Origin of the sequence: Pseudomonas sp. EA_15y_Pfl1_P101 (assembly GCF_963970835.1) — a bacterium.
Lineage (GTDB): Bacteria > Pseudomonadota > Gammaproteobacteria > Pseudomonadales > Pseudomonadaceae > Aquipseudomonas > Aquipseudomonas tritici.
The window spans coordinates 1-46,397 of the sequence record NZ_CAXAPA010000026.1 but is presented as its reverse complement, the minus strand read 5'-3'; the positions used below and the strand labels follow the sequence as shown (position 1 = coordinate 46,397).

The window sequence follows — 46,397 nt, the reverse complement described above, 5'->3', positions numbered from 1 at the left end:
AGCCGTGATCGGCAGATGCGCGCCTTGGAACGCAAGGCACGCAAACTTGGATTGCAGCTGGTTAAAGCGGCTTAAATTTTAAGAGCAAAAACAATGAGTTATTTTTTGTTTGATAAGAGCTGGCTTGTCGGATCGCCGCACCGCTGCGATGCGGACGCCTAGGTGAATCAGGCATATCCAGTTGATGCCTTCGCAGGCAAGCCAGCTCCCACAGTGGACCGAGATCGGCCTCCAAGAACCGGTCGGCTCTAAGGCCGCCGCGCTTTGCTTTTGATCTTAGGCGCCCCGTAAAACCACGCTGGCCGAACGCAGGCTTTGGAGCGTGGGTAACCCGGCAGGACGCCGGGTTAGCCGCGCTGGGCCAAGGATGGCCCATCGCGGCGGCCCACGCTCCAAAGCCGGAGTGAGGGCATGCCGAGCCTAGGCGAGGCACCGAGTGGTGGGGCGAAGACCTTTTGGTTACTTTTGGGGCGTTTGCCAAAAGTGACCCGCTGTAAGAGCGGAACCCTAAGCGGCCGTGACCGCAGCAACGGATATGTACACTCACTTAGGCACCGCCCTGATCACCGCCCTAGGCCCCTGCTGCTGCACCCCAGGAATCGCCTTCTCCACCGAAGGCAACTGCGGCGCCTGCACATCCGGCATCGCCCAACTACGCTCCGGCTGTAACCCCCCCTGCGCCCGGCGCATAAACTCATACCGGTTCAACGTAATACTGCGCCCCGCCCCACTGTCCCGAATAATGTAAGGTCGTAAAAACACCATCAGGTTGGTCTTGTTCACACTGCGTTTCTCATTGCGAAACAACGCCCCCAACCCCGGAATATCCGACAACCACGGCACCGCATCATTACTCTGGCTATACCCATCCTGCAGCAACCCACCGAGCACCATGATCTGCCCGTCATCCAACAAAATACTGGTATCGATCGCGCGTTTATTGGTCACCGTCCCCGCCGTCACGGAAGCCCGCTCATCCACGGTGCTGACTTCCTGGTAAATGTCCAGCTTCACCGTGCCGCCCTCGGAAATCTGCGGCCGTACATTCAACTTGAGCCCCACCTCTTCACGCTGCACGGTCTGGAACGGGTTGTTGCTGGTGCCCCCGCCCCCGGTCACATAACTGCCGGTGACAAACGGAATCGTCTGCCCCACAAAAATGCTCGCCGCCTCGTTGTCCAGGGTCAGCAGGTTCGGCGTGGACAGCACGTTGGTGCCGCCCTTGCTCTTCAATGCACGGGCCAACACCTTGAGGTCGAGCACCTTGCCAATGCCGGGAATATCCACGGAGCCGTTGACCAACCCCACGTTCAGCCCCTTGGGCAATACGTCGATGCTGGTCTTGCTGGTAGGCGTACTGTTCACACCACTGCCGCCCAGGTTGACCCCGCCAAACCCACCCTTGCCACCGAGGTTCCCGGCCTGCCACTGCACGCCAAACTCAGTCGCATCGTCCTCGCCGACTTCCACGATCAGGCTTTCGATCACCACCTGGGCGCGGCGCTGGTCGAGCATGTCGATCACTTCGCGCAGGTTGCGGTACAGCGGGTCCGGCGCGGAAATCAACAAGGTGTTGGTGGTGGCGTCTGCCTGAATGGTCACGCCGCCAGCGCTGAACGCGGTGTCCTGATCATTGGGGGTGCCGCTGGTGCCAGTGCTGCTGGTCGAACCGGTGGACTGGCCATAACCCGACTGCACACCGCTGCCCGTAGGCGTGCCACTGCTGTTTTGCGCATTGCTCGTGCCTTGGCTGTTTTTGCCATTGCCGCCCATGGCGCTGAGCTTGCCACGGGCATCGTCGCTGACGCCGGAATCGCTTTCACCGGTGAGCAACCCGCGCAGCGACTGCGCCAGCTTGCCCGCCTGGGCGTTGCGTAAATACACCACGTGCATGTTGCTCGGGTTGCTCTGGGCGTTGTCGAGTTTGTAGATCAGGTTGCGCGCCAGCTCCGTGCGCTCCGGGCTGCCGGAACGGATGATGATCGAGTTGGAACGCGGGTCGCCGATCACGTTGATCTTCTGGGTCTGGTCGGCGCCCTGGGTTTCCAGCAGCTCGGCGACCATTGCGGCGATGTCCACAGCGATGCCGTTCTGCACCCTCACCACGTCGGTGTCGATGGCGCTGGGGGTGTCGATGCCGTTGATGATCTGCGCGACACGCGCGAGGTTTTCCGCGTAGTCGGTGATGACGATGCTGTTGTTGCCTGGGTAGGCATTGATCGGGTTGTTCGGCGACACGATGGGGCGCAGCACCGGGATCAGGTTCACCGCGTTTTCATATTGCAGGCGAAAGGTGCGGGTTTGCATGCCGCTGCTGCCGGCCGTGTAGATCGGCCCGCCGAGCAACTTGGCATCGGCCTCGGGCACCACCTGGGCGACGCCGCCCACATCGACCACGCTGAAGCCCTGCATGCGCAGCGCCGCCAATAGCATGTCGTAGGCCTGATGCGCCGGCACCTGGCCTTCGCTGACCAGGGTGAGGTTGCCTTTCACGCGCGGGTCCACCAGAAATTGCTGGCCGGTGGCGCGGGACAGCGCGCGCACTACCGCCTGGATATCGGCGTCGACAAAATTGAGCTGCACCGGCTGGTCGCCCAGTGGGTTGCGGGCCTTGACCACCGCCGGGGCGTGGCTGCGGGCGCTGTTGGTAACCCGGTGCTGGACGGGCGGTTGGGGGGCGGGTTCACGTTGGCGATCCAATACGGTCTCACCGCTGCGGCGGGTGTCGGCCAAGGGTTGGCCAAGTTCACTGTCCACCAGCAATGGCGTGGTTGACTGACTGCTGCACGCACTCAGGGCCAGCACCAGCAGCGGCGCGACCATGCGAAAAGGGGGGACTGACCACTTCATGAAGCTTCCTTAGCGCCAAGCGCCTGATCCATGCGAACGGTCCCGGACACAGTGCCGGCCGAGTTATCGACGGGGTCGAGGGCGCGCTGCAAACGCGCCTCGGACACCTCCAGAGAAAACGAACGGGCATTGCCCAGCAGCCAGCCCACCACCGCATCGGCCGGGGCGTTGTCGAAGGTAAGGCGCCAGCCGCCGGGGGCCAGCGCCTGCAACTGGTAATGGCCTTGCAGGCCGGCGCTATCGAGGGCTTGGTGCAACGCGGTTTCATCGCCCTGGCGAGGCGCAGCGACGTCCTGCAACAACACCTGCAAGGCCGCGGCCTGGGCACGTAACTTAGGCGTTTCGGCCTGCCAGTAGTCGATCTTCTTCAACGCGGGCTGCACCAGCACGAGCCAGGTCAGCAGGCTCACCAGGACCAGGCCGGCGCCGCCGAGCATGCGTTTTTCGCGCAGGGCCAGGCCGCGCCAGAACACCTGGGCCTGGCTGCGCAGTCGCTGCACTTTATTCATCGCCGGCTCCTGGCTTTTCCGCTGCCGGCGCCGGGCCAATGGTCCAGGCATGGTCATCGCGGGTGGCCGTGAAGCCGGCCTGGGCCAACGCCGCCTGCCATTCACCCTCAGCCGTCGGGTTACGACTGTCGGCGAGTAATTCCACGTGCAAGCGGCCTTGTTCAAAGGTCAGGTTGTCGACGCTGCCGACCATGAACGGCAAGCTGCTGCCCGCCAGTTGCAGGAGGCTGGTGAAGCGTTGCCCTGGGTCTGAGGCCGCGCCGGTCTGGCGCGCCGCCAATTGCTGACGGGCCTGCTGCAAAGGGTTGAGCACCACCGGCAATTCGGGAAATGCCTGGCGCACCTGCTGGCTCATCAAGGCCTTGAGTCGCTGACCTTCATCCACTTGGCGCGCGGCGTACAGGTTGAGCCCAAGGGTCCAGATGGCCGTCGCCAGCGCCACACACGCCAGCGCCCTGCCCCATCCGGCCGTCGAAGGTTGACGCAGGCGACCGTGCAACCCCCATGTGGGCACTGGCCCACTCCAACGTTGCTGCGCATCCACCAGCCGCACGTCCAGCGTCTGCAAACCCAATGGGTGCACTGCGCCTTGTTGCAGGCTGTCACGCGTCAACAGATAGCCTTCGTCCAACGCCGCAGTGCCCACCGGCAAGGCATAGGGCGCCGGGTACACGCCGCGCAGCTTGAGTTGCACCTGCGCCAGCCGCTCCAGCGCGGCCTTGGACACCCAAGCCACCGGCACGCGCCCATCGCTTTCACGCGGGCCGTGGGCCACCTGCATCTGTTCCACCGGGCCCAGGATCAATGCCTGCGCGGCGCAGGCTACGGCGGCCGCCGTTTTCGCGGCCGGCAGCGGTGGCAGCTCCAGGCTGGTGAGCAAGCTGTCGCGCGGGTGCAGGAAACACTCCACAGCCGGGCGGGCCTTGCCCAGCTGCGCCAGGCTTGCGTAACCCTCTTCAATGACCACGCCACGGTCCAGCCAGGCAAATTTTACCTGGCTCTCAAGGGTCAGTTGATCCAGCGGCGGCAAGCCAATGCGCAAGCGTTTCATACACCCACCCGCGACCAGATCACGCGGGGCTCGCGGTCTTCAGGGCGATGCAGCAACGCATCAATCGTCACCCGCCGCTGCTCACGGCGCGCCTGGCCCTGCAAGCGGAACCACTCACTGGTAATACCCACCTGCACCGAATCCACCTCGATTTGGGGCAAGCGCAGGCGGTTGACGAAATCCCCGCGGTTGATAAACCAGTGCCCACTGTCACGCTCGGCCACCAGCCCATGGGCCTGGGACAGGCTGAGCCGTGGCACCACCGCGCTGAGCACTTCGGCGCTGGCGGTATTGCCGTTGACCCAGGTAGGGCCCGGCAACACGCTGATGTACGCCTGCATGCGCTGCAACACGTTAGGGTCGAGACCTTCGATCGCGCTCAAGTCATCCAGGCTGCGCAGCATCGGGTATTGGGCGGGGGGTACATAAGAGGCGATCACCCGCTGGCTAATGCGCCGGCTCACCGCCGGGTCGACGCCGATCAGGCGACACAGCCGCTCGAAGCTCTGCAACTGCTCGGTGTCCACCTGCCCGCGATTGACCAGGTTGCGCAGGTTGAACTTGCCCTGCTCGTCCACGATCCGTCCCTCAAACACGCCACTTTGGGCACGGGCCCAGGGTTGATCGAGGCGGGTGAGCACGTCTTTTTGGCGCGCGTCCCAGAGCATCTGCCGGCTGCGCTCAAGGCCACCCTGCAACAGCCATTGGCCCTGGATGCGCAACTGCTCGGCTTCCAGGCGACGGGTGAACACGGTCTGGCGCGTGAGCATGGCACCGGCCAGTACCGCCACCACTGCGGCGATCAGCAAGGCACTGATAATCGCCATGCCGCGCTGCTTCGCCGGTGCGGGCGAATACCGTTTCATGGCGCGCCTTACAACTGCCAGGAGCCGATATCGGCATTCACGCCGTCGCCATCCGGCTGGCCGTCGGCGCCGAGGGAGAACACATCTACCTCGCCATTGGCGCCCGGGTTGAGGTAGTGATAAGGGTGGCCCCAAGGGTCGTTGGGCAGACGTTCCAGGTAGGCGCGCCAGGTGTTGTTCTTCGCATCCGCCGGGCGTTCCACCAGTACTTTCAACCCCTGGTTCATGCTCGGATAAGTGCCGTGATCCAGGCGATAGAGTTTCAACGCCTGCATCAACCCGCCGATGTCCTGCTTCGCTGCGGTGGCCCGTGCCTGGTCCGGCCGATCAAGGACCTTGGGCACCACCATCGCGGCCAGGATCCCGAGGATGACCACCACCACCATGATCTCGATCAACGTGAAGCCACGCTGCCCGCGAGGGCCTGGCAATGGGGACGTTAGGCGCGCGATATCCATCTCGACATTCCTTGGCTTGAGTGCAATTCGTGGCGCAGTGTTGCAAGAACACATGTCAGTCGTATTGAAAATCCTCGGGAGTTTCGGTCGCCAATCGGTCAACTGCCGGCGCTAGTCTGCGGGCCTGTTTCCCGGCTTTGAGAGCGCCATGTACGGCCGACGCAAGGAGCAAGGTTTTACCCTGATCGAGGTGCTGGTGGCGCTGGCGATCATCGCCGTGGCCATGGCCGCCGCCGTGCGCGTGGCCGGGCTGATGACCCAGAGCAACGGCCTGTTGCGCGACAAGTCGATCGCGTTGCTGGCGGCGCAGAGTCGCCTGGCGGAGTTGCGCCTGGGGGGGCACCTGCGCAGCGGCAAGAAAACCTTCGAGTGCGACCAGGGCCGCTTGAAACTGCGTTGCGAGCAGACCATCAACGCCGATGGGCGCCTGTTTCAGGTCAACCTGCAGGTGCTCGACGCCAGCCGCGAAGCGCCGCCCCTGGCCCGCCTGGACACCCAGGTCATGGCCGAGTGAGCATGGGCAACGCAGGCCCCTGCGGCAGCTTGTCGAGGTGGACGCGCAGCTTCTCGCCAGCGCGCTCTATCTCCACACCATCGCCTTCGATGGCCGTCAGCCGCACGCCGGGGCTGAGGCGCTCACCCAACAGAAAACTGCGCGGCGGGCCGTCATTCAGACTGAGGATCGCCACCGCACCACGGGCGCCCGCCAGCACGCCGGTAACCTTCACCTGCAGCGCCGTCGGCGCATTGGAAAACCATTGCAGCGCCGGGTTATCGCTGCGCGCCGCCAATGCTTGGGGCGTGGCTTGGGGCGTATGGGATTCGGCGCTGTTGAGCAGCAGCGGCGTCCAGACCGCCAGGCCAGCCAGTGCGGCCAACACACCTAGCGCCTGCACGCCATGGGCCAGGGTGAAACGATGGGCAAATGTCATGGGCTGGACCTCCTGTTTGTCCGTCGCACCAGCCTACAGGTCAATTCGCACGCTTTTATTTCACACACTCCCCAGTTTTCCAGGAAGCGCGCGATGAAACAGCAAGGCTTCACCCTGATCGAACTGATGGTGGTGCTGGTGATCATCGGCATCGCCAGCGCCGCCATCAGCCTCACGATCAAACCCGACCCACTGCGCCTGCTGCGCAAAGACGCCGAGCGCCTGAGCCAACTGCTGCAAGTCGCCCAGGCCGAAGCCCACGTCGACGGCCGCCCCATCACCTTGCGCGCCGATGCCAAGGGCTTTCGCTTCAATCGTCAAAGGGATGATGGGACAGGTATCGAGACGTTTAAAAACGACGACCCACTGCGCCCACGGCTATGGGAAAGCACGCCAATGCAAATCAACATCGAACCCCGGCAAACCCTGGTGCTGAATGGCGAATGGATCAACCCACCGCTGCGCGTGGTGCTGTCCGATGGGCAACACAGCCTTAGCCTGCAACGCGACGCCGCCGGCTTGATGCGCGTGGTGAACCAGCCATGAACAACGCCCAGCAAGGCTTCACCCTGATCGAAGTGATGGTGGCGATCATGCTGATGGCGTTGGTCAGCGTGATCGCCTGGCGCGGCCTCGACAGCGTGACCCGCGCTGATCAGCATTTGCAGGCGAGCACCGAGCAAACGGAGGTGCTGCTGAGAGCGTTGAATCAGATGCAGCGGGATATCAGCTTGCGGGCCAGTGTCGAACTCACGGTCCCCAGCGCGCCGGAAGACGGAGCGGCTAAAACCGAGGGGTTGGCTGCGGTGACGGTTCGCAGTTCCGACAGCAAGGGCTTTCGCCTGGACGTGATCCGCAGCGCCCCAGTGGCAGGGGACGGGCTGCAACGGGTACGGTGGTGGCTCAAGGGGGATTCGCTATACCGGGCAGCAGCGCCAGCACGAGACCGCTATCCGCTGCCGGCAGCCAAGGATGGCGTGCTGGTGTTGACCGGCGTGAGTGATTTGCAGGTGCGGGTGTGGGAGACGGATAAGGGATGGCGGCAGTTGAGTGGTAATCGCCGCGAGGATCCGCAGGGGCTGGAAATCAGTTTAGTGCGGCAGACGCCACAAGGCGTGGAAAAATATCGCCAGGTGGTGGGGCCGTTGAGGTCGTTGAACTAACTCAACAACACCACCCCACCCGGCAACTCCGTGCATTTGGCCCCATATGCATCGCGAATCAACAACGCGACCCCCGCCAACTGCTGCAAGCTGAACCGCGCCTGCACCCGGCGTTGGCCAAGTTCTCTATTCAGCAACACCAGCATCCCCGGTCGATAGCGGTTGATCTCATCCACCACCGTCGCCAGCGTGGCATTGTTGAACACCAGTACCTGTTTGCGCCAAGCAACCACTGCCTGGGTGTCTACCGTGGTCACTTCATTGACCCCGGCGCTGCCATAGGTCAGCTGCCGGCCACCGTCCAGGCGCACGCTGCGCCCGGCTGTGTCCACCAAGAGCGAGCCCTCGATACAGGTCACGCACACGTTGTGGTCGGTGTTGCGCACATTGAAGCGGGCCTGCGCCGCACTGACCCAGCCTTCGCCGGCCTGGACCTTGAGCGGCTGCGCACTGTGGGCGAGCACCTCGACTTCACCCTCAAGCAATTCAATGCCCTGCCCCACTCGGCTGATGCGCGTCTGGGTATTGAGCTCCAGGCTTATCCCTTCGCTCAACATCACCTGGCGCTGCTCGCCGACTTCGGTGCGGTAGTCCGCCGTGAGCCCGGCGAAGCCGCCCGGTACGCCGACACGGACCATCACCACGGCCGCCGAGGCAGCCATCGCACCGCCCAGGAAGGCACGACGGCCAAAGCTGCGCGGTTGCGACACCTGTTCAAGGACGGGGACCAAGTCGCGCCATAACACCTTGGCCTGTTCGAACGCCTGGGCATGTTCCGCGCTCTGCGCGCACCAGGCCTGCAGAGCCTTGGCGTCGGCCACGGTGGCGCGGCCCGAGGTTAGCAGGAGCAGCCAGTCGCGGGCTTCATCATGCAGGGGGCTGGCGGCGGGTTGCCGGGCGGTGGAGAGGCTAAAAATATTCAAGCGCGCACGTACTCACGGATTTATCAGGGACTCGACACTAAGACGGTTTTCCGGCCCCGGGACCGAACCGCTGAATCACTTTTCTTTCAAGGCGCTTGGCACAGTGGCCCAGAGCAGCCTTGATTTCCTTCTCGACCATGCGCGTGGAGATACCGAAACGCTGGGAAATTTCCAGGTGCGGGGCTTCTTCCAAGCGCGCGGCGATGAGGATCTTGCGGCGGCGTGCCGGCAGTTCGTAGAGGGCCTTGACCAGGGATTGGATTTCTTTCTGGCCGCCCACCACCCGCGACGGGTCCTGGGCTTCGTCGGCGCTTTGCAACAGTTCCTCCACCTCGCTGCCGGTGAGCAGACGCGCGTCGGCCTGGCGGCGGTCGGCGGCGATGTTCAAGGCCATGCGGTACAGGTAGGCGTTGGGTTGTTGCAGGTTCGGCGGCACGTCCATGCGGTCGACCCGCAGGTAGGTTTCGTGCAGCACGTCGTTGGCCAGGTCCTCCGAACCCAGGCGCTTGCGCAAACGCACCTTGAAGTCTTCGTAGGAGGCCAGGAACAAGCTGACCATCGGACTGTGCCCGGTATTTTTCATCCGCCCGAGGCTCCTTTCGCTACTGTGCATTCCATGCGCGTTCCTGTTGTGTCGGGCATCAAAAGTAAAGTCACCGGTTGGCGCAGTGAGCTCGGTGCCGGGCGTTCGACCCGGGCCGCACTCAGGCGGCGCACCAGTGCTTCATCGCGTTGTTCATCGCCGGTGGAACTGACCAGCCGACTGTGTTCAATCACCCCGTCGGGGTTGACCCATACCTGCACCAGCGCGCGAAAACTACCGGGCCGGGTCAGCGGCGAACGGCACAGGCTGGTTTCGATGGCTTGTTGCAACGCCGTCGCGTAGCTGTTGTTGATCCGCGCGGCGCTGCGTGCCGCCGCACCCTGGGTGGGCGGCTGGCTGACCTGCGGTGTCTGCAAGGTAAACGCATCGCTGCGTGCATAACGTGCCATCAGGCCACTCCCTGTCAGCAACATCGCCAGCGCCTCTTGCGCCGTAAAGCGCCCGCGCACCCCAATGGAGCGCCGGCCCCGCGTCAACTCGCGGTCCACCAGCACCGCCATCCCGATGGCGCGGCTGTAGGCTTGCAGTGCGTGCTCCAGGTCCTGCGCAGGCAGGTCCAACGACAGCAGGGGTGACTCTGCCAGTGCCGTACGACCAGCGGCCAGCAGCAACAGCAAGACCAGGGCGCATGCCGCGCGCCTCCAGGCTCCCTGTTCACCCCCTGCTTTGCATCGCTGCACGGCCGACGCGCCCTAGAAAACCGTCATCCTGAGGCCAGTTTATGAATCTGATGTTACGGTGATAGCAAAAAAAACATCACGGTGACGAGAAGCCAGCTGCACTACACTTTGCAGCCTTACCGGCCCACTCCTTCGGGCCCGCCAGGAGGCCCTGATGAACGTGCTACCAACCCTCGCCAGCCTGTTGCTGTGCGCCGTCCTGCCCTTGGTTGCCCATGCCGATAATTGCGCAGAGGTCACGGTGGATGGCTATAAGGCGCCTGACTATGGCTGCCTTAGCCACCAGATGGGTAATGACACGAATGCAACAAAGGCGACGCAAAAAAACCGCGAGGCGCAGAATATTTCCATCGAAAAGCGCCTGCCCAATAAGGTCGGTTTAGCCACCCCGGCGGCGACCAGTGTGCGAATGGGCAACACCTTCGGTACGTCGGTGAAACCGCAGCGGCCTTGAGCCGTTAGAAATTGTCTGAGTACACAGGTAACAAATGTGGGAGGGAGCTTGTTTACGAGGCGGCCTTTGGGCCGACCAGGTGCTTGGGTTGGAATGAGTACATATCCATTCCTGCGGTAATGGCTGCTATTGGTTTCGCTCTTACGGCGAGTCACTTTGGAAAAGAGCCCCAAAGTAACCAAAGGGCTCTTGCCCCACCACTCGGCACCTCACCTAGGCTCGGTGTGCGGGCTTGCTCGCGAATGCAGAGTGTCAGTCACTGATGATTTGACTGATCCACCGCATTCGTGAGCAAGTCGAAGCGTCGAACCGCCGCTCGCACAGTTTGGACTTGCAGCGTGTCTCAGGCCGCGTGGCTTTCTTTCTTCAAACTCTCCATATCAATCACAAACCGATACTTCACATCACCCTTGAGCATCCGCTCATAGGCCTCGTTGATGCCCTGGATATCGATCATCTCCACGTCCGACACAATCCCGTGCTTGGCGCAGAAGTCCAGCATGTCCTGGGTCTCCTGGATGCCGCCAATCAACGAACCCGCCAGGCTGCGGCGCTTGAAGATCAGGTTGAATACGGTTGGCGACGGGTGCGGGCTGTCGGGGGCGCCGACCAGGGTCATGGTGCCGTCACGCTTGAGCAGGCTGAGGAAGGCATCGAGGTTGTGCGGTGCGGCGACGGTGTTGAGGATGAAATCCAGGCTGTTGGCGACTGCGGCCATTTCATCCGGGTTCTTCGACACCACCACATGATCGGCACCCAGGCGCAGGCCGTCTTCGCGTTTGTTGGGTGAGGTGGTGAACAGCGTGACGTGTGCGCCCATGGCGTGGGCGATCTTCACCGCCATATGCCCAAGCCCACCCAGGCCAACCACACCGACCTTTTTGCCGGGGCCAACCTTCCAGTGGTGCAGCGGCGAATAGGTGGTGATGCCCGCGCACAGCAACGGCGCCACGGCGGCCAGGTTGGAAGCGTCGTGGGAGATGTGCAGCACGAACTTCTCCTTGACCACGATGCTGTCGGAGTAGCCGCCGAAGGTGTTTTCGCCGCCGAATACCGGGCCGTTGTAGGTACCGGTAAAGCCGCTCTCGCAGTACTGCTCCTCGCCTTCGGCGCAGGACGCACAATGCTGGCAGCTGTCGACCATGCAGCCGACACCGGCCAAATCACCGACGTTGAACTTCTGCACATTGGCGCCTACCGCCGTAACACGGCCGACGATTTCATGGCCAGGCACGGAGGGGTACAGGGTGTTGTTCCATTCGTTGCGGGCGGTGTGCAGGTCGGAGTGGCAGACCCCGCAATAGAGAATGTCGATCTGTACATCATCCGCCCCCGGCGCGCGGCGCTCGAAGGTAAAGGGCTTGAGGGAATCCTTGGCGTTCTGGGCGGCGTAGCTGTAGGTCTTGGCCATTTCGTTCACCTGTGTGATCGGATGCTGGAAGTCAGATGACCAGCATAGACGCTGAATCGTTCAACCGAGCACGTCCATACAATCCGCGTCACTGCGCGGCCCCTAAGCTCCTGACTTTCTCAAGACGCTGGAGAGTGGGCATGTGTAAAAAAGTGAGGACGGTATCGCTGGCTGTCACGTTGCTGGCCGCGGCCATGATGGGCAGTGCCTTGGCGGCAACACCCACGGTAGCGGTGGCCCCGCAATATGACACCAGCCACGTCTATGTGGCGCCGGCCGATGTCGACCGTTTTGCCCAGAGCTTCCTGGCCACTTTTGGCGGCAAAAGCACGGCCCAGGTGGTGGTGAATGTGTTGCCGGTGCCGAGCAGCACCACCTCGCAATTGCTGCAGACCCCGGCGGGCACGGTGTCGTTGTTTGGCTTCACCACACCGATCCCGCACCCGTTCGGCCAGGAGCGCAACGGTTACCTGGTCAAGGACATGGACGTAGCGCTCAAGGCCGCCCGGGAAAACGGTGCGGCGGTGATCGTCAGCGACTTCCCCGACCCGATCGGACGTGACGCCGTGGTGCAGTGGCCAGGCGGCGTGAATATGCAGCTCTATTGGCACACCAAGACCCCGGATTACGCCGCGTTCCAGACCGTACCGGAAAACCGCGTGTACCTCAGTGCCGACCGTGCCGACCGCTTTATCAAGTCGTTCCTGGGTTTTTCCCACGGCAAAGTCCTGGCCGATGACAAGCACGCGCCTGGGGTGGATATCGGTCAAGCCAGTGGCAGCTACCGCCGTGTCGACATCGAGTCGCCGTTCGGGCGCATGGCGGTGCTGGTCACCAACGGCCAACTGCCCTACCCCTTTGGCCATGAAACCACCGGCTATCAAGTGGCTGACCTGAAGGCGACGCTGGGCAAGGCCACCGGCTCCGGCGCCACAGTGCTGGTGCCCGCCTTTGACAGCAAAGGCCGTCGCAGCGCATTGATCGAGTTCCCGGGCGGCTATGTCGCGGAGATTCACCAGCTCAACGCGGCAAAATGAAGCGTCGCACAGGCTGGGGCCTGGCCGTGCTGTGGCCGCTGCTCGCCGGCGGCGTCCACGCCGATGAACAAGCGACACGCCCGACCATCAAGGCCAACCGTTGGCAGGAAGACTGGTCGGTCCTGCAAAACCCGGCGCTGCGCACGCAGCCGTTGGACAATTGGAAGTACATCCCATTGTCAGGTGCCAACCCGTTCACCTACTTGTCCCTGGGCGCCACGTTACGCGAGCGCTTCGAGATGAACGATGCCAGTGGTTTTGGCGTGCGCGATGTGAAGCGTGATCGCTACTTGATCCAACGTTTCCAGGTGCATGCCGACCTGCACCTGAACGAAAACTGGCGGGTGTTCACCCAGCTTGAAGACGTGCACGCGTATGACAAGACGACGATCGGCGGCGCCGACCAGAACCACGTCGACCTGCGCCTGGCCTTTGCCGAATACGTCAATGCCTTCAGCAGCGGCACGCTGAAAGCACGTGTCGGGCGCCAGGATTTCGCTTTCGACTTGCAGCGCTTCATCTCATCGCGGGAAGGCCCGAATGTGCGGCAATCCTTCGATGCCCTGTGGGCCGACTGGGAGACGAGCAACTGGCGCTTTATCGGGATTGCCAGCCAGCCGGTGCAGTATCAGGACGGGCGGCACTTCGACGACAAATCCAATAGTGAGGCACGCTTCCACATGGTGCGGGTCGAGCGGCTGGTGGGCGGTAAAAACGAGCTGTCAGCCTACTACGGCGTGTATGAACGCGGCGCGGCGCACTACCTGGACGCGGACGGCGACGAAACCCGCCACCTGTTCGACGCCCGCCTGGGCGGCGCGGCCATGGGCTTTGACTGGGACGTCGAAGCGATGCTGCAAAGTGGCTCGGTGGGCAACAAGGATATCCGCGCCTGGGCCGCTGGCAGTCGCACCGGCTACACCTTTGACAGCCTGGCCTGGACGCCGCGCCTCGGCCTGCAACTGGACATCGCCTCGGGCGACCGTAAAACCGGGGATGGCACTGTTGGCACATTCAATCCGCTGTTTCCCAACGGCTACTACTTTTCCCTGGCGGGCTACACCGGTTACAGCAACCTGATTCACGTCAAGCCGTCGATCACCGTCAAACCGTTCGACAAGCTCAGCGTGCAAACGGCCATCGGCCTGCTCTGGCGGCAAACCACCAGCGATGCGGTGTACACCCAGCCCAACCTGCCGGTGGCCGGCACCGCTGGCAGCGGTGATCGCTGGACCGGCGCCTACGCGCAACTGCGCACTGACTATGTGTTCAGCCCCAACCTCACCGGCGCCGTCGAAGCCGTGCACTACGACGTCGGCCAGACCCTGCGCGATGCAGGCGGTGATGACAGCAATTACCTGGGGGTCGAGCTCAAGTTCAGTTGGTAATCCCAAGCAAGCACACCCGTACAAGCCCTCGAAACGCTTAAGGGCAATAGTGATCCTGAGTTTTCCAGCCTATACATCAAGGAGTTTTCCATGAGCACATTCGTTGCCAAAGACGGTACCCAGATCTACTTCAAGGATTGGGGCAGCGGTAAGCCCGTGCTGTTCAGCCACGGCTGGCCGCTGGATGCCGACATGTGGGAATACCAGATGGAATACCTGAGCAGCCGTGGTTTTCGCACCATCGCGTTTGACCGTCGTGGCTTCGGGCGCTCGGACCAGCCATGGACCGGTAACGACTACAACACCTTCGCCGACGATATCGCGCAGTTGATCGAACACCTGGACCTCAAGGACGTGACCCTGGTGGGCTTTTCCATGGGCGGCGGCGACGTCGCGCGCTATATCGCTCGCCACGGCAGCGCCCGCGTCGGCGGCCTGGTACTGCTGGGGGCGGTGACACCGCTGTTCGGCCAGAAACCGGATTTCCCGCAGGGCGTGCCGACTGAAGTGTTCGATGGCATCAAGGCCGGGCTGTTGAAGGATCGCGCGCAATTTATCAGCGATTTCAACACGCCGTTTTTTGGTATCAACAAGGGCCAGACAGTCTCCGAAGGGGTGCTGACCCAGACCCTGCAGGTGGCAATGCTGGCGTCGCTGAAATCGACCGTGGATTGCGTGACCGCCTTCTCCGAAACCGACTTCCGCCCTGACATGGCCAAGATTGACGTGCCGACCCTGGTCATCCACGGTGACGGCGACCAGATCGTACCGTTCGAAACCACCGGCAAAGCCGCCGCGGCTTCGATCAAAGGCGCCGAGCTGAAGGTCTACAAGGACGCACCACACGGGTTCGCCGTGACCCATGCCCAGGCCTTGAATGAAGACCTGCTGGCGTTCCTGACACGCTGAAACACCTGAACCACCCTCTCCTTATTTCGGCCGGGCTTGCCCGGCCTTTTTTTGCTCAGGAGAAACGTTGGCTCACGACCAGACGCCCAGGCCCTGCGATCAACACGCTGCTGAAAATGATCAACAGCAGCCAGCCGAATTGCCCTTCCAGCAACGTCCACTCCGGGTGCACCACCCGCATGGCAATCAACAGCACCGCCAGGATCGGCAGGCACGCCAGGCGCACCAGCACCCCGGCAATGATCAGCAGCGGGCACAGCACCTCGGCAAATATCGCCAGCAGCAGCGTGATGTGAGCGCCCAAGTGAAACGGGTCCTCGATCAGCTTCAACTGCTCGCTGTAGTTCAACAGTTTCGGCAAACCGTGCACCCACAGCAGGAACAGCGCCCCGCTGCCCCGTAGAAACAACAACCCCAGGTCCTGTTGTTTTGATTCGTTCATACGTGCTCTCTGTTGGTCGAGACAAACGTCGATTGTGTCAACGGTGCCATCCGCCTGCTTGCAAGCCTGTGCTGACCTCACTCCCCCGTACCGGCAAATGCCGCGACGATTTCATCGATCACCACCCGCACTCGCGCGGTGTGGCGCAGATCGGCGTGGGTCACCAGCCACACGTCATACGGCAAGGGCCGCGTGCGGTCGGGCCACAGGCGTACCAGCCCGTCACGTTCGCCGGTGTACACCGGGATTTCGCCGATGCCGATGCCCGCAGCAATAGAGCGGCGCACAGCAGGCTTGAACTGAGGGCCGCGGTTGCGAGCTGGTTCGCCTGGCCCAGCGGTAAGCTGCATGAGGCACCGGCACGAGCAGACACTTGCGCAGCGACACCTTCTGGCGTGTACCTGTTGTTCGCCCAATACGCTTTTATGGCGGCGGGCTTGGTGCCGGCGATGGTGTTCCTGGTGGATTACGTGGCCCGTGGCCTGGGAGACGGCGCGCACATCGGCGCGATGATCTGGGTAATGTACGGCCTGGGCGCGATTGTGGGGCCGGTGACTTAAGGGTTCCTCGCCGATAAACTCGGGGCCCGCTTGAGTATTCGCGTGGCGCTGGTGGTGCAGGCGATTGCGCTCGGCTTGCTGCCGTTTGCCGGCTCGTTTACCGCCCTGGCGGCGCTCGCGGTGATCCTCGGTTCCTTCCCGCCGGGCATCGCGCCGCTGGCACTGGCGCGGGTGCATGAGTTGCTGCCCAACCATCACCAGCAACAAGTGGCATGGAGCCGCGCCACGGTGTCCTTCGCGACGTTCCAGGCGCGGTCCGGGTTTGCCTATTCGGCACTGTTCAACCGCAGTGGCGGGCAGCATGCGCTGTTGTTCATGATCGCCGCCGGGGCCATTGTGGTCGCATTGGCACTGGAACTGGGCATGATCCTGCTGAACCGTCGACCGCTCGGTACGGTCCCACCTCATACGCTCATCGCTGCAGGTAATCTGAAATGACGCTTCCTCAAGAAATGACCCTGATCGAAATCACCACCCCTGGCGGGCCTGAAGTGCTGCAACCGCGCCAGGCCGATGTGCCTGTCGCCGGCCCCGGCGAAATCCTAATCCGCGTGCATGCCGCCGGGGTCAACCGCCCCGACGCCCTGCAACGCGCCGGCAAATACCCGATGAAACCCGGCTTCAGCCCGATCCCCGGGCTGGAAGTGGCCGGTGAAGTGGTGGCGCTGGGTGAAGGCGTGAGCGAATACCAGGTGGGCGACAAGGTTTGTGCCCTGACCAACGGCGGTGGTTACGCGCAATTTTGCAGCGTGCCGGCCGGCCAGGCCTTGCCGATCCCTGAGGGTATGGACTGGATTCAAGCCGCCGCCGTACCGGAAACGTTCTTCACCGTGTGGGCCAACCTGTTCGGCCTTGGCGATGCGCACACCGGTCAGCGCGTGCTGATCCACGGCGGCACCAGCGGCATCGGCACCACCGCTTTGATGCTGTGCCGCGAGTTTGGCATCCAGGCGTTTGCCACCGCTGGCAGCGCCGAAAAATGTGCCGCGATTGCCAAGCTGGGCGCTGAACCTATCAATTATCGCGAGCAGGATTTTGCCGAAGTCATCGCGCAGCAGACCGACAACCAGGGCGTCGATGTGATCCTCGACATCATGGGAGCCTCCTACCTCAACAACAACCTCAAGGCCTTGGCCATGGACGGTCACTTGGTGATGCTGGGCTTCCTCGGCGGCGCCAAGGCCAATGACGTCGACCTGCTGAGCATTCTCGGCAAACGCGCGGTGATTACCGGCTCACTCCTGCGGGCACGCAGTAAAGAAGAAAAAGCTGCCATCGCCGAACAACTGCGCGAATACATCTGGCCGGTACTGGCCGCCGGGCGGTGCCTGCCGATCATCGACAAGGTGTACGCCTACACCGACGCCGCCCAGGCGCATGCGCGGATGGAGGGTGGGGACCATATCGGGAAGATTGTGTTGCGGGTGGAGTGACGCTGATCCTGGCCCTGTGAAGATCCAGTGTGGGAGCTGCGGTACGACGATTCGACTTGCCTGCGATGCAGACACCTTGGTCATTCAGTTGAACCGAGTCGATGCTATCGCAGGCAAGCCAGCTCCCACGTTGAACTGAGTTCGACACAGAATCTAGGTCGGCTGTCAGGCCGCCTGGCTTTTGATTTTGATCTGAGGCGCCCCGTCAACCACGCTGGCCGAACGCAGGCTTGAATCCGTAGGTAACCCGGCAGGACGCCGGGTTAGCCGCACTGGGCCAAGGATGGCCCATTGCGGCGGCCCACGGATTCAAGCCTGCGTTCTGGCACACCGAGCCTAAGCGAGGTGCCGAGTGGTGGGGCGAAGACCTTTTGGTTACTTTTGGGGCGTTTGCCAAAAGTGACCCGCTGTAAGAGCGGAACCCTAAGTGGCCGTTACCTAAATAACGGATATACACTCGATCCTGGTCGTCTGACACATAGCTATCGCAGGCAAGCCAGCGCCCACATGGATCACCTTCGCAGGGCTACTCGGCGTACACCGGGTAGTCGATGTATCCGGCTTGCGTCCCACCGTAAAGCCCCTCAGCCTTCAGCGGGTTCAGCGGCCACCCATTGAAAATCCGTTGCGGCAGGTCCGGGTTGGCAATGAATGGCCGCCCGAATGCGATCAAGTCCGCCAACCCCGCTTCTACCAGAGCAGCGCCGCGTTCAGCGGTGTAGCGGCCAGCGTAGATGATGCGACCACTGAAGGTGCTGCGCACCGCTTCACGGAAAGTGTCTGGCAACACTGGGGCGTTGTCCCAGTCGGCTTCAGCGATGGACACATAGGCGATGCCTGACTCCTCCAACACCTTGATCGCTTCGATATAGGTGTGATGCGGGTCTTCTTCCACCAGGCCGATGTACACGCGATCCTGATCAGTGCCACTGAACAAGGGCGAGAAGCGCACACCCAGACGCTCCGGCCCAACCACGGCGCTCACGGCCTCAACGATTTCACGCAGGAAGCGCAGGCGATTGTGCAGTGAGCCGCCGTATTCATCGTCACGCTGATTGGCGTGGGCCGAGATGAACTGGTTGACCAGGTACCCATTCGCCGAATGGATTTCCACCCCGTCAAACCCGGCATCCAGTGCATTGCGTGCGGCCTGGGCGTAGTGCCCGACCAACTCTTCGACCTCAAGAGCGCTCAAAGCACGCGGTACCGGCGGCTGCTTCAGCTCACCCACGCCAGGACCGGTTTCGATAAAGGCCTTGGCCTGCTGCGCCTGGATCGCCGACGGCGCGACAGGTGCGGCGCCGTCTGGCTGCAACGCGTTATGCGAGACCCGGCCAACGTGCCACAACTGGGCAAAGATCACCCCGCCTTCGGCGTGCACCGCGTCGGTGACTTTGCGCCAGCCGTCGATCTGCGCCGGGGTGTAAATGCCCGGCGTCCACGCATAACCCTGGCCACGCGGCTCGATCTGCGTGCCTTCGCTGACCATGAAACCAGCCGTGGCACGCTGGCGGTAATACTCGGCCATCAAGTCGGTGGCGATATCGCCGGGCTGGGCGCTGCGCTGGCGCGTCAACGGCGGCAGGACGATACGGTTGTTTAACGTGTGGTGACCCAGTTTTACCGGGGTACTTAGTACAGTGTCAGTCATGTAAGGCTTTCCAAATTGCGGACGTGCTAAAGCATTGGCGACTTATAAAAGTCGCCAATGAATACAGCGGTTTATTTAGTTAAGCGGTGAGTGTGAGCAGGGCTTTGGCCACATCGCTGGAACTGCCAGGGTTTTGCCCAGTGACCAACAGGCCATCTGTGATGACAAAGGAATGCCAATCGGCGCCCTTCTCGTAATGGCCGCCGAGTTTCTTGAACTCATCTTCAATCAGGAACGGCACCACGTCGGTCAACTCCACCGCCGCTTCTTCCGAGTTGGAGAACCCGGTGACGCGACGGCCCTTGATCAACGGGTCGCCATTGACCGCCTTGACGTGACGCAGCGCGCCCGGTGCGTGGCAGACAAAACCGATCGGTTTGCCAGCGCGTTCGAAGGACTCGATCAGGGCAATCGAGACCGGTGACTCCGCCAGGTCCCACAGCGGGCCGTGGCCGCCTGGGTAAAACACGGTGTCGAAGGCGTCGGCGTTGACGGTTTCCAGTTTCAGTGTGTTGGCCAGGGCCTGCTGTGCAGCCGGATCGGCGGCGAAGCGGTGGGTCTGTTCAGTCTGGGCGTCCGGCTGGTCGCTCACCGGGTCCAGCGGCGGTTGACCGCCGGCCGGGGATGCCAGTACCACTTCGGCGCCAGCGTCCTTGAACGCGTAATAGGGTGCAGCAAATTCTTCGAGCCAGAAGCCGGTCTTGCGCCCGGTATCGCCAAGCTGGTCGTGAGAGGTCAGTACCATTAATACTTTCATTTTCCAGTGCCTCGATAGGTGTGAGTGTCAGTGTGTTCAGGACAGCCCAACAGGTGTCGGGTCAGCCACAGCGCCTCGTCGAACGGCGCGCAAGTACGGGTGATCTTGCTCATGACGCTGGTCCCCAGCCACAACGCATACAGGCGCTGGGCCAGGCTTTCAGGGTGTTGCGCAACCTTCAGCGAGCCGTCTTCGATGCCGCGTTGCAAGGCAATTGCGAGCAACGCAATAGTGCGTGCGGTGCCGCGCTGCAGGGCCAGGCGCATCGGTTCTGAAAGGTCTGACACCTCTGCACCCAGTTTGACGGCAAGGCATTTGCCTGCGTCGGTGCCGCCGGTCTGGTTGTCGATCCAGCTGTGCCAATAGCGCATCAACTTGGCGTGCGGGGTTAAGTCCGGCTGATTGAACAGCTGTTCCATAGCGTTCAAGTAGTTGTCGAAATAGGTATCGAGCAATACCACCCCGAACGCATCTTTAGAGTTGAAGTAGTGATAGAACGAGCCTTTAGGCACATCGGCGGCTTGAAGTATTTCGTTCAATCCCACCGCAGAAAATCCTTTGGCGCCCACAATCGGCTGCGCACTTTCCAGAATCGTCTGCCTTGCACTTTTAGTTTCGCGGCTCATTTTTCATCCCGTCCGATTAGACCAGTCGTCTCGTTCGTTGGGTGAATGTTAGGGGCCGGGTAAAACGCGCACAATGTCAGATCCGCAAGGATTCCGGACATGCGGCAAAGTCGGTTGCCGTTTTCCCGGCAGCCACCGACAATCCCCCCCTACCACGCTTCTGGAGACATGCGATGCACAGCGTTGCGCTGATGGTTTACCCGAACTTCCAATCCCTGAGCCTCAGCCTGGGCTCGGTGTTCGAGTGCGCAAACCTGCTGCGCGGCGAGCCGGCCTATGAGTTTCACCTGGTGTCGGAAAGTGGCGGCGCGGTGATGACCTCCCAGGGGTTCTCGGTGAATACCCTACCGATCCGGCCGCAGGGCTACGACACGCTGATCGTCAGCGGCTACCTGGAGTTTCGCCTGCCGGAAGCGAACCTGCTGGAACTGGTCAAGGCCGCCTCGGCCCAATCGCGACGCGTCGCCTCGTTGTGCATGGGCATCTTCGTGCTGGCAGAAGCCGGCTTGCTGGAGGGCAAGCGCACCACCACCCATTGGATTCACGCGCCGGCCTTTCGCAAGCGCTATCCGGATATCCGCCTGGAAGAAGACAAGCTGTTCATCGTCGACGGCCAGGTGTGGACCGGCGCCGGCATGAGCGCCGGTGTGGACTTGGCGTTGGCGATGGTGGAGAACGACCTGGGCAGCGACCTCGCGCGACGCATTGCACGCAAGCTGGTGATCGCCCAACGTCGGGGCAGTGAACAATCGCAGTTGTCGGCGCTGTTGGAACTGGACCCCAAGTCAGACCGCGTACAACTGGCCCTGGCCTATGCCCGTGAGAACCTGACCCATGATCTCTCGGTGGAAGCCCTGGCCGATGTTGCCCGGCTCAGTCCACGCCAGTTCAGCCGGGTGTTTCGCGAAGAAACCGGGCAAACGCCGGCCAAGGCCATCGAGTCCCTGCGCGTAGAGGCCGCGCGGGCGATGATGGAAACCAGTCGTCATCCCGTGGAAGTGGTGGCCCGTGAGACCGGGTTTGGTGACCGCGAACGCATGCGCCAGGCGTTTCTCAGGGCGTTCGGGCAGCCGCCGCAGGCGATGCAGCAGGCGTTGTTCAGGAGCTAGAGCGTCTAGCGGCAGTGGTAAAGGCTTTCGCTGCTGAGTGCTTCCCCAGTGTTCAGGTCACGGATGGTCACCGTGCCATTGGGGTCGTTCAGGCAGAACGCATTACGCACGGCGTAGATGCCGCTGCCACGGGGGGTGAACACCATTTTGACCGACAAGCCTCTGAGGCGCCCCCCCCCTGCTTTAAGTTCAACCTCGCGCTTAGTGCAACACCGCGCGTGTCACCAGGTAACTCACCAACTGCGGATCATCCGCCAACTCAATCGCCTGTACCGGGCGCGGCAGGTTGTCCAGCACCCTGCGCCAGAACGCCTGGGACACTTCATCCTGGTCGTAAAAGCGCACCAGCCAATCCGCCTCGCCGCTGCACAGCACCTGGCTGGCGATGGCACGGCCGATGCCTTTGCGCCGATAGCGCTTGAGGATGAACAGGTCAGCCAGTTCCAGAGCGTGGATACCCGGCAGTTCGCTGCCTTCGATCAGCAGGAAACCGGCGATGTAGCCATCGACCAGCAGCAGGTTGGCGCTCCATTGCGGGTCTTGCCAATAGCGGGCCAGGTGTTCGTCGTGAATGTAGAAACGGCCGTCCGCCTCGACATCTTCCTGTTCCCAGTCCGAGGATTCATAGGCGTAATACTGGTAGAGATTGCGGATCAGCTCGGCTTCTTCAGGGCCGGTCTGGATCAATTCGACGGTGGTTTCAGGCATGGGACCCTCAGTGAAAAAACGCAGGGCGCCATTGTTCACAAAACCTGAGCACAGTCCAATAGCGTGGCCAACCTTTCTACTTGCTGAACCGAATGCAAAAAGGCATTGCCCCTTCCGAGACCTTGAAACATTTCGAATAAACTCCGCGAAATTGCCGCTCTTTTTCAAGGACATGTATTTTGACAAACGTCTGTACCGCCGGCCTGGATGTAGGTTTTGCCTCCCTGGACTACCTGCAGATCTTCATCCTGGGCGTGATCCAGGGCATTACCGAACTGCTGCCGGTGTCGTCCACCGCCCATATGCGCGTAGTACCAGCCCTGCTCGGCTGGCAAGACCCCGGCTCGGCGTTTTCCGCAGCCATGCAGTTGGCGGCACTGGCCGCGGTGGTCAGTTATTTCTGGCGCGATGTACGCCAAGTGACCACCGGCAGCATCAGCGCGGTGCGCCGGGGTGACTACTACGACCGGTGGTTCAAGCTGGCGGTGGCGATTGTGCTGGCGACCATTCCTATCGGCATCGCCGGCCTGGCGTTGTCTTCGACCTTGAATGCCTGCAACTCGCCGTTGCGTGGGCTGATGGTGATCGGGATTTCCTGCGTGGTCATGGCGGTGCTGATGGCAGTGGCGGACGTCCGTGCACGCCACACCCGGGAGGTGAGTGAAATGCGCCTGCGGGATGCGTTGATCGTGGGAGTGGCGCAGATTGGCGCGTTGATTCCAGGGGTGTCGCGCTCCGGCTCCACCCTGACGGCGGCACTGTATCTCAACTTCAAACGTGAGGAAGCGGCGCGCTTTTCTTTCCTGCTGGGCCTGCCCGCCATCGCCCTCGCCGGTTTGAAAGAACTGTGGGTGCTGCTGCATGCCGATATGCCGGCCCATGCCTGGCCGCATTTGATCTTTGGTTTGGTGGTGGCGAGCATCTCGGCGTTTTTTGCGATCTGGGGCCTGATGAAGTTTTTGGAGCGATTCTCCACCTGGCCGTTCGTGATTTATCGCGCGCTGCTGGGGGTGTTCCTGATTGTGGCGGTGAGTACCGGGTTGCTGAGTTGAACTGACGCTATTTGCAAACCACCGCAAAACTAATGTGGGAGGCTTGCTCGCGAATGCGGTGTGTCAGCCAACTCATTCAGTGACTGACACACCGCTTTCGCGAGCAAGCCCGCTCCCACACTGGAATTGCTTTGTTTTGAAGATCGCGTTCCTTTGCTGAGGGGGTACAAGGTCATCACTGACAGCTGTGCCACACCTGCCGAATCAACGCCTGCAGCTTCAGCGCCTCCGCCCAGCGATCACTGATTTCACGCCCATCCGCGCCGGTGATCGCATAGGGCGGCGGGCCCAGTTCGCAGGTGAAGCTCAGGCTTTGCGGCGTATCGGACCGTGCCAGCCAGTCTTCGATCCCGTAGCGCCACCACTCGGTAAAACGCTGTACCCAGGCTTGATGCTGGGGAAAGTCCAGCGACACCTGCACCTGTTCACTGCTGGCCACGCGGCCGTGAAAGCCCCAGCTGTGACGCAGGATCGTGCGGATCTGCTCGTCATCTTCAGCAGTAACGGGCTCGGGCAACTCACGCCCGACCACGTAGTGGGACAGGTCGGCCAGCAGCTTCAAATCGGGCATCTGTGCCAGCAGGTCGAGGGTGAACAACAGATCGTTGGTGAGCCGATAACGATGGGTTTCCAGCAGCACCGGAAAGTCCACCTGCTCGGCCAGGCGCTGCCAGCCTTCGACCAACCGTGCGGCCTCGGTTTGAGTGCGCGGGCGCACGTCGGCTTGCAGGGTGAGGTGGTGGCAGCCGTAGCGGCTGATTACGTCCAGTGCGGCCGCCAGATCATCCACCGACTGCGGGAACAGCTGGCCTTCGATCTGCAAGCCCCTGGCCGTGGCGGCGGCGTGCAGGCGCGAGACGTCGGCGGGCTTGAAGTAATGGTCGGTGATGCCGTCGAAACCGGCGGCTTTGATGCGCTCGAGTTGGGCTTCGAGGGGGCCGGGCTCGGTTTGCATGGCCCACAGGGATTGGAACACCAGGAATTGGCGCATATCAGCCTCGCAGGATGTGTTTGAGGGACAGCTCGGGGTCGGCCAGGCTGGTCGCGTTGAGCGGGGTGCATGCGCAGATCAGGCGTTCGCACAGCTTGATGTCCTTGGCCGCACTGTTGCCTGGCGCCCATCCGCACGCACCTTGCAGATGGTGATCGGCATCCAGGTAGAACAGCAGCAAGCCGCCGCCCGGCAATGGCCGACTGACCGTAAGCGGCGTGATCACACCCACGGTCTGCACCCCCCAATCGTACTGATCGGACCAGAAACCGGGGAGCGCCTCGAACGGCACATTGCGCCCCAACATATTCAGCGCCGCATGCCGCCCTTGGGCTTCGGCATTGCGCCAGGTTTCCTGGCGTTGGTACAGGCCGTCCAGGCGGAATTCGCACACATCGCCAGCGGCATAGATGTCCGGTGCGCTGGCGCGCAGGTACGTATCGACGCGAATGCCCTGCCCCACGTCCAGCCCCGCCGCCGTGGCCAGTTCGATGTTGGGCTGCATGCCGATGCCGACCACCACCCAGTCGCAGGGCAACCGCTGCCCGTCCACCAACAGCACGGCGTCGGCCTGGATGGACTCCAGCGCCACGTTCAAACGCACATCCACCCCTTGGCGACGATGCAAATCCAGCAGCGCTTGGGAGATAACCGCCGGCAACACCCGGCCCGCCAGGCGCGGTCCGGCTTCCAGCACCGTCACCTCACAACCCAGGCCGCGTGCTGTCGCCGCCACTTCCAGCCCGATAAACCCGCCACCCACCACCACCAGCCGCGTGCCGGGGTTCAGGGCACTGCGCAAGGCCAGCGCCTCATCGTGGGTGCGCAGGTAAAGTACATTGGCCTGCGCCTGAGGCAATCGTCGTGCCCTGCCGCCGGTGGCCAACAGCAGACCGGCATACGGCAGCCACTGGCCGTCGGCGAGTTGCAGGCGATGGTGTTGCGGCGCCAAGCGAGCCACCGGATTACCGGCGATATGCTCAATATCCAGCTCGGCCAGCCGCGCGCTGTCGCACAGGCTGCACCCGGCCAAATCCGCTGTGCCCTGCAACAGGCCTTTGGACAGCGGCGGCCGCTCGTAGGGCACGTGCGGCTCATCGCCGATCAGGATCAGCCGCCCGGTATAACCTTCTTCGCGCAAGGTCAGCGCCGCACGGCCACCGGCATGGCCGGCACCAACGATAATCAGAGCGTCGTTCATCATCACGCCGTGACGGCGAGCAATACCCGCCCCGCTTCGACCCGCACCGGGTAGGTCTTGAGGTTGACGCACACTGGCGCACCCAGGGCCTTGCCGGTGCGGTAATCGAAGCGCCCGTTGTGCTTGGGGCACTCGATGATGTGGTCCATCACGAGGCCGTCGGCCAAGTGAATTTTCTCATGGGTGCACAGCCCCGCGGTGGCAAAAAATTCATTGTCGGCCGAGCGATACACCGCGTAGGTGTGCGGCCCGTGGTCGAAGCGCAGCACGTCTTCTTCGTCTATTTCGCCCACGGCGCAGACGTCGATCCATTGATCGTTCATGGCGTTTTCTCTTGTTCTTGGAAGGCGTTCAGCCGGCAGTGGCTTCTGCATGCACGGGGGCATTGGCGGCCGGTTCGGCACGCGGGCGTATCGGGCGCTGAACGAAATGGTTGGGGTCGCTGCGCTGCTTCCAGATGGTCGGCAGGATTTCCTTGTACGCCTCGAACAGATCGGTGTAGGGCGCCGGGCAGTCGCCGCGTATTTCTTCGTGCAATTGCGCCAGGGCGTGATACGGCACCATCGGGTACATGTGGTGTTCGAGGTGGTAGTTCATGTCCATGTAGATAAAGCGCAGCACACGGTTCATATAAATGGTGCGGCAGTTGCTGCGGTGGTCGAGCACATCCTCGGCCAGGCCCACGTGTTGAGTGAGGCCGAAAATATAGCCCAGCCAGGCACCGTAGATACTCGGCAGGCCAATCAGCATCAGCGGCAGCCAGCTGTGCAGGTACAAGGCGGTGCCGATGACCACCGCGTAGATGCCGACCCAGATACGCGCCGCGCGGAACACCTTGGGCCATTCGGACTCGGGGATAAAGTCTGCCTCCTGGGCACTCATCTTGCCGACGGTATGGCGCGCCACGCCGCTGAACGTCTTCCAGGCCAAGGGCACATTGAACAGGCTCAAGAACATCATCGAGAAGCGCGGTGGGCGCGGCTCGACAATCTCAGGGTCGCGACCGACGACGATGGTGTCGGTGTGATGACGGGCATGGCTCCAACGCCACACATGGGGCTCGAAGATGCACATAAAGCTTGCAACCTGGTACAGCACGTCATTCATCCAACGGGTTTTGAACGCCGTGCCATGGCCGGTTTCGTGCCAGCGCGGGTTGGACGCGGTGCCGTACAGCACGCCATAGGCCAGGAAGAACGGCACGCAGGCCCAGGTGCCCCAGAACCAGTAGCCGCCAAAACCAGTGGCGAACAGCGCGGTCACCCAAATGGCAGTGTCGAGCAAGGCCGGGCCGTCGCGACGCTGCATCAGTGCTTTCATGCGTTTTCGGGAAACCGGCGACTGATACCAACTGGCCGAGACCAGGCCTTTATCAAAGGCGCGGGCGGCTTCGGGGCCGGTGAGGCTGTAGTCGCGCCGGGCGGGATGAGCGGTGTGTTCAGGCATTGTTATTGTTCTCCGCAAGCGGGTGGTTTCAGGTGCTGTGTGAAACCCACGATAGAGAACGCCTAAATCACCCTCAAGGCCTTGAATCCATTCCCTATCAAGCTATCATCCAGGCCCAGCGGGGCTTGATAGTTTTCTATCAAGACGCTCAAGGGGCTTGTCATGAACAACAATAAACGCCCAACCATTGCCACCGTTGCCGCCCAGGCCGGGCTGAGTGTGGCCACCGTCGACCGCGTATTGAATGCGCGTGCGCCGGTCAATCCCGACACCGCCGAACAGGTGTTCCAGGCCGCCGAAGCCGTGGGTTACTTTGCCGCGCGGCTGATTGGCCAGCGCATTCGCGAACGGCGCCCGACCTACCGCCTAGGCATCCTGTTGCTGGGCACCGCCCAGGCGTTCTACGCCAACCTGGCCCGTGCCATCAGCGATGCAGCCGAGCAGCATGCCGGTGCCAACCTTACGTGCCAGTTCGAATACATCATCGATCGCACGCCCAGCGCCATCGTCGCGCAAATCGAACAGTTGGCCGTGCAGTGCGATAGCCTCGCGGTGGTCAGTTTTGCCCACCCAATGATCAACGCCTGCCTGGCGCAGATCCGCGCAGCCGGCGTGCCGGTGGTCGCCCTGCTTTCGGATATCCACGAACACGCCGAGGAGCCCTATGTGGGCCAGGACAACCACGTGGTCGGCCGCACCATGGGCTGGTTGCTCGCCCGTACCTGCGGCGCACGCAAAGGCAGCGTGGGGATCTTGCTCGGCGGCCACCGCTTTCTCGGCCACCAGGCACGGGTCGAAGGCCTGCACAGCTACCTCGCCGAGCACGCGCCGGGGCTCAAGCCGTTGGAGCCGCTGATCAACCTGGATAACTGCGACATCACCGAAGAAGCCACCCTCGACTTGATCAGCCGTCACAGCGACCTGCGCGGGCTGTGTGTGGTGGGCGGCGGCGGTGATGGCATCATCAGCGCCCTGGCACAGCTGCCCAAGCGCCCGGCGCTGTGTTGCATCCTGCAGGAGTCCACCGAGCTGTCGCGCCAGGCGCTGAGCCAGGGTTTGATTGATGTAGTGATGGACTCGCAGCCGGGGCGGACGGCCGCGGCATTGGTGGCGTTGATGGTGGCGTTGCAGAGCGCCGAAGGGTTCGATCCGGTGCGGCATCGGGTGCTTATACCGCCGCAGATTGTGACGTCGGAGAATCTCTAGCGCGCTCGGCACTCGACCTTCAAGCCACCCGTCTCCAGCACGTGACTCTCGATCACCACCGGCAGGAAGCGCTGGATCACCAGCATGTTGCTGTGCAAATGCTCGCTCATGTGCGGCGTGGTGAAACGGCCGCCACCCGCCAGTGCCATTGGCAACAGCAACTGATCGGCCAGGTGTTCGCCTACTGCCGTGTCGGTGCCTCGCCACTCACTGGCCTGGTCGATAGCTTGGTCGGCCACCGTTTCGGCGCGCACCTTGGCCATGCCAAAGGCACTGAATATTTCGGTGACATGCTCGTGGACGAACTCCAGCATCAGCACATTGCCTGGGCCCTGTTGCGGGTCAATCTCGACCGGGAACAGTTGCGTGTCCGCAAACGATAGACGCTGGCGCACGCGCTTGAACTGGCGCTCGCTCACTTGGGCGGGCAACCCTGCGTTAAGGGTTACCGCGCGGGCTGCGAGCAGTTCTCCGCGCTGCATCAACTGCAGCGGCATCAGCTCACTGGGTTGGATAAACGCCTCTAACTCACCACCGCCAGCCGGTACAAACCCGTAGCGGTTCAGGCTCAATTCGATGCGCGCGCCCATACGCTGCAACAATGGAAGCCAGGCGCGCTGCAGAAAGTCCACCGGCGGTGCCAGCGGGTTATGGGTGCCGCCGCAGATCGTCACGCGGCTGGCCGTGGGGGCGCGCAGCAATGCCGGCAACAAGGTCTGCAGCACCAGGGTGCAACTGCCGGCCGTGCCAATGGAAAACCGGTATTCGCCCCCTTGAATCGGCCCGGGTTCGAACACCAGTGTTTGCGAGCCCAGTTCAGCACCTTGCACCTTGGCACCACAGACCTGCGCCGCCGCCAGCACGGCGGTCAGGTGTTGACGCATCAAGCCTGGCCGACTGCGCTTGGCGCGGATGTTTTTGATGCGCAGGGTCAACCCGGTCACCATCGACAAGCTGAGCCCGCTGCGCAGTACCTGGCCACCGCCGATGGCGCCGTCGAGTTCAATGAGGTCCTGTTTCATATCTATCCTTAAGCAAAGCGTTTGACCGTGTCCCGCAGGTAGTGGTCCAGTTGTTGGGCGTCTTCATGAGTGCGTGGCAATACCGGCACTTCGCGTTCCAGTTCACGCTGTATGTAGGCGTGCAACGCCGGGCGCCGTGGCCCGTAGGCCGCTTCCCCGGCATTGCGTTTCAACACCAGCAGGGTTGCGACCTCATCAAGCAGTTGTGCGTCATCCACTGTGCTCAACAAATCGGCGAAGGTCATCGGCGGCCGCCCCAGCCCCAGGTCGATCCAACGCACTGCCAGCAACGGCCGCAGCACGTAGAAGTACTTCTTGAACCGCACCGTGTCGCCTTGCAGATAGCCGCGAAAATTCTTCTTGGCCATCGAAAGGTAATGATTGCGCGCCGCCGGCGGGCTGTAGAACGCCTCGGCCAGGGCACGCAATTGCGCCGTGGCCTCGGCCTCCTGGCGATACACCAGCGGCGAATCAAGCCATTCCAGCAGCGTGGGGTTGGATTTGCGCAGCAGGCCCAAGGTCTTGCGCAACTCCCAGCCGCTCACATCCAACTCGTCATCCAACGGGCGTTCGATCACGTCGCGCGGCGTATCCACCTGCATGAACCAGTCAGGTTTTTCCACGTAGACAAAACGCACATCGTAGTCGCTGTCGGTGGAGGCAAAACCCCAGGCCCGGCTGCCGGATTCGCAGGCATACAGTACCGTCACATTGCGCTCACGCTCTATGCGCTCCAGCTCCTGAAGCACTCGCGCGCGCATGGCGTCGCTCAATGGGTGGCGTTCTTCCCTTTCCATCTCTATTCCCCCTCTTATCCTTTGACGCACACCACTTGACGCAAGGTGTGCAGCACTTCCACCAGCTCGCGCTGGGCGTGCATGACTTGGTCGATGTCCTTGTAGGCCATCGGAATTTCATCGATCACATCGGCGTCCTTGCGGCACTCCACATGGGCCGTCGCGCGGATCTGGTCGGCCAGGGTGAAGGTGTTCTTCGCCTTGGTACGGCTCATGGTGCGGCCGGCGCCGTGGCTGCACGAGCAGAACGACTCTTCGTTGCCCAGTCCACGCACGATGAAGCTTTTGGCGCCCATGGAGCCCGGAATAATCCCCAGCTCGCCCTTCTTCGCCGACACCGCGCCCTTGCGCGTCACCAAAATATCTTCGCCAAAGTGCCGCTCTTTCTGCACGTAGTTGTGATGACAGTTCACCGCTTCCAGCGCCACTTCAAATGGCTTGCTGATCACCTGGCGTGTGGCCTGGACCACCGCGCGCATCATCAACTCGCGGTTCTGCCGGGCGAAATCCTGAGCCCAGCCCACCGCTTCCACGTAGTCATCGAAGTGCTGGCTGCCCTCTTCGAAATACGCCAGGTCGCGGTCCGGCAAATTCGCCAGGTGTTGCTGCATGTCCGCCTGGGCCAACTGGATAAACAGGTTGCCGATGGCGTTACCCACGCCACGCGAACCGCTGTGCAACATGAACCAGACACGGTTGGCTTCATCCAGGCACACCTCGACAAAGTGGTTGCCGCCGCCCAGGGTGCCGAGGTGCTGGCGGTTGTTACTGCGTTCCAGTTGCGGGTACTTGTCAGTGATCGCCTTGAAGCGCGGGTGCAACGCCGTCCATGCCTGATCGGCCTGGGCCGGCACGTCTTCCCATGCACCTTTGTCGCGGCCTTTACGGCTGCGAGTGCGGCCATGGGGTACGGCGGCCTCGATGGCGCACCGCAGGCCATGGAGGTTGTCGGGCAAGTCGCTGGCGGTCAGCGTGGTACGCGCGGCGATCATGCCGCAGCCAATATCCACGCCCACCGCTGCCGGGATGATTGCGCCCACGGTGGGGATCACGCTGCCGATGGTCGACCCCTTGCCCAAGTGCACATCCGGCATCACCGCAAGGTGCTTGAAGATAAACGGCATCTTGGCGGTATTCATCAGTTGCTGGCGGGCCTCGGGTTCGACGGGCACGCCCTGGGTCCAGAGTTTGATCGGCTTGCCGTCGGCGATTTCCAGCAGTTGGTAGGTTTTCTCTTGCATGATCTCGATTCTTTTTTTGAAAGCCGGCGCTGCGGCGTTGATAGAGGCATAGCAGCGGGCGTGCCAGTTTTTTAAAAGCCGCTCTAAAAATACTTATCCAATTGTTTTATATAGTTATTTTTAATAATTGATAACTCACACCCAAAAAAACCATGACAAGCTGATCGTCAACTTCATATCCTCACATATCGTTACTTATATTTTGGTCTAGCCATGAAACACAAGCGCACCGTCGCCATCGGGTTTATCGGCTCCAAGCTGGATCGCGTCGGCAAAGGCGCCAACCGCTGGAACCACTGGCGCCCCAGCGTCGGCCTGTGCCAGCAGGACAACCTGCAGATTGATTGCCTGGAGCTGATCCACGACATCGACGCCCGGGACGTCAGCCTCGCCGAGCGGGTGCGCGCCGATGTCCAGCAGATCTCGCCCCACACCGAGGTGCGCCTGCACCCCATGCCGCTGAACAACCCCTGGGATTTCGAAGAGGTCTACGGCGCGCTGCACGACTTCACCACCGACTACCGCTTCGACACCGAACACGAGGACTACCTGGTCCACATTACGACCGGCACGCACGTGGCGCAGATTTGCTGGTTCCTGCTGACAGAGGCGCGCAACCTGCCCGCGCGGCTGATCCAGACCGCGCCCAGCCGCCGCCTCGACGACACCGCACCCGCCACCGGCACCCACACCCTGATCGATCTCGACCTGTCGCGCTACGACCGCATCGCCTCCCGCTTCGCCCACCAGCGCCTGGAGGGCCTGGCGTTTCTCAAGTCGGGGATCGCCACGCGCAACAGCGCGTTCAATGCCTCCATCGAGCAGATCGAACGCGTGGCCGTGCGCTCCACGGCGCCGATGCTGCTGATCGGCCCCACGGGCGCGGGCAAGTCGTTCCTCGCCCGCCGCATCTACGAACTCAAGCGCAGCCGCCATCAAGTGCAAGGGCGCTTCGTGGAAGTCAACTGCGCCACCCTGCGCGGCGATGGTGCTATGTCGGCGTTGTTCGGCCATACCAAGGGCGCCTTCACCGGCGCACAAAACGCCCGCGACGGCCTGCTGCGCGCGGCGGATGGCGGCATGTTGTGCCTTGATGAAATCGGCGAACTGGGCCCTGATGAACAAGCGATGCTGCTTAAAGCCATCGAAGAAAAGCGCTTCTACCCCATGGGCGCCGACCGCGAAGTGGCCAGCGACTTCCTGATCATCGCCGGCACCCATCGCGACCTGCGCGGGCGCGTGGCCGAAGGGCTGTTCCGCGAAGACCTGTACGCGCGCATCAACTTGTGGACCTTTGATCTGCCGGGCTTGGCGGGCAGGCGCGAAGACATCGAGCCCAATATCGATTTCGAGCTGGAGCGCCACGCCCGCGAGCAAGGCCGCCGCGTGCGCTTCAACCTCGAAGCGCGCCGCCGCTACCTGGCGTTCGCCTGTTCCAGCGAAGCGGCGTGGCTGGGTAACTTTCGCGAGCTGTCTGCGTCGATCACGCGCATGGCGACCCTGGCCGACAGCGGACGTATCGATGAGGCCCAGGCCGAAGAAGAAATCCAACGCCTGCGCTACGCCTGGGGGCTGTCCGAGCCGCACACCCTGCTGCCCGCCGACCTGGACCTGTTCGACCAGTTGCAACTCAAGGCCGTCATCGAGGTGTGCCTGCAATCCGACAGCCTGTCCGACGCCGGCCGCCGCTTGTTCGGTGTATCACGCCAGGCCAAGGCCCAGCCCAATGATGCGGATCGCCTGCGTAAATACCTGGCGCGCTTTGCGATTGACTGGAAGCAGTTGAAGCCCTAGCCCTGCGAGGCGGTCAGTTGCCACGAAAATCCGTGGCATTCAGGCCGAACCGGCTCATCTTGTTATACAGCCCGCCCCGCGACACGTTTAGCTGCCGGGCGGCCAGGCGGATGTTGCCGCGGGTGCTTTCGAGCGCGGCGACGATGGCGTGCATTTCATGGCTGCTCAGGTCCTGGGTCGGTTGCACGTCGTCAGTGCGCACCGTTGCGCGCGGCTTGCTTTCCAGGGGCAAGTCGACAGGCTGGATCAGTTCACCCGTCGCCAGGTTGGTTGCCCGTTCAATGCTGTTTTCCAACTCCCGCACATTACCCGGCCAGCCGTAGGCCGAGAGCTGCGCCATGGCGTCCGGGGAAAAACCCTGCACCGATTTACGCAGTGAACGCGCGCAGCGGGCAAGAAAGTGCCGCGCCAGCAGCGGTATATCGTCGCGGCGCATGCGCAGTGGCGGCACGGTCAGGCTCAACACGTTAAGGCGGTAGTAGAGGTCTTCGCGAAACGCGCCCTCGGCCACCGCCTGGCTGAGGTTGCGGTGGGTCGCGGCGATGATGCGCACATCCACTTGCCGCGAATTCTTCGCCCCCACGCGGGTGATTTCACCTTCCTGCAACACCCGCAACAGGCTGACCTGGGCATCGAAGGACATGTCGCCAATTTCATCCAGGAAGATGGTGCCGCCATCGGCCAACTCGAACTTGCCCGCCGAGCCGCCACGGGCCGAGCCGGTGAAGGCGCCTTCGACATGCCCGAACAGTTCGCTTTGCACCAGGTCTCGCGGGATGGCGCCGCAGTTGACCGCCACAAAGGGGCCATTGCAGCGGTCGCTGCCGTTGTGGATCGCCTGAGCAAACAGCTCTTTGCCGGTGCCGCTTTCGCCGAGGATCAAGGTGGTGGACTCACTGCGGCTGGCGATGCGGCCCAGGTGCAGCGCGTCCTGGATAGCGCGCGAGTTGCCCTGGATGGTTTCAAAGGTATAGCGAGCCTGGGTGCCGATAATGCGCCGGGTAATTTCGCGGATACGGCGGTTCTCGCGCACCGATACGATCACCCCGCCCTGCTCCAGCGGGCACACTGAAACCAGGCAAGCGAGCTGGCTGCGGTCGTGCAGGTGAAAGGTGCAATCCAGGTCGCGCACAGGCTCCCCCGTCGCATCACCCAACTCACTGCGGCCCAGGTGCTGGAACGGGCGACCGATCAGCTCCAGCCCCACCCGGAACAATTGCCGGGCATAGCGGTTGAGCGCCTTGATGCAGCCGCGCTCGTCCAGCACCACCAGGCCTTCGTTGAGCACTTCGAGGACGGTTTGCTGTTCTTCCAGCAGGCCTTGCAGGGCCATCTGCCGTGATACGGCTTCGGCCGCCGCCTGCACGGTGCCGAGGGTATGAAAGTGAAACCAGCCGGGCTCGGCGGTGAGTGTCAGCATCGCCAGGGTTTCACCCTGGGCATTCTTGATCGGCGCGGCGGCGCAGTGCATGCGACGCTGGCGCAGGCCACTACCAAAATTTTCCTCGGCCAGTACATACACCAGGCGATCTTCGGCCAGGGCCAGCCCGGTGCAGTTAGTGCCTTGCACGGATTCCAGCAGGCGGCTGCCCACCGGGGTGATGTCCAACCCGCAGAAATACAGGGTGGTGCCGTCGGCATCAGTGAGGTTGATATGGCCGCGCGGGTTGTAGGCCAGCAAGCCGTGCATGACTTGCGCAGCGGCAGCGATCAACACGCGGTGAGTTGCCAGGGTGGCATCAAGGTCGCGGGGCTCCACGAAGCGATACCCGCTGTCATCGGGATCGATACCGGCCTCGACGCTTCGCCGCCAGGAATCCCAGATGACTTGCCGGACCTCGCCTGGGCGCTCGACCCGGCCGGCCAGGCACTCCCGCCACGCCTGCTCGAGCGCGGCGACAGGTCCGTCATTCAGCGCGACAGGCCCCAAGGCAGTCAGGTAGTCGAGGTCTTGCACGCTGAACGTCATGGTCATCGGGGGCATCCGTGTTCATGTTTTTGACATGTCAGTATAGACATGCCATCAAAATGAACACTTTTTGTTTATATGTATTTATAAATCCATAAATATCAGCATGTTATGAATTGGCACAGCCCTTGCTCCTGCCTCTTTGCCCATCAGGACTGTCCTGAGGCCAATAATAAAAAGGGGTTATTTCATGAGTACACAGAACATCCGCCTGGGCTTGATCGGCGCTGGTCGCATGGGCAGCTTCCACGGCCTCACGGCTGCGCGACACATCCCAGGGGCCAGCCTCACAGCCATTGCCGACCCCACTCCCGGCCAAGCCGCCCGCCTCGCCGCTGAGCTCGGGGTAGCCAAGGTCTACACCGACCCCCAACAACTGCTCGACGACCCGGATATCGACGGCGTACTCATCGCCGCCCCCGCACGCAGCCACGCCGAACTGGTGATCAACGCCGCGCGCGCCGGCAAAGGCATCTTCTGCGAAAAACCGATGGCCATCACCCTGGACGAGGCCGACCGCGCCATCGCCGCCGCAGCCGATGCGCGCGTGCCGTTGCAGGTCGGCTTCAACCGGCGTTTCGCCAAGAGCTTCCGTACTGCCCACCTCGACGTCGTCGCCGGCCGTATCGGCACGCCGCAACTGTTGCGATCGCTGACCCGCGACCCGGCATTGAACAACCCGGCTGCTTCACCGCAATGGGTGATTTTCCTGGAAACCCTGATCCACGACTTCGACACCCTGCGCTACCTCAACCCCGGTGCCGAAGCGGTGCAGGTGTACGTAATGGCCGACGCGCTGATCGCTCCGGAATACAAAAGCAAAGGTTTTCTCGACACCGCCGTGGTCACAGTGCGCTTCGACAATGGGGCAATTGCCACCGCAGAAGCCAACTTCCAGGCCGTGTATGGCTACGATGTGCGCGGCGAAGTGTTCGGCAGCGCAGGCATGCTGACCATGGGCAGCGTCACTGAGTCCGACCTGGTGCGCTACCTGGCCCAAGGCATCCAGGCCGACACTCTGCGCCTGGACACCGACCTGCTGCGCGACGCCTACATCGCCGAACTCAACCACTTCGTCGACTGCCTGCGCAGCGGCGCCAAGCCCCTGGCCAGCGGCGAAGATGCGCGCGCGGCACTGGCAATTGCCCGCGCCTGCATCGAGTCGTTCGAAACGGGCAAGGCCGTCGCCGTGCAGGGAGCCCAGCGATGATCCCGTTCACACTGGCGGTCAGTGCCGAGATGGTGTTTCTCGACCTGCCCTTTATCGAGCGCGTACAGCGTATTCACGCGCTGGGGTTCAGCGCCGAGATCTGGAACTGGACCGACAAGGACATCAATGCCCTGGCCGCGACCGGTGCCGATTTCACCTCGATGACCGGCTACATCACCGGCACCCTCACCGACCCCGACGGCATCCGCCACTTGCTCGACAGCGCCCGCGAATCCTTGAGGGTAGCCGAGCAATTGAACTGCCCCAGCCTCAACCTGCACGGCACCGGCCTGGGTGACGGCGGCCTGCCCGTGCAACCGGTGTCCCGGACCACCGGCCGCATGTGGCTGAGCGCCTGCAAGACCCTGGAAAAAATCGCCCGCCTGGGCGAAGACGCCGGCCGCGTGTTCCTGCTGGAAAACCTCAACACCGACGTCGATCACCCCGGCACCCCCTTCGCTCGCGCCGACGACACCCTGGCACTGATCGAAGCCGTGGGCAGCCCACACCTGAAGATGAACCTGGACCTGTACCACGCGCAGATCGGCGAAGGAAACCTGATCGAATTGATCCAGCGCGCCGGTAGCGCCATCGGTGAAATCCAGGTCGCCGACGTGCCGGGCCGCCAGGAACCCGGCACGGGAGAAATCCACTACCCGGCCATTGCCAGGGCGTTGCACGCCATGGGCTACAGCGGCGTGGTCGGACTGGAAGGCTGGGCCAGCGGAGACAGCGAACTGGCCCTGGCGCGTTTCCGCCAAGCATTCACCCTATAACAATAAAAGGATCACCCTTATGAACCGCTATTCGTTGTTCGTTGCCACGCTGTTACTGCTGTTCAGCCAATGGACGTTCGCCGCTTACCGCATCGGCGTGAGCATCGCGCGGGTCGACGACAACTTCATGACCTACGTACGCACCGGCCTGGAAGCTGCCGCCAAACAGCAGGATGTGCAGATCCAGTTCGAAGACGCCCAGGGCGACGTGGTGCGCCAACTCAACCAGGTCGAAGGCTTCCTCAACCAGAAAGTCGACGCGGTGATCGTGCTGCCGGTGGATACCGCCGCCACCGCCAACATCACCCGCGCAGCCACCGCCGCGAAGACGCCACTGGTGTACGTCAACCGCCACCCGGATGAACGCACGCTGCCCAAGGGCGTCGTCACCGTGGCCTCCAACGACATCGAGGCCGGGCAATTGCAGATGCGCTACCTCGCGGAAAAACTTGGCGGCAAGGGCAACGTGGCGATCATCATGGGTGACCTTGCGCAAAACGCCACCCATGACCGCACCGAGGGCGCCAAACAGGTGCTCAAGGACTTTCCCGGCATCAAGGTGGTGGAGCAGCAAAGCGCCGAATGGCAACGCAGCAAAGGCATGGACTTGACCAGCAACTGGTTGCTGGCGGGCACGCAGTTCGATGCGATCGTCGCCAACAACGATGAAATGGCGATTGGCGCAGCCATGGCGTTGCAGCAAGCCGGCAAAGCCAAGGGTGAAGTGGCGATTATCGGCATCGACGGCTTGCCAGATGGCTTGGCGGCGATCAAGCGTGGCTTGCTGACGGCGTCGGTGTTTCAGGACCCGAAAGCCCAGGCAACCCAAGCGGTGCAGGCGGCGATCCGGATGATCAAGGGCGAGCCGATTGAATCGGAAGTGTGGGTGCCGTTTGAGCTGATCAAGCCGGAACAGGTGGCGGTGTTTGAGCAGCGCTACAAATAAACTTGGGTACACAAATCCAAATGTGGGAGCGGGCTTGCTCGCGAATGCGGTGGATCAGCCAATGAATCTGTTGACTGACACACCGCATTCGCGAGCAAGCCCGCTCCCACAGGTTTAATCCAGGTCGCTTGCAGAATGGCGCTCGGCCAACTGCTCCGCAGGCTCGCCGGATACCCGATTCACCCTACGCCCCCGCTGCACCGCCGGCCGCGCTTCAATCGCATCCGCCCAGCGCAACACATGCGTGTACTCATGCACCGCCAAAAACTCCGCCGCGCCATACAAACGGCCTTTTACCAACCCGCCATACCAAGGCCAGATCGCGATATCGGCGATGGTGTACTCATCCCCGGCAATGTATTCACTCACCGCCAGGCGCTGATCCAATACATCCAGCTGACGCTTGGTCTCCATGGCAAACCGATTGATCGCATACTCCATCTTGCTCGGCGCATACGCATAGAAATGCCCGAAACCACCGCCCAGGTAAGGTGCGCTGCCCATCTGCCAGAACAACCACGACAAGCATTCCGCACGCGCCGCAGGCTCAGTCGGGAAGAATGCGCCGAACTTTTCCGCCAGGTACTGCAAAATCGCGCCCGACTCAAACACACGAATCGGCGTGGCGCCGCTACGGTCCAGTAATGCCGGGATCTTGGAGTTGGGATTGACCCCGACAAAGCCGCTGCCGAACTGGTCGCCGTCGCCGATCTTGATCAGCCAGGCATCGTATTCCGCCCCGCTGTGCCCCAGGGCCAGCAGCTCTTCCAGCAAGAGGGTGACCTTCTGCCCATTGGGCGTGGCCAGGGAATACAGCTGCAGCGGGTGCCCTCCCACCGGCAGCGCCTTGTCGTGGGTTGCCCCGGCAATCGGTCGGTTGATGCTGGCGAAAGTGCCGCCGCTTTCGGTGTCCCAGGTCCACACTTTCGGGGGTACGTACTCGGTCATGCTGACTGCTCCAGAGGCGTTTTCGATCGACGTAGTGCTCCAGACTAAACCAAACGTTGCTGGAGCGTCACACAGTGAATGCCGGCCCATCCGCAAGGCCGGTTCAAAGATGCAGCGGTACGCCAGCGGCGCCATTGCGCGGCACGTGTACCCGTAGCGCAATCAACAAGGCTGCCAACAACATCAGTACCCCGGCGCCGAGAAACACACCGCCAATGCCACTGACACTGAACATCGCGCCCCCACCGGCCGCCCCCGCCGCGATGGCTGACTGCACCGAAGCCACGACCATGCCACCCGCACTTTCGGCTTGATCCGGCACGGCGCGAGCCACCCAGTTCGACCACGCCACGGGCACCCCGCCAAAGGCCATGCCCCACAGCGCCAGCAGCAGCGCCTGGCCTGGCAGAGAGGCAGGCAACAGCACCAGGGCGAGCGCCGCAACGCCGACCAATACCGGCATCAACACCAATGTGCCGCGTGGACAGCGCACCAGCAGCCAACCGGCCAGCAGCGTGCCGACGAAGTTTGCGGCGCCGAACCCCAGCAGCATCAAGGCCAGCCCTTGAGTCTGCACGCCCGTGGTGCTTTCCAGGAATGGCCGAATGTAGGTGAACAGCGCGAAGTGCGCGGTGTGTACCAATACGCAGGCAAACATGCCGATGGCGATGCCAGGGCGCAGCAGCACATCCAATACCGTGCGCAGCCGTGCACTGCCAGTGGGAGCCAGGCGTGGCAGCGTGAGCAGCTGGAACGCCAACGTCACCACGCCAACGGCGGCCGCGGCCACAAACGCACTGCGCCAGCCATACACATCGCCGAGGTAGCTGCCCAGCGGCACGGCAACCACCGTGCCCACCGCTATGCCACTGAAGATGATCGACAGCGCACGGGGCAGCAGCGACGCCGGCACCAGGCGCATCGCCACCGCTGCCGCCATACTCCAGAAACCACCCAGGGCGACGCCCAGCAGGATGCGCATCAACAGCAGCACCGCCAGGCTCGAAGACAGCGCCACCAACACGTTGGACGCGATCATCAGCATGGAAAACCCCAGCAGCACCACGCGCCGGTCGATCCCGCGCGTCAGGCCGGGCACCAGCAAGCCAGCGAACAACGCCACCACTGCCGTCACGGTTACAGCCTGACCAGCCAGGGCCTCCGACACCCCAAGGTCCATCGCCATCGGCGTCAGCAGGCTGGCCGGCAGGTATTCTGCCGTCAACAACCCGAATACCCCCATGGCCAGGGAAAACACCGCCATCCAGGCCGGGGTAGCGGGCTCCGCCTTGGAACGGATAGAGGCTTGAGCTACACAATCATTCATCACACGACATCCTCAGGAAATTAGCGCGACCGCCAGTCTAGGTTCGCCAACCCGGATGATCTATGATGCAAACCCTTGAGTTTTTGACCGAAACCCCGAACATGACTGCACCGGCCCCGTTCAATCTGTCGTCCGACCTTATCGATGAACTGCTGCGCGGCATGCGCCTGCGCGGGGTGCAGTACCAGCGCATTCAGGCCGGACCCCGCTTCGGCATGGGCTTCGACGCCAAACCCGGTCACGCCTACTTCCATTTCCTCGCCGCAGGTGTGGCCACCCTGCGCACCGACGACGGCAGCCTGTTTGAATTGTCGGCGGGCAATGCCGTGTTCATCTCCCACGGCGGCGCACATGCGCTGTTGTCCACGGCGGATGTCGCTGTGCAGGACATCAGCCGATTTGACGCCACCCCGCTGGGCGATACCGTCTGCGCCGTGGATGCATCGCCCGACACGCCCCCCAATACGTTGCTGTTCAGCGCCTGCATGGAGTTCGAAATCGGCAGTATCCAGGGGCTCGGCAGCCTGATGCCGGCCTTGATGCTGATCGATACCAAGGGCCAGCGCTACCCCGGCCTGATGCCGATCCTGGCGGTGATGGAGCGCGAAGTCGCCAGTGCTCGCGTCGGCTACTCGGGCATCCTCGCGCGCCTGGCCGATGTGGTGGCCGCCATGATCGTGCGGGGTTGGGTGGAATGCGCCTGCGGCAATGCATCGGGGCTGGTGGCAGCGTTGCGCGACGCACGGCTGGCCGGGGCCCTGCTTGCCCTGCATCAGCAACCAGGCCGCGATTGGAGCGTGGCCGAGTTGGCCGCGCACAGTCATACCTCCCGTTCGGTGTTCGCCGAACGCTTCCAAGCCACCCTGGGTCTTCCGCCGCTGCGCTACGTGACGCAATTGCGCATGCGCCTGGCCAGCCAATGGTTGACGCTGGAGCGCTTGCCCATCGAAGAAGTGGCGCTGCGCCTGGGCTATACCTCCCAGGCGGCGTTCAGTCGCGCATTCAAGCGCATCACCGGCCAGCCACCTGGAGCCAGCCGCCAGGGCTCCAGGAGCCCGGCATGAAACAGCGCCAAGCCATTGCGCAGGCTGATCCCGCGCCCTTACTCTCTTGAGCTCACCACGTAGCAAGCAATGGAGGTTTCATGAAACTGATCGGCATGCTGGACTCGCCTTACGTACGCCGCGTGGCGATTTCCCTGGAGCTGTACGGCGTGGATTTCGTGCATGAACCGCTGTCGGTGTTTCGCACCTTCAACGAATTCGCGCAGATCAACCCGGTGGTCAAGGCCCCGACCCTGGTGCTGGACGATGGCACGGCGCTAATGGATTCCAGCCTGATCCTGGACTACCTGGAAACCCTCGCCCCGGCTGACAAAAAGCTGCTGCCCCCGCAGCCCGCCGCGCGCGCCCATGACTTGCATGTGCTTGGGCTGGCGCTGGCGGCCTGTGAGAAGAGCGTGCAGATCGTGTATGAGCACAAGCTGCGCCCGGCCGAGAAACTGCATGCGCCGTGGCTGGAGCGTGTCACCGGCCAATTGCTGGCGGCTTATTCGCTGCTCGACAAGCAACTGGCCGACAGCGAGGCGCTGACTCAGGCTTCGATTACAGCGGCGGTGGCCTGGTCGTTCAGCCAGTTAACCGTGGCGTCGGTGGTCAAGGCGGATACGTTTCCCAACGTGAAGCGCCACGCCGAGCGCCTGGAGCAGCACCCGGCTTTCAAGCAGTACCCGATCGAATAAACACCATCGTCTCAAGGGGGTGCGGGCTTGCTCGCGAATGCGGTGGATCAGTCAAATAATCCGGTGACTGACACACAGCTTTCGCGAGCAAGCCCGCTGCCACCTTTGGCCTGCGTCGTTATGAAGTTAGCTAGCCCTGCCTAAACCCAGCCGCCATCCACAATAAAATTCTGCGCCGAACACATCGCCGACGCATCGGAAGCAAGAAACAACGCCATATTGGCGATGTGTTCCGGCAGCACACTGCCCGGCAAACACTGGCTGCGGCTGATCAGTTCCCTGGCGGCATCGTCGACCCACATCGCCAGTTGTTTCTCTGTCATCACCCAACCCGGCACCAGCGTGTTCACGCGGATGCGACTCGGCCCCAGTTCGCGAGCCAGCGCGCGGGTCATGCCGTGGGCGGCGGCCTTGCTGGCGGCGTACACCGGGTAGCCGGCGGATGCCATCATCCAGCCGACCGAGCCGAGGTTGATGATCGAGCCGCTACCGGCGCTTTTCATCATGGGCACCACGGCCTTGGCGGCGAAGAAAGCGTGTTTGAGGTTGACGGAGATCAGCCTGTCGAACATTTCCGAGTCGATTTCTTCCAGGGTGTGACGCACGTCATTGGCGGCGTTGTTTACCAGCACGGTGATCGGCCCCAGAGAGTGTTCGAAACGAGCGATGGCGGCTTTGTAGGCAATCTCGTCGGTGATGTCGCAGTTCACGAACTCCACAGTGTGCCCGCGGGAACTGAGCAGCGCCGCGAGGCGTTCGCCCTGGCTTTGCGCGCGGTCGACAAAGCCCACCTTGGCGCCCTGGGCGGCGAAGGCCCGCACCATGAATTCGCCGATCCCTGAGGCACCTCCGGAGATCAGGACGGTTTTGCCTTCAAGGTCGGGATACACGGCGTGTTGAGTACTCATAACATCTTGCCTCGCTCAATTAGTCTTATTTTATTTTGCAAAAACGGCTTTTAAGGCTATAAATTCGCTGTCATAACGACAAAATATCGCTATTAGTAGAACTATTCCACTCAAAACAACAAAAGGAAGTTCGACCATGAAGCCCCCTCGTTATCTGCTGTCAGGTCTCGCCATGTCCGTATTAATCGCCAGTGGCGGGGCTCACGCCGCAGGCCTCTCCAGTGAACACAAGCCTTTCGGTAAAACCAACGACGGCACCGCCGTCGAGCAGTACATCTTGCGCAACAGCCATGGCATGCAAGCCACGGTGATCACCTACGGCGGCGTGTTGCAGTCGCTGAAAGTGCCGGACAAAAACGGCAAGGTCGACGACGTGGTGCTGGGCTTTGACGACGTGCAAGGCTACCAGGCCGGCACGGCGTTTTTCGGCGCGACCATCGGGCGCTTCGGCAACCGCTTGGCCGGCGGTGCCTTTGAGCTCGACGGCAAGCGCTTCCAGGTGCCGCTCAACGATGGTCCCAACTCACTGCATGGCGGCGCCCAGGGCTTCGACAAACAGGTGTGGAAGGCCGCACAGGTCAACGGCAAGGACTCGGTCGGCGTGACCCTCACCTACCTGTCCAAGGACGGTGAAATGGGCTTTCCCGGCAACCTGAAAACCGAGGTCACCTACAGCCTCAACGAGAAAAACGAACTGCACATCGACTACAAGGCCACCACCGATAAACCCACGGTGCTCAACCTTACCAACCACAGCTACTTCAACCTCGCCGGTGCGGGGAATGGTGACATTCTCAAGCAGGTGGCGACCCTGCACGCCAGCCATTACACGCCGGTGAACGCCACCTTGATTCCAACCGGCGAAATCGCGTCGGTGAAAGGCACGCCGATGGACTTCCTGAAACCGACGCCGATCGGCCAGCACATCAAGGACGATCACCCGCAGCTCAAGTTCGCCGAGCCGAAACAGGGCGGGTTTGACTTCAACTGGGCACTCGATACCAAGGGTGACGTGAAACAGTTGGCTGCCCAAGTGCATGATCCTGAGTCGGGGCGGCGGTTGCAGCTCTACACCACAGAGCCCGGTGTGCAGTTCTATACCAGCAACTTCCTCGATGGTTCGGTGAAGGGCAAAGCGGGGAAGACGTATCTGCACTGGAGCGGTTTCACGTTGGAGACCCAGCATTTTCCGGATGCGCCTAATCAGCCGAAGTTTGCGTCTACCCGTTTGAATCCAGGGCAGACTTACACCCAGAACACTATCTTCAAGTTCTCCGCCGATTAAAACTGTGGGAGCTGGCTTGCCTGCTCCCACATTTAGATCTTCACATGGCAAGGGTTCAGCGTTGTTTCATGCGGTCGATGACCACCGCCAGCAGCAGGATCGAGCCGCGAATCACGTACTGATAAAACGTGTCGATGTTCTTCAGGTTCATCGCGTTCTCAATGATCGCCAAAATCAACACGCCGGCAATCACATGGCGAATCATGCCAACACCACCACTCAACGACACCCCGCCCAACACACACGCCGAGATCACCGTCAGCTCAAAACCCTGGCCGATCATCGGCTGGCCGGAGGTCATGCGCGAGGCCAGGATCACCCCGGCCAGGGCGCCGATCACACCGTGCACGGCAAATATCAGGATCTTGGTGCGATCAACGTTTACACCCGCCAGCAACGCCGCTTCCGGGTTGCCGCCGATGGCCAAGGTGTTGCGTCCATAAGTGGTGTAATTGAGCAGCCAGCCGAAAAACACGAAGCACAGGATGGTAATCAGGATCGGCACCGGCACGCCCAGCAGTTGGCCGTTACCGAAGATAAAGAACTGCTCCTCGGACACCCCCACCGCCTTGCCGTTGGCGAAGATATACGCCAGCCCGCGCACGATCTGCATGGTCGCCAGCGTGGTAATCAGCGCATTGACCCGCAGCTTGGCAATCACGATGCCATTGATCAGCCCCACAACCAGGCCCATCAGCAAGGCGGCGCCGATACCGAGCATGACGCTGTCGGTGTCGCGCATCACAATCGCCGCCACCACCCCGGCGCAGGCAATTACCGAGCCCACCGACAAGTCGAAGTGCCCCGACGCCAGGCAAAACAACATGGTGCAGGCGGCGATGCCCACCGTGGAAATCGCCAGGCCCAGACCGCGCATGTTCAGCGGCGAGAGGAAGTTGTCGATGAGCAAGGCGCACAGCAGGAAGATGCCCACCGCGGCCAGCAGCATCGCCCAGTTGTCGAGCAGTGCGCGCATGTCCAGGGGTTTGCGTGCCGAGGGCAACGCGTTGTCTTGGGTTGTCATAGTCGTCTCTCAGTTCGCCAGGCTGCGCGGCAAAGCCAGTTGCAGCAGGTTGGATTCAGTCGCGTGCTCGCGGGTTTGCTCACCCCGCAGTGCGCCTTCGCACAGCACCAGGATGCGGTCGGAGATGCCCATCACTTCCATCAGGTCGCTGGACACCACAATGACTGCAATGCCTTGGGCGGCGAGGTTATGGATGATCTGGTAGATCTCGGCCTTGGCGCCGATATCGATGCCACGGGTCGGCTCGTCCAGCAGCAGGACTTTCATCGGCATCGACAGCCAGCGGCCAAGAATGGCCTTCTGCTGATTGCCGCCGGACAGGTACATGATTTTCTGCGCCGCGTTGGGCGTTTTGACCTTCATCGCCTTGATTTGCTGGTCGGCGTTGCCCTTCTCCCACCCCTCGCGCAACAGCCAGCCGAACCGGGAGTGCGTGCTGCGTGCGCTGATATTGATGTTCTCGGCGACGCTGGACAGCGGAATGATGCCTTCCTTCTTGCGGTCTTCCGGGCACAGCAGCACGCCCGCGGCGATGGCATCGCGCGGTGAGCGCAGTTGCAGTGCTTGACCGCAGAGCTCCAGTTGACCGGCGCCCGCACGCTCCAAGCCGCTGAGCAGGCGGAACAACTCGGTACGCCCAGCCCCCACCAACCCGAACAAGCCGAGAATCTCGCCCTTGCGCACGTTGAAACTGATCGGCTCACGCAGGCCGGGGCCGAGCAGGCCATCGACCTTGAGCGCGACCTCGCCGTGCTCACGTGGGCGGTAGTCGTAAATGTCCTGGATATCGCGCCCGACCATGCAGGTCACCAACTGGTCGTGGGTCAGCGCGCTCATGTCCTCGAAGGTGCGCACGTAGCGGCCATCCTTGAACACCGTGACCGCGTTGCAGATGCGGAACACTTCCTCCATGCGGTGCGACACGTAGAGCACCACTTTGCCCTCATCGCGCAGGCGCGTGATGATCGCCATCAAGCGGTCGATCTCCCGCG

General features: G+C 62.3%; 47 protein-coding genes and 2 pseudogenes. 19 read left to right on the top strand and 30 right to left on the bottom strand.

Features of this window, described 5'->3' with window-relative positions:
• Window positions 1-543: 543 nt before the first annotated feature.
• The 5 genes from gspD to gspG are packed head-to-tail and all read right to left on the bottom strand — an operon-like array spanning window position 544 to window position 5,734.
• Entirely contained in the window at window positions 544-2,850 is a 2,307-nt protein-coding gene (gene gspD, locus AACY36_RS27260; protein WP_339419766.1) for a type II secretion system secretin GspD, read from the bottom strand.
• The gene (gene gspM / locus AACY36_RS27255) at window positions 2,847-3,359 is read right to left on the bottom strand and encodes a type II secretion system protein GspM (RefSeq protein WP_339419764.1); all 513 of its coding nucleotides are present in this window, start codon (window positions 3,357-3,359) and stop codon (window positions 2,847-2,849) included. Before gspM ends, gspD begins: the two co-directional genes overlap by 4 nt.
• Window positions 3,352-4,410 (bottom strand): type II secretion system protein GspL, encoded by a 1,059-nt coding sequence (gspL, locus tag AACY36_RS27250; protein WP_339497745.1) that lies wholly within the window; start codon window positions 4,408-4,410, stop codon window positions 3,352-3,354. The genes gspM and gspL overlap by 8 nt, the downstream gene beginning before the upstream one ends.
• Window positions 4,407-5,276: a type II secretion system minor pseudopilin GspK gene (gene gspK, locus AACY36_RS27245; protein WP_339436516.1), complete on the bottom strand. Its 870-nt coding sequence runs from the start codon at window positions 5,274-5,276 to the stop codon at window positions 4,407-4,409. The genes gspL and gspK overlap by 4 nt, the downstream gene beginning before the upstream one ends.
• An 8-nt stretch (window positions 5,277-5,284) precedes the next feature.
• Complete coding sequence (gene gspG / locus AACY36_RS27240) at window positions 5,285-5,734, bottom strand: type II secretion system major pseudopilin GspG (RefSeq protein WP_339419759.1); 450 nt, start codon at window positions 5,732-5,734, stop codon at window positions 5,285-5,287.
• A gap of 148 nt (window positions 5,735-5,882) precedes the next feature.
• Here gspG and gspI point away from each other — a divergent pair, with 148 nt between their 5' ends.
• Window positions 5,883-6,248: a type II secretion system minor pseudopilin GspI gene (gspI, locus tag AACY36_RS27235; RefSeq protein WP_339428112.1), complete on the top strand. Its 366-nt coding sequence runs from the start codon at window positions 5,883-5,885 to the stop codon at window positions 6,246-6,248.
• Here gspI and AACY36_RS27230 read toward each other — a convergent pair.
• Window positions 6,235-6,666 (bottom strand): type II secretion system protein N, encoded by a 432-nt coding sequence (locus tag AACY36_RS27230; protein ID WP_339456138.1) that lies wholly within the window; start codon window positions 6,664-6,666, stop codon window positions 6,235-6,237. The genes gspI and AACY36_RS27230 overlap by 14 nt on opposite strands.
• Before the next feature lie 93 nt (window positions 6,667-6,759).
• On the opposite strand from AACY36_RS27230, the gene gspH reads away from it, so the two are divergent.
• Window positions 6,760-7,212, top strand: coding sequence for a type II secretion system minor pseudopilin GspH (gene gspH / locus AACY36_RS27225; protein ID WP_339428114.1), 453 nt, complete (start codon window positions 6,760-6,762; stop codon window positions 7,210-7,212).
• Window positions 7,209-7,829, top strand: a complete 621-nt coding sequence (locus AACY36_RS27220) for a type II secretion system protein GspJ (RefSeq protein ID WP_339428115.1) — start codon at window positions 7,209-7,211, stop codon at window positions 7,827-7,829. Before gspH ends, AACY36_RS27220 begins: the two co-directional genes overlap by 4 nt.
• On the opposite strand, the gene AACY36_RS27215 is transcribed toward AACY36_RS27220, so the two are convergent.
• Genes AACY36_RS27215 through AACY36_RS27205 form a run of 3 tightly spaced genes read right to left on the bottom strand, consistent with a single transcriptional unit; the run spans window position 7,826 to window position 9,973 of the window.
• Entirely contained in the window at window positions 7,826-8,752 is a 927-nt protein-coding gene (locus AACY36_RS27215; protein WP_339419753.1) for a FecR family protein, read from the bottom strand. The genes AACY36_RS27220 and AACY36_RS27215 overlap by 4 nt on opposite strands.
• A 37-nt stretch (window positions 8,753-8,789) precedes the next feature.
• Window positions 8,790-9,335 carry an RNA polymerase sigma factor gene (locus AACY36_RS27210; protein ID WP_065876202.1) on the bottom strand — a complete coding sequence of 182 codons (546 nt, stop codon included), beginning with the start codon at window positions 9,333-9,335 and terminating at the stop codon, window positions 8,790-8,792.
• Window positions 9,332-9,973 carry a TonB family protein gene (locus AACY36_RS27205; RefSeq protein ID WP_339497743.1) on the bottom strand — a complete coding sequence of 214 codons (642 nt, stop codon included), beginning with the start codon at window positions 9,971-9,973 and terminating at the stop codon, window positions 9,332-9,334. Before AACY36_RS27205 ends, AACY36_RS27210 begins: the two co-directional genes overlap by 4 nt.
• Before the next feature lie 217 nt (window positions 9,974-10,190).
• On the opposite strand from AACY36_RS27205, the gene AACY36_RS27200 reads away from it, so the two are divergent.
• Entirely contained in the window at window positions 10,191-10,490 is a 300-nt protein-coding gene (locus tag AACY36_RS27200) for a hypothetical protein (protein WP_339419748.1), read from the top strand.
• Between the two features lie 343 nt (window positions 10,491-10,833).
• Here the strand turns inward: AACY36_RS27200 and AACY36_RS27195 are convergent, their stop codons facing one another.
• Complete coding sequence (locus AACY36_RS27195) at window positions 10,834-11,901, bottom strand: NAD(P)-dependent alcohol dehydrogenase (protein WP_339438984.1); 1,068 nt, start codon at window positions 11,899-11,901, stop codon at window positions 10,834-10,836.
• Between the two features lie 140 nt (window positions 11,902-12,041).
• Here AACY36_RS27195 and AACY36_RS27190 point away from each other — a divergent pair, with 140 nt between their 5' ends.
• From AACY36_RS27190 to AACY36_RS27180, 3 genes are all read left to right on the top strand, one after another.
• A complete protein-coding gene (locus tag AACY36_RS27190) occupies window positions 12,042-12,938 on the top strand; it encodes a VOC family protein (protein WP_339419744.1) in 897 nt (298 codons plus the stop codon).
• Window positions 12,935-14,326 carry an alginate export family protein gene (locus AACY36_RS27185; RefSeq protein ID WP_339419742.1) on the top strand — a complete coding sequence of 464 codons (1,392 nt, stop codon included), beginning with the start codon at window positions 12,935-12,937 and terminating at the stop codon, window positions 14,324-14,326. Before AACY36_RS27190 ends, AACY36_RS27185 begins: the two co-directional genes overlap by 4 nt.
• Window positions 14,327-14,416: 90 nt before the next feature.
• Window positions 14,417-15,235 (top strand): alpha/beta fold hydrolase, encoded by an 819-nt coding sequence (locus AACY36_RS27180; RefSeq protein WP_339419741.1) that lies wholly within the window; start codon window positions 14,417-14,419, stop codon window positions 15,233-15,235.
• Between the two features lie 55 nt (window positions 15,236-15,290).
• On the opposite strand, the gene AACY36_RS27175 is transcribed toward AACY36_RS27180, so the two are convergent.
• Together AACY36_RS27175 and AACY36_RS27170 are read right to left on the bottom strand one after the other, a co-directional pair.
• On the bottom strand, window positions 15,291-15,677 hold the full coding sequence (locus AACY36_RS27175) for a DoxX family protein (RefSeq protein WP_339419739.1): 387 nt from the start codon (window positions 15,675-15,677) through the stop codon (window positions 15,291-15,293).
• Window positions 15,678-15,754: 77 nt separating this feature from the next.
• Window positions 15,755-15,987, bottom strand: a pseudogene (locus AACY36_RS27170) (LysR substrate-binding domain-containing protein); the annotation flags it as partial.
• Here AACY36_RS27170 and AACY36_RS27165 point away from each other — a divergent pair.
• Together AACY36_RS27165 and AACY36_RS27160 are read left to right on the top strand one after the other, a co-directional pair.
• A pseudogene (locus AACY36_RS27165) lies at window positions 15,986-16,675 on the top strand (YbfB/YjiJ family MFS transporter); the annotation flags it as partial. The pseudogenes AACY36_RS27170 and AACY36_RS27165 overlap by 2 nt on opposite strands.
• A complete protein-coding gene (locus AACY36_RS27160; RefSeq protein ID WP_339419737.1) occupies window positions 16,672-17,670 on the top strand; it encodes an NAD(P)H-quinone oxidoreductase in 999 nt (332 codons plus the stop codon). The pseudogene AACY36_RS27165 and the gene AACY36_RS27160, both read left to right, overlap by 4 nt.
• Before the next feature lie 526 nt (window positions 17,671-18,196).
• Here AACY36_RS27160 and AACY36_RS27155 read toward each other — a convergent pair.
• From AACY36_RS27155 to AACY36_RS27145, 3 genes are all read right to left on the bottom strand, one after another.
• Window positions 18,197-19,321 (bottom strand): alkene reductase, encoded by a 1,125-nt coding sequence (locus AACY36_RS27155; protein WP_339419736.1) that lies wholly within the window; start codon window positions 19,319-19,321, stop codon window positions 18,197-18,199.
• Window positions 19,322-19,400: 79 nt separating this feature from the next.
• The gene (locus AACY36_RS27150) at window positions 19,401-20,078 is read right to left on the bottom strand and encodes a type 1 glutamine amidotransferase domain-containing protein (RefSeq protein ID WP_339419734.1); all 678 of its coding nucleotides are present in this window, start codon (window positions 20,076-20,078) and stop codon (window positions 19,401-19,403) included.
• Window positions 20,075-20,704 carry a TetR/AcrR family transcriptional regulator gene (locus AACY36_RS27145; RefSeq protein WP_339419732.1) on the bottom strand — a complete coding sequence of 210 codons (630 nt, stop codon included), beginning with the start codon at window positions 20,702-20,704 and terminating at the stop codon, window positions 20,075-20,077. The genes AACY36_RS27150 and AACY36_RS27145 overlap by 4 nt, the downstream gene beginning before the upstream one ends.
• A 173-nt stretch (window positions 20,705-20,877) precedes the next feature.
• On the opposite strand from AACY36_RS27145, the gene AACY36_RS27140 reads away from it, so the two are divergent.
• Window positions 20,878-21,813, top strand: a complete 936-nt coding sequence (locus AACY36_RS27140) for a GlxA family transcriptional regulator (RefSeq protein WP_339419730.1) — start codon at window positions 20,878-20,880, stop codon at window positions 21,811-21,813.
• Between the two features lie 5 nt (window positions 21,814-21,818).
• Here the strand turns inward: AACY36_RS27140 and AACY36_RS27135 are convergent, their stop codons facing one another.
• Window positions 21,819-21,971 (bottom strand): hypothetical protein, encoded by a 153-nt coding sequence (locus AACY36_RS27135; RefSeq protein WP_339419728.1) that lies wholly within the window; start codon window positions 21,969-21,971, stop codon window positions 21,819-21,821.
• Between the two features lie 43 nt (window positions 21,972-22,014).
• Window positions 22,015-22,521 (bottom strand): GNAT family N-acetyltransferase, encoded by a 507-nt coding sequence (locus tag AACY36_RS27130; RefSeq protein WP_339419726.1) that lies wholly within the window; start codon window positions 22,519-22,521, stop codon window positions 22,015-22,017.
• A gap of 179 nt (window positions 22,522-22,700) precedes the next feature.
• Here AACY36_RS27130 and AACY36_RS27125 point away from each other — a divergent pair, with 179 nt between their 5' ends.
• Window positions 22,701-23,573 (top strand): undecaprenyl-diphosphate phosphatase, encoded by an 873-nt coding sequence (locus AACY36_RS27125; RefSeq protein WP_339419724.1) that lies wholly within the window; start codon window positions 22,701-22,703, stop codon window positions 23,571-23,573.
• 175 nt (window positions 23,574-23,748) lie between these two features.
• Here the strand turns inward: AACY36_RS27125 and AACY36_RS27120 are convergent, their stop codons facing one another.
• The 4 genes from AACY36_RS27120 to AACY36_RS27105 are packed head-to-tail and all read right to left on the bottom strand — an operon-like array spanning window position 23,749 to window position 27,211.
• Window positions 23,749-24,564: a sugar phosphate isomerase/epimerase family protein gene (locus tag AACY36_RS27120; protein WP_339419723.1), complete on the bottom strand. Its 816-nt coding sequence runs from the start codon at window positions 24,562-24,564 to the stop codon at window positions 23,749-23,751.
• Between the two features lies 1 nt (window position 24,565).
• Entirely contained in the window at window positions 24,566-25,765 is a 1,200-nt protein-coding gene (locus AACY36_RS27115; RefSeq protein ID WP_339419722.1) for an NAD(P)/FAD-dependent oxidoreductase, read from the bottom strand.
• A gap of 2 nt (window positions 25,766-25,767) precedes the next feature.
• Window positions 25,768-26,088 (bottom strand): MocE family 2Fe-2S type ferredoxin, encoded by a 321-nt coding sequence (locus tag AACY36_RS27110; protein ID WP_339419721.1) that lies wholly within the window; start codon window positions 26,086-26,088, stop codon window positions 25,768-25,770.
• Between the two features lie 28 nt (window positions 26,089-26,116).
• Entirely contained in the window at window positions 26,117-27,211 is a 1,095-nt protein-coding gene (locus AACY36_RS27105) for a fatty acid desaturase family protein (RefSeq protein ID WP_339419720.1), read from the bottom strand.
• Window positions 27,212-27,373: 162 nt separating this feature from the next.
• Between AACY36_RS27105 and AACY36_RS27100 the strand changes: the two genes are divergently transcribed.
• Entirely contained in the window at window positions 27,374-28,417 is a 1,044-nt protein-coding gene (locus AACY36_RS27100) for a substrate-binding domain-containing protein (RefSeq protein WP_339419719.1), read from the top strand.
• Here the strand turns inward: AACY36_RS27100 and rtcA are convergent.
• The 3 genes from rtcA to AACY36_RS27085 are packed head-to-tail and all read right to left on the bottom strand — an operon-like array spanning window position 28,414 to window position 31,477.
• A complete protein-coding gene (rtcA, locus tag AACY36_RS27095; protein WP_339419718.1) occupies window positions 28,414-29,439 on the bottom strand; it encodes an RNA 3'-terminal phosphate cyclase in 1,026 nt (341 codons plus the stop codon). The genes AACY36_RS27100 and rtcA overlap by 4 nt on opposite strands.
• An 8-nt stretch (window positions 29,440-29,447) precedes the next feature.
• A complete protein-coding gene (locus AACY36_RS27090) occupies window positions 29,448-30,236 on the bottom strand; it encodes a nucleotidyltransferase domain-containing protein (protein ID WP_339419717.1) in 789 nt (262 codons plus the stop codon).
• Window positions 30,237-30,250: 14 nt separating this feature from the next.
• Window positions 30,251-31,477 carry an RtcB family protein gene (locus tag AACY36_RS27085; RefSeq protein ID WP_339428122.1) on the bottom strand — a complete coding sequence of 409 codons (1,227 nt, stop codon included), beginning with the start codon at window positions 31,475-31,477 and terminating at the stop codon, window positions 30,251-30,253.
• A 213-nt stretch (window positions 31,478-31,690) separates the two neighbouring features.
• Here AACY36_RS27085 and rtcR point away from each other — a divergent pair, with 213 nt between their 5' ends.
• Window positions 31,691-33,271: an RNA repair transcriptional activator RtcR gene (gene rtcR / locus AACY36_RS27080; RefSeq protein WP_339497741.1), complete on the top strand. Its 1,581-nt coding sequence runs from the start codon at window positions 31,691-31,693 to the stop codon at window positions 33,269-33,271.
• A 13-nt stretch (window positions 33,272-33,284) separates the two neighbouring features.
• Here the strand turns inward: rtcR and AACY36_RS27075 are convergent, their stop codons facing one another.
• Window positions 33,285-35,255: a sigma-54 interaction domain-containing protein gene (locus tag AACY36_RS27075; RefSeq protein ID WP_339419713.1), complete on the bottom strand. Its 1,971-nt coding sequence runs from the start codon at window positions 35,253-35,255 to the stop codon at window positions 33,285-33,287.
• A gap of 175 nt (window positions 35,256-35,430) precedes the next feature.
• On the opposite strand from AACY36_RS27075, the gene AACY36_RS27070 reads away from it, so the two are divergent.
• From AACY36_RS27070 to AACY36_RS27060, 3 genes are read left to right on the top strand one after another with little or no spacing between them, the layout of a single operon-like run.
• On the top strand, window positions 35,431-36,450 hold the full coding sequence (locus AACY36_RS27070) for a Gfo/Idh/MocA family oxidoreductase (protein ID WP_339419712.1): 1,020 nt from the start codon (window positions 35,431-35,433) through the stop codon (window positions 36,448-36,450).
• Window positions 36,447-37,226, top strand: a complete 780-nt coding sequence (locus AACY36_RS27065) for a TIM barrel protein (protein WP_339419711.1) — start codon at window positions 36,447-36,449, stop codon at window positions 37,224-37,226. The genes AACY36_RS27070 and AACY36_RS27065 overlap by 4 nt, the downstream gene beginning before the upstream one ends.
• Before the next feature lie 19 nt (window positions 37,227-37,245).
• On the top strand, window positions 37,246-38,172 hold the full coding sequence (locus AACY36_RS27060; RefSeq protein WP_339419710.1) for a sugar ABC transporter substrate-binding protein: 927 nt from the start codon (window positions 37,246-37,248) through the stop codon (window positions 38,170-38,172).
• Between the two features lie 114 nt (window positions 38,173-38,286).
• Here the strand turns inward: AACY36_RS27060 and yghU are convergent, their stop codons facing one another.
• Entirely contained in the window at window positions 38,287-39,120 is an 834-nt protein-coding gene (gene yghU, locus AACY36_RS27055) for a glutathione-dependent disulfide-bond oxidoreductase (protein ID WP_339428127.1), read from the bottom strand.
• Window positions 39,121-39,223: 103 nt separating this feature from the next.
• Window positions 39,224-40,447: an MFS transporter gene (locus tag AACY36_RS27050; protein WP_339438994.1), complete on the bottom strand. Its 1,224-nt coding sequence runs from the start codon at window positions 40,445-40,447 to the stop codon at window positions 39,224-39,226.
• Between the two features lie 65 nt (window positions 40,448-40,512).
• Here AACY36_RS27050 and AACY36_RS27045 point away from each other — a divergent pair, with 65 nt between their 5' ends.
• Complete coding sequence (locus AACY36_RS27045; RefSeq protein WP_339428131.1) at window positions 40,513-41,511, top strand: AraC family transcriptional regulator; 999 nt, start codon at window positions 40,513-40,515, stop codon at window positions 41,509-41,511.
• An 80-nt stretch (window positions 41,512-41,591) separates the two neighbouring features.
• Window positions 41,592-42,188 carry a glutathione S-transferase family protein gene (locus AACY36_RS27040; RefSeq protein ID WP_339419707.1) on the top strand — a complete coding sequence of 199 codons (597 nt, stop codon included), beginning with the start codon at window positions 41,592-41,594 and terminating at the stop codon, window positions 42,186-42,188.
• Window positions 42,189-42,328: 140 nt separating this feature from the next.
• On the opposite strand, the gene AACY36_RS27035 is transcribed toward AACY36_RS27040, so the two are convergent.
• The gene (locus AACY36_RS27035; protein ID WP_339419706.1) at window positions 42,329-43,096 is read right to left on the bottom strand and encodes an SDR family NAD(P)-dependent oxidoreductase; all 768 of its coding nucleotides are present in this window, start codon (window positions 43,094-43,096) and stop codon (window positions 42,329-42,331) included.
• A 136-nt stretch (window positions 43,097-43,232) separates the two neighbouring features.
• Here AACY36_RS27035 and AACY36_RS27030 point away from each other — a divergent pair, with 136 nt between their 5' ends.
• Window positions 43,233-44,381 (top strand): aldose epimerase family protein, encoded by a 1,149-nt coding sequence (locus AACY36_RS27030; RefSeq protein WP_339419705.1) that lies wholly within the window; start codon window positions 43,233-43,235, stop codon window positions 44,379-44,381.
• Between the two features lie 55 nt (window positions 44,382-44,436).
• On the opposite strand, the gene araH is transcribed toward AACY36_RS27030, so the two are convergent.
• Both araH and AACY36_RS27020 read right to left on the bottom strand, forming a co-directional pair.
• Window positions 44,437-45,405 (bottom strand): L-arabinose ABC transporter permease AraH, encoded by a 969-nt coding sequence (araH, locus tag AACY36_RS27025; RefSeq protein ID WP_339419704.1) that lies wholly within the window; start codon window positions 45,403-45,405, stop codon window positions 44,437-44,439.
• Between the two features lie 9 nt (window positions 45,406-45,414).
• On the bottom strand, window positions 45,415-46,397 hold a 983-nt coding region (locus tag AACY36_RS27020), incomplete at its 5' end, for an ATP-binding cassette domain-containing protein (protein ID WP_339419703.1).

Excerpts from the sequence above, each read along its gene's own strand:
- gspD (WP_339419766.1), bottom strand. The coding sequence starts at position 2,850 with ATGAAGTGGTCAGTCCCCCCTTTTCGCATGGTCGCGCCGCTGCTGGTG.
- gspM (WP_339419764.1), bottom strand. The coding sequence starts at position 3,359 with ATGAATAAAGTGCAGCGACTGCGCAGCCAGGCCCAGGTGTTCTGGCGC.
- gspL (WP_339497745.1), bottom strand. The coding sequence starts at position 4,410 with ATGAAACGCTTGCGCATTGGCTTGCCGCCGCTGGATCAACTGACCCTT.
- gspK (WP_339436516.1), bottom strand. The coding sequence starts at position 5,276 with ATGAAACGGTATTCGCCCGCACCGGCGAAGCAGCGCGGCATGGCGATT.
- gspG (WP_339419759.1), bottom strand. The coding sequence starts at position 5,734 with ATGGATATCGCGCGCCTAACGTCCCCATTGCCAGGCCCTCGCGGGCAG.
- gspI (WP_339428112.1), top strand. The coding sequence starts at position 5,883 with ATGTACGGCCGACGCAAGGAGCAAGGTTTTACCCTGATCGAGGTGCTG.
- AACY36_RS27230 (WP_339456138.1), bottom strand. The coding sequence starts at position 6,666 with ATGACATTTGCCCATCGTTTCACCCTGGCCCATGGCGTGCAGGCGCTA.
- gspH (WP_339428114.1), top strand. The coding sequence starts at position 6,760 with ATGAAACAGCAAGGCTTCACCCTGATCGAACTGATGGTGGTGCTGGTG.
- AACY36_RS27220 (WP_339428115.1), top strand. The coding sequence starts at position 7,209 with ATGAACAACGCCCAGCAAGGCTTCACCCTGATCGAAGTGATGGTGGCG.
- AACY36_RS27210 (WP_065876202.1), bottom strand. The coding sequence starts at position 9,335 with ATGAAAAATACCGGGCACAGTCCGATGGTCAGCTTGTTCCTGGCCTCC.
- AACY36_RS27200 (WP_339419748.1), top strand. The coding sequence starts at position 10,191 with ATGAACGTGCTACCAACCCTCGCCAGCCTGTTGCTGTGCGCCGTCCTG.
- AACY36_RS27195 (WP_339438984.1), bottom strand. The coding sequence starts at position 11,901 with ATGGCCAAGACCTACAGCTACGCCGCCCAGAACGCCAAGGATTCCCTC.
- AACY36_RS27190 (WP_339419744.1), top strand. The coding sequence starts at position 12,042 with ATGTGTAAAAAAGTGAGGACGGTATCGCTGGCTGTCACGTTGCTGGCC.
- AACY36_RS27185 (WP_339419742.1), top strand. The coding sequence starts at position 12,935 with ATGAAGCGTCGCACAGGCTGGGGCCTGGCCGTGCTGTGGCCGCTGCTC.
- AACY36_RS27180 (WP_339419741.1), top strand. The coding sequence starts at position 14,417 with ATGAGCACATTCGTTGCCAAAGACGGTACCCAGATCTACTTCAAGGAT.
- AACY36_RS27175 (WP_339419739.1), bottom strand. The coding sequence starts at position 15,677 with ATGAACGAATCAAAACAACAGGACCTGGGGTTGTTGTTTCTACGGGGC.
- AACY36_RS27160 (WP_339419737.1), top strand. The coding sequence starts at position 16,672 with ATGACGCTTCCTCAAGAAATGACCCTGATCGAAATCACCACCCCTGGC.
- AACY36_RS27155 (WP_339419736.1), bottom strand. The coding sequence starts at position 19,321 with ATGACTGACACTGTACTAAGTACCCCGGTAAAACTGGGTCACCACACG.
- AACY36_RS27150 (WP_339419734.1), bottom strand. The coding sequence starts at position 20,078 with ATGAAAGTATTAATGGTACTGACCTCTCACGACCAGCTTGGCGATACC.
- AACY36_RS27145 (WP_339419732.1), bottom strand. The coding sequence starts at position 20,704 with ATGAGCCGCGAAACTAAAAGTGCAAGGCAGACGATTCTGGAAAGTGCG.
- AACY36_RS27140 (WP_339419730.1), top strand. The coding sequence starts at position 20,878 with ATGCACAGCGTTGCGCTGATGGTTTACCCGAACTTCCAATCCCTGAGC.
- AACY36_RS27130 (WP_339419726.1), bottom strand. The coding sequence starts at position 22,521 with ATGCCTGAAACCACCGTCGAATTGATCCAGACCGGCCCTGAAGAAGCC.
- AACY36_RS27120 (WP_339419723.1), bottom strand. The coding sequence starts at position 24,564 with ATGCGCCAATTCCTGGTGTTCCAATCCCTGTGGGCCATGCAAACCGAG.
- AACY36_RS27115 (WP_339419722.1), bottom strand. The coding sequence starts at position 25,765 with ATGAACGACGCTCTGATTATCGTTGGTGCCGGCCATGCCGGTGGCCGT.
- AACY36_RS27110 (WP_339419721.1), bottom strand. The coding sequence starts at position 26,088 with ATGAACGATCAATGGATCGACGTCTGCGCCGTGGGCGAAATAGACGAA.
- AACY36_RS27105 (WP_339419720.1), bottom strand. The coding sequence starts at position 27,211 with ATGCCTGAACACACCGCTCATCCCGCCCGGCGCGACTACAGCCTCACC.
- AACY36_RS27100 (WP_339419719.1), top strand. The coding sequence starts at position 27,374 with ATGAACAACAATAAACGCCCAACCATTGCCACCGTTGCCGCCCAGGCC.
- rtcA (WP_339419718.1), bottom strand. The coding sequence starts at position 29,439 with ATGAAACAGGACCTCATTGAACTCGACGGCGCCATCGGCGGTGGCCAG.
- AACY36_RS27090 (WP_339419717.1), bottom strand. The coding sequence starts at position 30,236 with ATGGAAAGGGAAGAACGCCACCCATTGAGCGACGCCATGCGCGCGCGA.
- AACY36_RS27085 (WP_339428122.1), bottom strand. The coding sequence starts at position 31,477 with ATGCAAGAGAAAACCTACCAACTGCTGGAAATCGCCGACGGCAAGCCG.
- rtcR (WP_339497741.1), top strand. The coding sequence starts at position 31,691 with ATGAAACACAAGCGCACCGTCGCCATCGGGTTTATCGGCTCCAAGCTG.
- AACY36_RS27075 (WP_339419713.1), bottom strand. The coding sequence starts at position 35,255 with ATGCCCCCGATGACCATGACGTTCAGCGTGCAAGACCTCGACTACCTG.
- AACY36_RS27070 (WP_339419712.1), top strand. The coding sequence starts at position 35,431 with ATGAGTACACAGAACATCCGCCTGGGCTTGATCGGCGCTGGTCGCATG.
- AACY36_RS27065 (WP_339419711.1), top strand. The coding sequence starts at position 36,447 with ATGATCCCGTTCACACTGGCGGTCAGTGCCGAGATGGTGTTTCTCGAC.
- AACY36_RS27060 (WP_339419710.1), top strand. The coding sequence starts at position 37,246 with ATGAACCGCTATTCGTTGTTCGTTGCCACGCTGTTACTGCTGTTCAGC.
- yghU (WP_339428127.1), bottom strand. The coding sequence starts at position 39,120 with ATGACCGAGTACGTACCCCCGAAAGTGTGGACCTGGGACACCGAAAGC.
- AACY36_RS27050 (WP_339438994.1), bottom strand. The coding sequence starts at position 40,447 with ATGAATGATTGTGTAGCTCAAGCCTCTATCCGTTCCAAGGCGGAGCCC.
- AACY36_RS27045 (WP_339428131.1), top strand. The coding sequence starts at position 40,513 with ATGCAAACCCTTGAGTTTTTGACCGAAACCCCGAACATGACTGCACCG.
- AACY36_RS27040 (WP_339419707.1), top strand. The coding sequence starts at position 41,592 with ATGAAACTGATCGGCATGCTGGACTCGCCTTACGTACGCCGCGTGGCG.
- AACY36_RS27035 (WP_339419706.1), bottom strand. The coding sequence starts at position 43,096 with ATGAGTACTCAACACGCCGTGTATCCCGACCTTGAAGGCAAAACCGTC.
- AACY36_RS27030 (WP_339419705.1), top strand. The coding sequence starts at position 43,233 with ATGAAGCCCCCTCGTTATCTGCTGTCAGGTCTCGCCATGTCCGTATTA.
- araH (WP_339419704.1), bottom strand. The coding sequence starts at position 45,405 with ATGACAACCCAAGACAACGCGTTGCCCTCGGCACGCAAACCCCTGGAC.